Genomic DNA, 56,611 nt, shown 5'->3' on the forward strand with positions numbered 1-56,611 from the left:
CGTTCCAGGGCCGCCGCGACCTGGTCGTGTCGATGCTGAACGAGATCGACGGCATGCACTGCCCGACGCCGGAGGGCGCGTTCTACGTCTACCCGTCGTTCGCCGAACTGATCGGCAAGACGACGCCGAACGGTCGCCTGATCGACACCGACGAGGCGATGGTCGGCTATCTGCTCGACGATGCGAAGGTCGCCGTCGTGCAGGGCGCGGCGTTCGGCCTCTCGCCGGCGTTCCGGATCAGCTATGCGACCTCGGACGCGCTGCTGCGCGAGGCGTGCACACGCATCCAGACGGCCTGCGCCGCGCTGAAATAACTGCCTGATCCTCCCCCGCAAGGGGGAGGTGGCTGGCCCTTGCCAGACGGAGGGGGAGGAAAGGGATAACCTCTGCTCCGTGTCCTCCCCCTCCGTCACCTGTCGGCGACACCTCCCCCTGGCGGGGGAGGATTTGCGGCTGGAGCAACATTTCGGAAACGCGGCGACATCGCCCGGCAATCCTGCCGGGCGATGCCTGCTGCACGATGAACGCATCGGCCACGCCGCGTTAATCGAGAGTTTCTAAAAACGACATTGTGGTTGGCCGGCATCTCCACGACATGCCGGTACGTAGCTGATGCTGACCTATCCGGTTGGCATCGTCATTGGTTTCATTGGGATCGCATCATGCGCAGCATCGTAAAGTCGAGTTTCTTCTGGCAGTTCAGCGGCGGTTTCGTCCTCGGCGCCATCGGCTTGCTCGCGCTGCAGCCCGCCGAGGCGCGCCAGACCTTCGCAAGCCATTTCGAACACAGCGCGCCCATCACGCGATAAACACCCGGACGGCTTGGCGAAACGGAGTGGCAACCCCATGTATCTAAACATGAAAAAGCCGCTCATCGCCACGCTCGCCGCCGTCGGTATCGCCGGTGCGATTCTTTCCACCGGTGCCGCGCAGGGCGCCCGCGCCGTCGTCATCCCCGCCGTCAAGACAGACCTGCCGCCCGCGCCCGGTATCCAGACCGCGGTGCTCGCCGGCGGCTGCTTCTGGACGATGGAGGCGGTGTTCGAGCATGTGAAGGGCGTGAAGACGGTCACGACCGGCTACGCGGGCGGCACCAAGGCCACCGCGACCTACGACCAGGTCTCGGCCGAGACGACCAAACACGCCGAGGCGATCCGGATCGCCTATGATCCCCGAGTCGTGAGCTACGGGACGCTGCTCCGCGTCTATTTCTCGATCGCGCATGATCCGACGACGTTGAACCGTCAGGGCCCCGATAGCGGCACCAGCTATCGCTCGGCGATCTTCCCGCAGTCGCCCGCGCAGGCGCAAGTTGCTCGCGCGTACATCGCCCAGCTGGGGGCGGCGCACGTCTTTTCCGGCCCGATTGTGACCAAACTCGAGACCGGCGCTTTCTATCCGGCCGAGGCGTATCACCAGAATTTCTACGACCGGAACCCGACGCATCCGTATGTCGTCACGTGGGACAAGCCGAAGGTCGCCGCATTCCGTGCGGCGTTCCCGACGATTTCGAACTGACAGCGTTCGACGCCCCCCCCCCGTCATCCTGACGAAAGTCAGGATCCAGAGCCAATAGGGGCTACGCTCGTGATCCTGGATCCTGACGTTCGTCAGGATGACGGAAGTTCAGGCCGCAACCGGAAACCGCAGCATCCGGTCCGCCACCGGCACCATCGCCTCTGCGCCCGCCCCCACCGCGCGAACGATTTCGGGATGATCGACATCCAGTCCCCCGGTCAGCGATCCGAACGCAGGCAGGATCAGCTTCGTCGCGGTCGCCACGAAACACCGCCGCGCCACCGATTTCCCGCGCACGCGCAACCGCAGCTTCGGGTGGAAATGCCCCGACAGCTCGGGCCGCGTCTCCGCGCGGTCGGCTTCGTGGCGCAGCACCAGCCCGTCGACGACGACTTGATCCACCACGGTCCCGCCGCACCGATCGAGGATCGCCGGATCGTGATTACCCGTGATCCACGTCCAGCGCGTGGCCTGCGTCATCGCCTGGAGCATCGCCTGCGCGCGCGGCGGCAGCCGCTCGCACCCGTCGCTGTCGTGGAAGCTGTCGCCCAGGCACCAGACTTCGCGCGCGCCGGTCGCCGCGACCAGCGCGGTCAGATCGGCCAGCGTCGCGATCGAATCATAGGGGGGCAGCATCTGGCCCGACCGCGCGAACCAGCTCGCCTTCTCGAAATGCAGGTCGGCGACCAGCAGCGCGCGCCGCTCCGGCCAGAACAGCGCGCCTTGCGCCAACGCCAGAAGCGCATGTCCGCCGAACGAAAAGGGAACCATTTGCCTGCCATGCCGCTGCGCGCGGAGTGAATCAACCCGCCTTCGCGTCAAAGCGGCAACAGGTCGGCAGGACTTGCGCATGCCCCCAATCGGCGTAAAGCGCGCCGTCCCATCAGGAGGAGCGCTCTTCGCGCCATGACGTCCGTAGCCGGAACACCCCAGACCGCAGTTGTGACCGACGCGACCGCCGAGCAAGCGGCGCCGTCGGATCTGTCCGCGGCGCATCTGCATCCCCATCCGGCGCTGGCCGCGCTGACCGTCGGCGCGATCGGCGTCGTGTTCGGCGATATCGGCACCAGCCCGCTCTACGCATTCCGCGAGGCGCTGGGCCAGACCTCGGCGGGCGGCATCGACCCGAGCGAGATCCTCGGCGTGCTGAGCCTCGCGCTCTGGTCGCTGTTCCTCGTCGTCACGGTCAAATACGTCATCTTCCTGATGCGCGCGGACAACCAGGGCGAGGGCGGCGTGCTGGCGCTTGCCGCGCTGGCCCGCCGCGCGCTCGGCATGCGGTCGCGGATTGCGATCGTGCTCGGCGCGGCGGGGGCGTCGCTGTTCTACGGCGATGCGATCATTACGCCTGCGCTGTCGGTGCTGTCCGCGATGGAGGGCCTGCGGACGATCCCGAGCGCGGCGCACATCTTCAACGAAGGCGTGGTGCGCGCGTTGACGATCGGAATCCTGATCGCGCTGTTCATGATCCAGGCGCGCGGCACCGCGCAGGTGTCGAAACTGTTCGGCCCGGTCTGCATCCTCTGGTTCGTCACGATCGGCGCGCTCGGAATCTGGCACATCGCCGACGAGCCCTCGATCGTCCGCGTGTTCCTGCCGACCTATGGCATTTCGTTCCTCGCCACGCACGGCGTCACCGGGCTGTTCGTGCTCGGCGCGGTGTTCCTGACCGTCACCGGTGCCGAAGCGCTGACCGCGGACATGGGCCATTTCGGCAAGCTGCCGATTCGCATCGGCTGGTTCTTCCTCGTCTTCCCCGCGCTCGCGCTCAACTATCTGGGGCAGGGCGCGTTCGCGCTCGCCAAGCTTGAGGATGCGGCGCGGCAGGGCATCCCCTTCGTCAATCAGGACTGGTTCTTCCTGATGGCGCCCGAATCGCTGCGCCCGGCGCTGATCATCCTCGCCGGGTTCGCCACCGTGATCGCCAGCCAGGCGGTCATCACCGGCGCGTTCAGCCTCACGCAGCAGGCGATCCAGCTCGGCCTGCTGCCCCGCCTGCGCATCCGCCAGACCTCCGCGGTGTTCGCCGGCCAGATCTACCTCCCCGCGATCAACTGGCTGTTGTTGATCGGCGTGCTGGTGCTCGTGGTCCAGTTCAAGACGTCGTCGGCAATGGCCGCGGCGTACGGCATCGCGGTGACCGGCACGATGGTCGTCACCACGCTGCTCGCCTACATCGTCGTGCGCCATCGCTGGAACTGGTCGCGGCCGCTGGCGCTGGCGGCGATCCTGCCGTTCCTGACGCTCGACCTGATCTTCTTCGGCGCGAACATCCTCCGCGTGATCGAGGGCGGCTGGGTGCCGCTCGTCATCGCCGCGTCGATCGGCCTCATCATCTACACCTGGGTCCGCGGCAAGAAGATCGTCAGCGCGTTCGAGAAGCGCCAGAGCATCCCGCTCAGCGACCTCGCCGCCGCGCTCGAGAAGCGCCCGCCCGAGCGCGTCTCGGGGACCGCGGTGTTCCTGACCGCGAACCCGCATGCGACGCCGGGCGCGCTGCTGCATAACCTCAAGCACAACAAGGTGCTGCACGAGCGCAACCTGATCGTCAGCATCCGCACCGCCGACCGCCCGTTCGTCGACGAGGCGAGCCGCGCCAAGGTCGAGCGCGTCGACGAGAATTTCTCGATTGTCGTGCTCACCTATGGCTTCATGGAATCGCCCGACGTGCCGCGCGATCTCGGGGTGGGCAACAAGACAGAGCAGCTCGGGCTCGACCCGATGCGAACCTCCTTTTTCATCGGCCGCAACACGCTGAAGCCCGATGCGGAAAAGGGCATGCCGCCCTGGCAGGACCGGATCTTCCTGTTCCTGCAGCGCAACGCCAGCGATCCGACCGACTTCCTGAAGATCCCCCCCGGCAAGGTGCTAGAGCTAGGCGAACAGGTCACCGTCTAACCTCCCTCGCCCCTCCGGGGAGAGGGAAGGGGCCCGCGGCCCTTGCCGTGGGAAGGGAGAGGGGCGTTGGAGCGGACCGTCCCGAGCCTCACGCCCCTCACCCTTCCGTCGCCTACGGCTCCTCCTTCCCTCTCCCCGAGGGGAGAGGGACCAGAAGTCACCCCGCAAACGCCTTCACCAGATCGAACAGATAATCCCGGCCGTCGTAGAGCGACGCCACGCGGATCCGCTCGTTCAGCCCGTGGATCCCGCCCATATCCTTGTCGATGAACACGCCGGGCGCGCCATAGACGGGGATCCCGATCGCCTCGAAGAAAATCCCGTCGGTCGCGCCCGTCGACATCAGCGGCAGGATCGGCAGCCCGGGAAAGTGCTTCGCCGCGACCTTCGTCACCGGCCCCATGATCTTCGGGTCGAGCGTCGGCGGAATCGCGGTCGGCCGCACCGGCTGGTTGGCCGTCACCGTCACCTTCGCCCCCGCCAATTCTTTCAGCTTGGCGAGCGTGCCGTCGACCGTTTCCCCCGGAAAGATCCGGCAGTTGATGTTCGCGGTCGCGCGCTGCGGCAGCGCGTTCTCCGCATGGCCTGCGTTCAGCAGAGTCGCCACGCAGGTCGTGCGCAGCGTCGAATGCATCGCCTTGTCACGGCTGACGATCGCGTCCGCGGTCTTGTCCTCCGGATTGGCGAGCAGCTTCGTGATCGCCGTCCCCATCTCGCCCGGCATCGCCTTCGCGCTCGCCGCAAAGAACGCCCTGGTCGTGTCGGTGAACTTCACCGGGAATTCATAGCCCTGCACCGCCTTCACCGCATCGGCGAGTTCGTAGATCGCGTTCTCCGGCGTCGGTTGCGAGCTGTGTCCGCCGGGATTGGTGGCAAGGAACGTGTAGTTCTGCGCGGCCTTCTCGCCCACCTGGATCGCGAGCAGCTGACGCTTGCCATTGTCGTCAAGCCGTCCGCCGCCGCCTTCGTTCAGCGCGAACTCCGCCGCGATCAGGTCGGGCTTCGATTTCGCCAGATACTGCGCGCCGTTCCACGCGAACGTGGTCTCCTCGCCACAGGTCAGCGCCAGCTTGATCGTGCGCTTGGGCGTGTACCCGGACGTCTTGAAGCGGATCATCGCGTCGGACCAGATCGCCGCCTGCGCCTTGTCGTCGACGGTGCCGCGTGCGTAATAATAGCCGCCTTCCTCGATCAGCTTGAACGGATCGCGCACCCAGTCCTCGCGCTTGGCCTCGACCACGTCGAGATGCGCGAGCAGCAACATCGGCTTGACGCTCGCGTCCGATCCTTTGAGCACCGCGACCAGCCCGCCGTCCTTGGGATGCTCGGGCACCGAGAAATAGGTGAGGTCGGCATCCGCATAGCCCGCGCTCTTCAGCCGCGCGCCGATCTGCGCGGCGGCCTGCGTGCAGCTGCCCGCCGACAGCGTCGTGTTGGTCTCGACCAGTTCCTTGTAGAGCCCGAAAAACGCCTTCTGGTCGGGCCGCGATTGCGCCTGCGCGGAGATCGGCGTGGTCAGTATCGCCGCCGTAAGTAGCCAGCCCGTCGCGCGCATTATCGTCCCCTTTATCGTGTCGTGCAGGAGAGTTGCAGCGAATGCGCGGTTACGCAACCTCAGCGGCGGCGGGCGTCGCGCGGCAACGCCAGCCGCACCTCGCGGTTGGCGAAATCGATGTCGACGCGGCGGAACAGTTGCAGCACGTCCATCCCCAGCAGCATCGCGGGCCGCTCGGCCAGGCCGAATACCGCGAACGGCGGCGCGTCGACCGCGGTGAACGCGACGGGCAGGTCGCCCAGCGACAGGCTGCCGATCGAGACCCGGTCCATCGTGGTATAGTCGGCCACCACCGTCTCGCCGGTGACCCCGGTCAGCGAGACCGTCTGAGTCCGATCCGCGCCCCCCAGCGCCTTGCGAGTCACCTTCCGGCGCAGCGCGCCATTGGCCATGCTGATCGAGGTGCCGGTATCCAGGATCACGCGGATGCGGATGCCGTTGCAATAGGCGTCGGTGACGACAAGCTGCCCGAACAGGCTGCGCGCGCGGATGACGATCTCGTCGGGGGCGGCGCGCTCGCGGATGCGGCGTTTGCGCGACGGGGTGACCGTCATCACGTTGGTGTCGAAGTCGATCGTCACCGCGTGATCCTGCAACGTGTCGATCCCGAGCAGCCCGCGCGCACCGAGGTTGATCGCGCCGATCGCTGGCGCCTCGATCGGTGCGCTCCCGATCACGCTGACCTTGAGCGAGGGGATGACGACGGTGGTGACCCGCTCCGATCCGGTCATTCCCGTCACGCGCACCGTCCGGCCCGGCGCGAGGCCGAGCGTGGCGGCCAGCTCGCGCGCGATGACGGTCCGCTGCGCGCCGGTATCGACGATGAACGGAAAGGGCCCCGCGCCGGCGATCGTCACCGGCACTGTCATCCGTGTTTGGTCGTCGCCAAACAACAGCGTCGCGGCATCGGGGTCTGCTGCGGATGCTGCAGCCGTTGGGGGTGCAGCATTTTGGCGCGGGAGCACGGCGTCCTGGGCGCTCGCCTGGGCGGTGATCACGAACAGCAACGGGCCCAGCCACCTGCGCATGCTGCAAATGCTGCGCCCGATTTCATGCGCGCGCAACTGTGGTTATTCGGGGAGAACGACGCTGCAAAAATCACCACCCCGGCGGAGGCCGGGGCCCAATTGGAAAGGTGGTCGTAACAGAGCATTGACCCCAATTAGCACCGTCCCCCAATTGGGCCCCGGCCTCCGCCGGGGTGGTGGGTTGTGAGGGAGTGTCCCCCTCAATCCGGCCGCATCGCATCCGCAATCATCGCCTCCGCCTCGATCAGCAGCGCATCGTCCGAACTGCTCGTCGCCACCTTCTCGCGCCCGATGAGCGTCAGCACGGGCACCGCGAGCGGCGTCACGCGCTCGAGATCGACATGCACCATCGTCGCCGCCGCACGGTCGAGCAGCGACGCCAGCCGCCCGACATCGGTCATCCGCGCGCGCGCATCCGCCCACGCCGCCTCCAGCAACAGATGCGTCGGCTCATATTTGCGCAGCACGTCGTAGATCAGGTCGGTCGAGAACGTCACCTGCTTGCCGGTCTTGCGCTTGCCCGGATGTTGCCGCTCGACCAGCCCGCCGATCACCGCCACCTCGCGGAACGCGCGCTTGAGCAAATGCGATTGCTGCACCCATTCGACGAATTCATGCTCGAGGATATCCGCCGAGAACAAAGCCGCCGGATCGGTGATCTTCTCCAGCCCAAACACCGCGAGCGCATAGTCGTTGGCGACGAAGCCCAGCGGTTTGAGCCCCTGCGTCTCCATCCGCCGCGTAATCAACATCCCCAGCGACTGGTGCGCGTTCCACCCCTCGAAACTGTACGCGACCATGTAATGCCGCCCCTCGCGCGGGAACGTCTCGACCAGCAGCTGACCGGGCTGGGGCATCACCGATCGATACGCCTGCATCTCCAGCCATTCGCGCACGTCGTCGGGGAAGCGCGCCCACTCGCCGGGATGCGCGAGGAACCCGCGGACCCGGTCGGCCAAGTTGGTCGACAGCGGCATCCGGCTGCCGCCATAGGTCGGGATCCGCGCCGGCTTCGACGTCGCGCGCACCACCAGATCCTCGAGGTCGATCTTCATCACCTCGAGGCTGAGGCCTGCGAAGAAGAACGTGTCGCCGTGGCTCAGCTGCGCGGCGAACGCCTCCTCGACGCGCCCCAGCACACGGCCATTGCCAAACCGGACGTTCAGCATCGTCGCCTCGACGATGATCCCCGCGTTCAGCCGGTGCTGGCCGATGAATTTGGGGTGGCTGACCCGCCACGTGCCATCCGCGTCCTTGGTCAGCCGCTTGAACCGGTCATACGCCTTCAGCGAATAGCCGCCGTCGCTGATGAAGTGCAGCACGCGCTCGAACGTCTCGGTCGGCAGCGCGGAATAGGGGAGAGCGGAGCGGATCTCGTCGAGCAGATCCGCCTCGCGAAATGGCGCTGCGCAGGCGCATGCCATCACATGCTGCGCCAGCACGTCGAGCGCGCCGACCCGGAAGATGTCCGAATCGAGCTCGCCCGCCTCGACCGCGTCGAGCGCGGCGCGCGCCTCCAGATATTCGAAGCGGTTGCCGGGCACGACGATCGCCTGGCTTGATTCGTCGAGCCGGTGATTGGCGCGGCCGATCCGCTGCAACAGCCGCGACGATCCCTTGGGCGCGCCCATCTGGATCACGCAGTCGACATTGCCCCAGTCGACCCCCAGGTCGAGGCTCGACGTGGCGACCAGCGCGCGCAGCTTGCCCTCGGCCATCGCGTTCTCGACCTTGCGCCGCGCCTCCTTGGCAAGACTCCCGTGGTGCACGCCGATCGGCAGATTGCCCGCATTCACCTTCCACAGATCCTGGAAGATCAGCTCGGCGAGGCTGCGCGTGTTGCAGAACACGATCGAGGTCTCGTGCGCCTCGATCTCTGCCATCACCTGCGCGGCGGCATAGCGGCCCGAATGCCCCGACCACGGCACGCGGCCCTCGGGCAGCAGGATCGCGATGTTGGGATCGGCACCCGGCTCGCCGCGCACCATCGCGACCTGGTCGATATCGCCGTCGGGGGCCAGCCAGGCGCGATAGCCATCGGCATCCGCGACCGTCGCCGACAGCGCGACGCGGCGCATCCCCGGAGAGATCTTTTGCAACCTGGCCATGCACAGCGACAACAGGTCGCCGCGCTTGCCGGTCGCGAACGCATGCACCTCGTCGACGACGATCGTGCGAAGGTTCTCGAACATCGTGATGCTGTCCGGATAGCTCAGCAGCAGCGACAGCGACTCCGGCGTCGTCAGCAGGATCTGCGGCGGCTTGATCCGTTGCCGCGCCTTGCGATCCGAAGGGGTGTCACCGGTGCGGGTCTCGACGCGGATATCCACGCCCATCTCGTCGATCGGCGTCAGCAAATTGCGCTGCACGTCGACCGCGAGCGCCTTCAACGGCGATACGTAGAGCGTGTGCAGCCCCGCGGTCGGCGCCTCGATCAGCTCGGCGAGCGTCGGCAGGAACCCCGCGAGCGTCTTGCCCGCGCCCGTCGCCGCCACCAGCAGCGCGTGATGCCCCGCACGGCCTTCCGCCAGCATCTCGCGCTGATGCCGCCGCGGACGCCATCCCCGCGTCGCGAACCAGTTTTCCAAGGGGAGGGGAAGGTCGCTCACGGCCTGTTCACGCATCATCGTCATATGGGGGCATCGCGCCGCACCGCTATGGACCGCACGCGTAACGACCGGCATTTCAGCCAAAGCTCTGTTGTGAAAGACAATCGGTGTCGCTTTTTCGCTATCTCCTGCCGCTACCGTTGCTTGCACTCCTGCCCTTCGCCAATGCCACCGCCGCCAACAAGTCGTTCGTCGGCGCAGGCGGCAATGTCCGCCTGTCCCATGCCTCCAGCCTCACGCCGACGCGCAACTTTGCCGGCCGCCCGCTGATGAACCGCGGCTGGCGGCAAATGTGGGACGGCGCGCCGATCGGGCGCGGCGTCGGCATCGTCCGCTTCTGGGAACTCGCCAAGCCGACCGACGGCCAGGGTCAGGTGACCGAGCTGCTCCAGGTCGGCTTCAGCCGCAGCGCGGCGGTGGTCGCGACCTGCGGCACTGCGGGAATGGTCTCCGGCAATGTCCGACGCCTGCCCAACCGGATGCTCGGCGGCCACCGCTGGACCGTCTACGCCAGCGGCGACGCGGGCATGAGCCAACAGGTGAGCGCGACCAACCTGCGCAGCGTCATCAACGGCGCCTGCTACGCGATCGACCGCGTCACCTACGCGGTCAAGGCCGCGCCCCCCGCAGGCCGCAACGCGCCGACCCAGGCGGTCGCGGCGGCGCGGATGGACGCGATCCTGGCGACGATCAAGGTCGGCACGCGACGCTGATCTGAGCGCGACATCCGCCACAGCGCGCGCCCCCAACTCCCCTTTCTTCCGTCATCCTGACGAAAGTCAGGATCCAGAGCCGTACACGTCAGCGCCTGTTACCCTGGATCCTGACTTTCGTCAGGATGACGGGACTTGGGTGAGCCGCTGTCTCCGAATCGGAGACCGTCTCTCTGTCTCACCCCAGCGCAACGCGATCACGGCACCGCACCCCGGTCCACGCGTTACCCCCGCATGGCAAAACTCGGCGACTGGCTCGAACCGCATCCGCACGGCATCCTCGTCAAGCCGATCGACGCGTGGATCGACCCGTCGATCCCGAGCGCAAAGGCACTCGTCACGCACGGCCATGCCGACCACGCACGCGGTGGTCACGAGGCGGTGTGGGCGACCCCCGAGACGCTCGCGATCATGGACGCGCGCTACGGCCCGCAAGCCGGCAACCCGGTCGCGTACGGCGAGACGATCCGGATGGGCGAGGTCGATATCGGCTTCGTCCCCGCCGGCCATGTGCTCGGTTCGGCGCAGATCGTGCTCGATTATCGCGGCGAGCGGATCGTCGTCTCGGGCGATTACAAGCGCCGCGCGGACCCGACCTGCACGCCGTTCGAACCCGTCAAATGCGACGTCTTCATCACCGAGGCGACGTTCGGCCTGCCCGTCTTCCGCCATCCCGACACCGGCGACGAGATCGACAAGCTGATCGCCGCGCTCCACGCCAACCCCGATCGCTGCGTCGTCGTCGGCGCCTATGCGCTCGGCAAGGCGCAGCGCGTGATCGCCGAACTGCGCGAGCGCAGCCATCACGCGCCGATCTACATCCACGGCGCACTGCAACGTCTGTGCGATCTTTACGCGGATCACGGCGTCCGGCTCGGCGAACTGCTGCCCGTCGCGGACACGAAGAAGGCGGACATGGCCGGGCATGTCGTGATGTGCCCGCCCGGCGCGCTCAACGATCGCTGGTCGCGGCGGCTGCCCGATCCGATCACGGCGATGGCGAGCGGCTGGATGCGCGTGCGCGGCCGCGCGCGACAGAAGAATGTCGAGCTGCCGCTGATCCTGAGCGATCACGCCGACTGGGACGAGCTCATCGCAACGCTGACCGAGATCGCACCGCGCGAAGTCTGGGTGACGCACGGCCGCGAGGACGCGCTGGTCCACTGGTGCATGACCCGCCAGATCAAGGCCCGCGCGCTCGCGCTGGTCGGCTTCGAAGACGAGGACGACTGACCTGAAATCCTCCCCCTAGCGGGGGAGGATCAGGCGAGGCTTGCGCTTCCGACCAGCTTCGGCAGGATAGGGCATTACCCCTGTCACAAGGATCACCCGTGGCCCGTTCGACCAAGTTCGCCGCTCTGTTGCTGATCGCGCTCTCCACGACTGCCCCCGCGCAGGACTCGCCCAAGAAGGACAAGTCGGAGAGCAATGCCGATCGGATGAAGGCCGAGGCGGAGGCCGACTACGCCAACGCGCCCGTCGCCGAGCAGGAGGTCAAGACCAAGGGCCGCGTCACCGTCGGCGGCAAGTCGCTCGCCTATACCGCGACCGTCGGCACGCTCACGCTGCGCGATACGGAGGGCAAGCCGACCGCCAGCCTGTTCTACACCGGCTACACGCTCGACGGCACCAAGCCCGGCACGCGGCGCCCCGTGACGTTCTTCTACAATGGCGGTCCGGGCTCGCCCAGTTTCTGGCTGCACATGGGGTCGTTCGCGCCCGTCCGCCTGCGGACCGCCAACCCCGAATATATCAAGCCCGCGCCCTATGACTTCGGCCCCAATCCCGACACGCTGCTCGACAAGACCGACATGGTGTTCATCGACGCGGTCGGCACCGGCTATTCGCGGCCACTCGGCGATACCAAGCCGTCCGCTTTCTACGGCGTCGACGAGGATGCCGACGCCTTCGCCAAGGGCATCCTGCGCTACGCCACCAAATATGGCCGCTGGAACAGCCCCAAATTCCTGTTCGGCGAAAGCTATGGCACCACCCGGTCGGGGGCGCTCGCCTATCAGTTGCAGGATCGCGGGATGGCGCTCAACGGCGTCGTGCTGCTGTCGTCGATCATGAACTACGGGTACCGCCAGCCCGGGCTCGACGAGATCTACCTCAACTACCTGCCGAGCTATGCGGCCAGCGCCTGGTATCACAACCGCTTGCAGAACCGCCCCGCCGACGTCGCGACGACGGTGGCCGAGGCGCGCGCGTTCGCGACCGGCCCCTATGCGGCGGCGCTGTCGAAGGGGCAGACGATCTCGGACGCGGAGCGCGATTCGGTCGCGACGCGGATGAGCCAGCTGATCGGCATCTCGCCCGACTTCATCAAGCGCGCCAACCTCCGCATCGACCTCGCGCGCTTCCAGAAGGAGCTGCTGCGCGACCAGCGGCTGACGCTCGGCCGGTTCGATTCGCGCTATACCGGCGTCGACAGCGACGCGGCGGGCGAGCGGCCCGAGACCGACGCGTCGGACACCGCGATCGCGGGCGCGTTCATCGCCACCTTCAACGATTATGTGACGCACACGCTCGGCTACAAGACCGAGATGCCGTACCGCTTGAGCGCGCGCGACGCGCCCGGCTGGACATGGAACTGGAAGCACGACGCCCCCGGCCGCGGCGGCCAGTCGCAGAACAACCCCAACACCGCGGTCGACCTCGCCGCCGCGATGCGCGAGAATCCGTATCTCAACGTGCTGTCGATGAACGGCTATTACGACATGGCGACGCCGTTCTTCGGGACGGAGAACGATCTCGGCCACATGATGCTCGATCCCTCGCGCCAGCGGAACCTGGCGTTCCGCTATTATCCCGCGGGGCACATGACGTATCTGAACCCCGAGGCGCTGCACCAGATGAAGGCGGATCTGTCGCGCTGGTACGACGTTGCAGTAGGGGAGGCGCGCAGTGCAACGCCACCGGGCGGCGCGAGCGTTTCCGGGGCGGATGGGGCAGGCGCCGTCCCGAACTGAGCCCCCCGCCAATACACTTCCCCGGCGAAGGCCGGGGTCCAATTGGGCAACGTAGCTGATGGGCGCTGCGCCCCGTTACGCCAACCTACCCAATTGGGCCCCGGCCTCCGCCGGGGAGGTGTTCCTCTGAGAACGGACTAGCGTCCGACCACCCCCGACCCTAACGCGCGCCTTCCAGCGCCTTCGCCCGCCGCCGCTGCACCGAACTTCCGATCCCCAGCGCCTCGCGGTATTTCGCCACCGTCCGCCGCGCGATGTCGAAGCCTTTCGCGTTGAGCAGCTCGACCAGCGTATCGTCCGACAGGATCTTAGCCCCCTCGGTATCGATCAACGCGCGGATCGCCGATTTCACCGCCTGCGCCGATACCGCTTCGCCGCCATCCGCCGACTGGATCGCGCTCGTGAAGAAGTATTTCAGCTCGTACAGCCCGCGCGCGCACGACACGTACTTGTTGCTCGTCACCCGGCTGACGGTCGATTCGTGCATCTCGATCGCGTCGGCGACCTGGCGCAAGGTCAGCGGCCGGAGATGCGCGACGCCCTTCAGGAAGAACGCCTCCTGCTGCTTCACGATCTCGGTCGCGACCTTGATGATCGTCCGCTGGCGCTGGTCGAGCGCCTTCACCAGCCAGTTCGCGCTGGCGAGACAATCGCTCAGCCACGCCTTCGACGCCTTGTCCTGCTGCCCGCCCGCCAGCTCGGTATAATAGCTGCGGTTGACCAGCACGCGCGGCAGGGTGGCGGCGTTGATCTCGATCGCCCAGCCGGCCTTGGTGCGCGCGACGAACAGGTCGGGCGTCACCGACTGCGCAGGCTCACCACCGTAGCGGCAGCCGGGCTTCGGATCATAGCCGCGCAGCTCGCGGATCATGTCCGCCATGTCCTCGTCGTCGACGTCGCACATGCGCTTGAGCCGGGCCAGCTCGCCGCGCGCGAGCAGGTCGAGATTGTCGATCAGCCGCGCCATGCACGGATCGTAGCGATCCGCCTCCTTCGCCTGCAACGCGAGGCACTCGCCGAGATCGCGCGCGCCGACGCCGGTCGGGTCGAACGTCTGGATCGTCGCCAGCACGCGCTCGACGCGGACCAGCGGCACACCGAGCCGGTTCGCGACGTCGAGCAGCGACGCGGTGAGATAGCCCGCCTCGTCGATCTGATCGATCAGGTGCGCGGCGATGAACGCGTCCTCGTGGCGGATTGCGGGGCCCGCCTGCGCGAGCAGATGGTCCGCCAGGCTCAGGCTGGTATCCGCGAACGCCTCGAGATCGGGGCCGTCCTCGCCGCCGACCCCGCCGGTGCTCGCACCGGTCATCGACAGAGCGCCGTCCATCCCGCTGCCGCCATCGGCGACGCTGTCCTGCTGGTGGCTTTCGGTCGCATAATCGACGTCGAGCGCCGGTTCGCCGCCGTCGCCCGTACCGGCGACCAGTTCGTCGGCGGCCACGCGTTCATCGCGAACCTCGGGCACGGGCTCGCGGTCCGGCGCGTCGCTATCCTCCGCCGCGCTCGATTCGAGCAGCGGATTGCGCTCGACCTCCTCGGCGATGAACCCCTCGATCTCCAGGTTCGACAGCGCCAGCAGCTTGATCGCCTGCTGGAGCTGCGGGGTCATCACCAGCGACTGCGACTGGCGGATGTCCAGGCGAGGGGCGAGGCTCACTGGGGCGCGCCCCCAATCCCGTCACCCCAGCGAACGCTGGGGTCTCCCGCGGCTAGCACGCGCGCCCTCACCGGGAGATCCCAGCGTTCGCTGGGATGACGGATGGAGGGCAGGGCGGCGTGCATAGGCTAAAGCGAGAAGCCTTCGCCCAGATACAGGCGGCGCACGTTCGCATCGGCGACCAGCTCGGCAGGCGATCCCGAGAACAGCACGCGCCCATCATAGATAATGTAGGCGCGGTCGACGATTTCCAGCGTCTCGCGGACATTATGGTCGGTGATCAGCACGCCGATGTCGCGGCGCTTGAGGTCCTTTACCAGATCGCGAATGTCGGCGATCGAGATCGGGTCAATGCCAGCGAACGGCTCGTCGAGCAGCATGATCGACGGATCGGCCGCGAGCGCACGAGCGATTTCTGCACGCCGCCGCTCGCCACCCGACAGCGCCATCGCCGGTGCTGCGCGCAGCCGGGTGAGCCCGAATTCCTCGAGCAGCGTGTCGAGCTTGCGCTGGCGTGCCGCCTTGTCGGGCTCGGACAGCTCGAGCACCGTCAGGATGTTCTTCTCGATAGTCAGCCCGCGGAAGATCGACGTCTCCTGCGGCAGATAGCCGAGCCCGAGGATTGCGCGCCGGTACATTGGCAGCTTCGTGATGTCCTCGCCGTCGAGCATGATGCGGCCCGAATCGGGCTTCACCAGCCCCATCACCGAATAGAAGCACGTCGTCTTGCCCGCGCCGTTCGGCCCGAGCAGCCCGACGACCTCGCCGCGCCCGACCGACACCGACACGTCGGTCAGCACGACCCGCTTGTCGTACGATTTGGCGATCGAGACGACCTGCAGCCCGTTGCTGACGGGCGGCTCCGAGATCGGCTCTACCGCTTCGATCGGGGGCAGCGTGGTGGCGTCCATGGGATCAGGCCCTCGCAAAATTCAGCTGCCGGACGTCCGGCATGGGTGTCGCCGCGAAAGTCCGGCGGGGGATTGGCAGGAAACATGCATGACCACGCCGCCGGAGGGAAGCCCCCGCGGCATGCCGATGCGTCAGTTGCGCTTGGGGACCGAGAAGGTGCCGGTCACGCGTCCGCCCGACTGAGTCACGGTGCCGCCGCCGGTGGTCGCCCCGGTGCTGCCGCCGACCGAAGATCCGTCGATGACCGCGCGACCCGTGTCGAGGTTCATCGTCAGCCGGCCGCCATTCACGACGTTGCCGCCCTGGTTCAGCGTCACCGCACCGAGCATCGTGATCACGCGCTTGTTGAGGTCGTAGATCGCGTACTGGCTCTTGGCGGTCTGGTCGGGGCGCCGCACCGTCACGCCGCCCGATGCGTCGAGCCGCGAGACCTGCGGGTTTCCGCCGATCACCTGGCCCGTATAGGCCACCGTCATCCGCGCCGAGTTGAGCGTCATCTCGGCCTGCTTGACCGCGACGTTGCCCGACAGCACGGCGCGATTCGCCTTGTCCTGCAACTCGATATGATCCGCGCCGAAATCGATCGGGGCGTTCGAATTGTGCGATTGCTGCGCGACCGCGGTCGATGACAGCAGAACCGCGGACACGCCGACAACGACGCGGGTGGCAAGAATATGGGGGACGCGCATGGCTGTTATTTCGGCCCTCTGGGGATGATCCGCAAGCGGGCATTGCCATCGAGCGTCACGGTGCGCTCTTCCAGGTTCGCGCGCAGCTTGTTCGCGCTGAACGTGCCCTGCTGCACGGTGCCCGTCGCCGCGCCGCCGCTTTCGAGCGTGCGCGCCTTCATGTCGATCGTCGCGTTGGTGGTCTTCAGGTCGTAGCCGCCCGCCGCGGTCGCGTTGAGCGGACCGAACAGCTGCACCTTCTCGGTGTCCATGTCGTACCGACCGGTGTTCGCCTTGATGTTGGCGGGGCCGTCGGTCAGCTGGATCTGCGCGGCGAGCTGGTTGAGCTGGACGATCGGCTCGGCCGAGCTCTTCTGGATCGCGGAGGCGGCGTCGAGCGTGAACGCCTGTCCCTTGGCATCCTCGCCGCGATAGCGTGCCGCCTGGATCTTCATCCGCTCCTGCGCGACGTCGACCTTGTTCTTGTCGAGCAGGAACGACACGTCGCCGCCCGCGGTCAGCGGCGCCATCACCAGGAACGCCGCCAGCACGCCGATCGCGGTCGGCAGCGCGACGCGCGCGATCGCCACGAAGCGATCATGGCTGCCGCCGGGCGCGGCCCAGTCCTGCCGCGCGGTACGTGCGCGGCGGGCTACCGGAGAGGGCGGCGGCATCTGCGTCATGCGTGCGCGAAGATGTCGATTTCGGGCCAGCCGGCGAGATCGAGCGCGGCGCGGGTCGGCAGGAAGTCGAAGCACGCCTGGGCGAGCTCCATCCGGCCTTCGCGGATCAGCCGCTTGTCGAGCTCGGTCCGCAACCGGTGGAGGAAGCGAACGTCGGACGCGGCATAATCCTTCTGCGCGTCCGACAGCTCGGGGCTGCCCCAGTCGGACGATTGCTGCTGCTTCGAAATGTCCTGGCCGAGCAGTTCGCGGACCAGCTCCTTCAGGCCGTGGCGATCGGTATAGGTCCGCACCAGCCGCGACGCGATCTTGGTGCAATAGACCGGCGCCGCGACGACGCCGAGATAATGCTGGACCGCGGCGATATCGAATCGTCCGAAATGGTACAGTTTCACGCGTGCCGGGTCGGCCAGCAGCGCCTTCAAATTGGGGGCGTCATAGCCGGCGCCCGCGGCGAAGCGGACGAGATGCTCGTCGGGGCCGCCATCTGACAGCTGGACCAGGCACAGCCGGTCGCGCGGGGTGATGAGACCCATCGTCTCGGTATCGACGGCGATCGCGGCGCCCGCCGCGAACAGATCGGCGGGGATGTCGCCTTCGTGGAGATAAACTGTCATGACCGTGGCCGTAGCGGCCCGCGGCTGAACGCTCAATGGCTCTGTCATGCGCTGCCGTACGGAATCGGGCAATAAGATGGCTCGCCCGGCGCCGGTGCGACGAGCCGTGGCGCACAAGCGACACTTGCGTCAGTATCGGTCCAATTCGCTGGCCGTCGCATCAGATTCTATTCGCGACCGCTTGTATTTTGCGCTAAGGGTCCCCTCAAGGCGCAAAAGGTTTCGCGCTGGAAAACCCGCGTTCGTCGTCCGGCACAAGGGTTTTGAGAAATTTGCGGGCGAACCGGGAAGACGAACAGAGCTTATGGGTTTCGATAAAGGTGGCCGCGGGAACCGTGGCGGGCGTGGCCGCGATAAGCGCGACAGCTTCGGCGGCGGCGACAACGAGTTCGGCGGCGGCAGCAGCTTTGGTGGCGGCGGCGACCGGTTCGGCGGCGGCAACAGCTATGGCGGCGGCGGCGGTTCGAGCTACGGCGGCGGCGGTGGCAGCAGCTACGGCGGCGGCAGCAGCTTCGGCGGCGGCGGCGGTGGCGGCGGTGGTTACCGCGGCGGCGGCGGTGGCGGCGGCTTCTCGGGCGGTGGCGGCGGCGGCGGTGGTCGCGGCATGCCTCCCCAGGTCGTCGGCGAAGGCACCGGTGTCGTAAAGTTCTTCAACGCGCAGAAGGGCTTTGGCTTCGTCGTTCGCGATGACGGCGGCGAGGACGTGTTCGTTCACATCAGCGCAGTCGAGCAGGCCGGCATGGTCGCGCTCGCAGAGGGTCAGCCGCTCGGCTTCACGCTCGTCGACCGCGGTGGCCGTATCTCGGCAACCGACCTCAAGATCGACGGCGAGCCGATGGCCGTCACCGATCGCGGCCCGCCGCGTGACCGTGATGCCGGCCCGGGTGCACCCCGTGGTGGTGACCGTGACGGTGGTGGCGCACAGCGTCAGCTCACCGGCGAGAAGGCAACCGGTACGGTCAAGTTCTTCAACGCGATGAAGGGCTTCGGCTTCATCCAGCGCGACGACGGACAGCCTGACGCATTCGTCCACATCTCGGCCGTCGAGCGCGCCGGCATGGCGACGCTGAACGAGGGCGACAAGCTCGAGTTCGAGCTCGAGGTCGATCGTCGCGGCAAGTACGCAGCGGTGAACCTGAGCGCAGGCGGCTGATCCAGCTGACTGAAGCAGAACGCTGATCCATACCATGTTTGGTAGGATAACGATCGCGGCCGGCCTCGCTTTTGCGGGGCCGGCCGTTCTCGTTTCATCGTCGGTGCTGTCGTCGGCAGCGCCCGCCCGCGTGCAGGCGGCCGCGGCGCCGGACGCGCGCGTGCCGATGCTGTCCGCGACGATCGTTGCGCGCTATCCGCACGATCGTACCGCGTTCACCGAAGGCCTGCTCTGGCACGACGGCGCGCTGTACGAGAGCACGGGGCAGGAACGGCAATCCGACGTCCGCCGCGTCTCGCTCGCCGATGGCAAGATCCTCGCCAGGGCGCGAATCGATCCCGCGCAGTTCGGCGAGGGGCTCGCTTTGTGGAAGGACCAGCTCGTCAGCCTCACCTGGCATGACGGCATCGCGCATCGCTGGGACGTCCGCACGCTGAAGCCGAAGGGCCGGAACCGCTACACCGGCGAGGGGTGGGGGCTGACCAGCGACTCCCGCGGCTTCATCCAGTCCGACGGCAGCGACAGCCTGATCCTGCGCGACCCGCTGACGCTGGCGGAACGCAGCCGGGTCGCGGTGACGATCGACGGGCGGCCCTTACGCGACATCAACGAGCTCGAATATGTCCACGGCGCGGTGCTCGCCAATGTCTGGCACACCGGCTTCCTGGTCCGCATCGATCCCGCCACGGGCAAGGTGACCGCAATCATCGACCTCCGCCCCCTCGTCGCCGAGATCGCCGCGACCGACCGTGAGGCGGTCCTGAACGGCATCGCCTGGGACGCCAAGGCCGACCGTCTGTTCGTGACGGGCAAATACTGGCCGACGCTGTTCGAGATAAAGATCAACGCACCGCGCTAAGCCGCCGCTGGCGCGCTCCGCTACCGTCTTGTTCTCCCGCGAAGGCGGGAGCCCAGACTGGACTCCCGCCTTCGCGGGAGAACAAGGAGGGGATCCGGGACGTGCCACCCTGTCACATCCTAATCCCGTCCCCGCACCTCGTCCGTCACTCCGCCTTTCCCGTCACCCCAGCGAAAGCTGGGGTATCCCCGTGTGGGGCGCTTCCGCTGCCAGCGTCGGGGACCCAAACACAAGCCAGCGCCCCCTCAAAACCCACGCCCCGCCCCCGGCGCCACCGCCGCGATCGCCGCCAGCACATGCCCCAGCAGTCCATCCGCATCATGATGGATATTATGCCCCCCAGGCATCCCGACCTTCCGCACGCCAGCCACGCTCAGCAACGGGCACAGGCTGTCGGTTTCCTCGACCCCGTAGATGCACGTCAGCGGCGCCCAGCCGAGCCGGTTGCCCGTCGTCACCCCCATGCTGTCGGGCGTCCCATGATCGTAGAGAAGCCCCGACGGATCCGCGCGGTAGAAGACCGTGTCGCCCGGCAGGATCAGCACGATCCCCGCGACACGCGGCCGCAGCGACGACGGCAGGTCCGCCAGCCCGGTCTGGACGATGTCCGCGCCGTACGACTGGCCCATCACCACGACCCGCTTCGCCCCGGTCCGCGCCAGCGCCACGCGAACCCCGTCCGCGACGATCGCATCGAGTTGCCCCCGCGTCCGATGATGCGCGAACAGGGCAGGGGTGGTGATCCCGACGACCGGAATCCCATGCTCGGTCAGCCCACGCGAGGTCGATGCGCCGAGCAGGAATCGCAACCCCATGTCGCCCGAGAAATTGACCACCGCGATCGGCGGCGCGCCCGACGCGTGGACGCCGATCGCCGGATACACATGCACCGGATCGCGGTCGAAATAGCCCGCGAGATAGACGAACAGCACGACGATCGCGGACAGGATGCCGCTTACCCATGCGCCACGCCGCCACCGTCGTGCCGCCGCCGTCCGGGGATGCTTCGTTCTGTTCACCGGACCATCCTCACGCTCGCCAAGATCGGCGGCGATACCCTGCTATGCCGCCCGCTTCGATGACACACGGATTACGTAATCATCCGCTTGAGCGTCTCGATCCGGTCCGCTTCCGCCGCAGGCTTGTCCGTCCGGATCCGCGCGATCCGCGGAAAACGCATCGCCACGCCCGATTTGTGCCGCTTCGAATCATGCAGCGAATCGAACGCGATCTCGAGCACCAGCGTCTTCTCCACCTCGCGCACCGGCCCGAACCGGTTCTGCGTATGGTTGCGCACAAAGCTGTCGAGCATCTTCAGCTCCTCGTCGGTGATCCCCGAATAGGCTTTCCCGACGGGTAGCAGCTCGCCTTCCTCGGTCCAGCAGCCAAACGTATAGTCCGAATAATAGGACGATCGCCGCCCCGAGCCACGCTGCGCATACATCATCACGCAATCGGCGGTCAGTGGATCGCGCTTCCATTTGTACCAGAGCCCCGCACGACGCCCGCCGACATACGGCGAGTCGCGCCGCTTGAGCATCACGCCCTCGATCGCCGCGTCGCGCGCGGTCGCACGGATCGCCTCCAGCGCGGTGAAGTCGTCCGCCTCGATCACCAGGCTTAGATCGAACCGCTCGCCATCGAGCTGCGGCATGAACGCCTCCAGCCGCGCACGGCGCACGGTCCACGGCAGCGGCCGCAAATCCTCCTCGCCGTCTATCAACAGGTCGTAGAGCCGCACGAACGCGGGATACTCGGCCAGCATCTTCGCCGACACCGTCTTGCGCCCCAGCCGCTGCTGGAGCGCGTTGAAGCTGGCCGCGCCGCCGCCATCCTCCAGCGTGCCGCCCTGATGCTCGCCCTTCACCAGCAGCTCGCCATCGACCGTCCCCGGCGTCCGGAACGCGGCCGCGATCTCGGGGAAGCTCGCGGTCACGTCGTCGCCGGTGCGGCTGTAGAGCCGCGTCTCCCCCGCGACATGGACGATCTGCACGCGGATACCGTCCCATTTCCACTCCGCGGCATAGTCGGCGAGATCGACGCGCAGCTCCTCCAGCCCATGCGCGAGCATGAACGGCCGGAACACGGGCACGTCGGCGGGGGTCGGCTGCTCGCCCGTCCCCTCGGCCCAGGCGAACAGGCTCGGATACGGCGCATCGAGCCCGTGCCACACCTCCTCGACCGCATCGACATCGAGCCCGAACGCATCCGCGAGCGCGGTCTTCGCCAGCCGCGCCGACACGCCGATCCGCAGCGCGCCCGTCGCCATCTTGAGCAGTGCGAACCGCTCCTCGGCATCCGACCGGTCGAGCATGTCGGCGAGCGCGGCGGGAGCATCCGCGCGCGACAACGCCGCCAGTCGCTCGACCACGTCGGTGATCGACAGGGGAGCGGGATCGACCGGAACCGTGGGCTCGGGCCAAAGCAGCGCTACCGTCTCCGCGGTATCGCCGACATAATCGCGGCTCATCCGGAACAGCACCGGGTCGACGCGTTCCTCGATCAGCCCGCGGATTACCGCCGACTTTACGCCCTTGAGATCGAGATCGCCGGTCAGCGCCGCCATCGCCCAGCCACGGTCTGGATCGGGCGTAGCGCGGAGGTAATCCGCGATCAGCTTGAGCTTCGCGTTGCGCGACCGGGTGTAGGTGAGCGAGTCGAGCAGGGCGGCAAAGGCATGCATCGTCGTTGAACGCGCATGCCACCCGAAGGGATGCAGACACGAAACGACCGCCGCCGGAGGATCCGGCGACGGTCATTGTCAGGCGATATGGACTGGCCGCGTCAGTCGATCGCGTTCTTGATCCCCTTGCCCGCGAGCAGGCCGAGCACGAGGAAGATCACGAACAGCGCGATCGCGATGAAGAACAGGATCTTGGCGATGCCGATGAACGCCCCGCCGATGCCGCCGAAGCCGAGCAGCGCGAGCACGGCGCCGATGACGAGAAAGGTGATTGCGAGCTTCAGCATGACGGCCTCCAATGCGGTAAGGGTCACTCAACCGGTGTCGCAACCACTTGGTTCCTGATCCGTAACGATCGGACCGGGACAGCGCAGGTTTCGAGCGCCCGGCTCGGGTCAGACGAGCCGTAATGCGCCGAGCGCGAGGACGAGGCCGAAGAGCACGAACACCACGCCGATCGCGATCCGCAGCGGCTTGAGCGGCAGCTTCAGCCACGCGGCCTCGCCCATCAGCGCGGCTGGGACGATCACGACCAGCGATCCGATCGTCGCGCCGACCGCGGCCAGCGCGGGGACGGGCGTGCGCGCGGCCAGCGTCAGGACGATGAACTGCACCCCGTCGCCGAACGCGAGGATGAACAGCCCAAGCACCGCGGTCGCGATCGCGCCGATTCGCCAGCGATCGAGCCGGTCGGGCGTCTTGGCCGAGAAAAACGCGCCGCCGCCCTGCAGCAGCAACGCAAGCGCCAGCATCAGTTGTTGCGCATTGGGCGCGAGCTTCGGGCCGATCACGGTGCCAAGCGCGGCGGCGAGCCCGCTGGCGGCGAGCAGGGCGAGCGCCGCCATCGCGATGACCAGCGCGGGTTTGCCATACCGGTCCGACAGGATCGCGGCGAGCCATGCGGTGCGATCGCCGACCTGCGCGAGCGCCGCCGCGACGAAGGCCGCCATCAATGCGTCCATGGATTATCCAGCGAGTCGCACCGAGCACGCGGCAGCGAATGCGTGGCATGCCTGGACATCCTGCCGCTCGCAGCCGACCGCATCGCGCAGGATCGCCAGCCAGCCATGCACCAGCGCGCCATGCTCGCCGCGCGACAGCGCCGAATCGACGAAGTGCGCGACGGTGACCGCCGGGTTCAGCCCGTTGCTGTGCGCGATCACACGGATCGCATCGATCTCGGTGGCGATGTCGCAGGGGCGCGAATAGGGGGCTCGGACGTCGATCGCCGCGATTCGTGCCGCCAGATCGGCCTTCACCGCGGTCATGTCGTCGATTCGAACCAGCGCCTGCCCCACGATCCCGCTCCTGTCTTTATTGGAGGCTACAATGTGCGGATGGTCGTGAATAGCAGGTTAAATACGTATGATTCCCCCGCAATGACGGGGTAAAGCTTGACTTCGCCGCAGCCGTCCGCCATGCGCCGCCCCTGATGGAGCGGCGGCGCGAGTTCGCCGCTTTCGCATTTTCAAGCCATAGGAATTGGGCTCATGGCCAAGCCGACCACCGTAAAGATCAAGCTGCTCAGCACCGCTGACACCGGCTTCTTCTACGTCACCAAGAAGAATCCCCGTACCAAGACGGAGAAGCTCTCCTTCTCGAAGTACGATCCCGTCGTGCGCAAGCATGTCGAGTTCAAGGAAGCCAAGATTAAGTAATCCGGCCGGCGGTGCAAGCCGCCGACTGATTGCGACGATCCGAAAAGCCGCGGGCATCCCCCGCGGCTTTTGGCGTTTGTGCCTCCAAGAATCTGTCATCCCAGCGAAAGCTGGGATCTTCTGTCGCAAGCGCGCCCGTAACGGGAGACCCCAGCGTCCGCTGGGGTGACGGCGTGGGAGCGCGGTCCCCCACCCGTTCGTCCCTTCTGCCGTTCGTCCTGAGTAGCCGTCGAGTAGTCGCCGCAGGCGGCGTATCGAGACGGCGTATCGAAGGACAGGTTGGCGCGCGGAACCCATGCTTCGATACGAGCCCTCGATACGCTCCTTGCGGAGCTACTCGGTCTCTACTCGGCACGAACGGAAAATAGGACGGTTCGACTGCTCAGACCAGCGCCCCGACCGCATCCATGAACCGCGCCAGGCTGATCGGCTTCGACACATACGCATCCGCCCCCGCCGCGCGGATCCGCTCCTCGTCGTCGCGGCCGGCATAGGCCGTCACCGCCATCACGGGAATCGCGCGTAGACCCTCGTCCGCCTTCAGTTCGAGGATGATCTCATAGCCGGTGACGTGCGGCATCTGGATGTCCATGATGATCAGGTCGGGCGTGAAGTCGCGCGCGCGCGCCACCGCGTCGCGGCCGTCGCGCACGGGTTCGACCGAGAACTGGTGCGCACGCAGCAGATCGCAGAATAGTTTGAGGTTGAGTTCGTTGTCCTCGACAACGAGCACCTTCTTTGTCACCGCCGCACCTTATCCGGAAAGAGGGCACGATAGGCAATGCGCGACCGCGATTCAAACGAAGACGCCGAGGCGCTCGCGCTGCGCGCGCTGGTATGGACTCTGGTCGAGCCCGACCGCGCGATGCGGCTGCTGTCGGTCACCGGCCTCGAGCCGCACGACCTGCGCGCGCGGGCGAGCGACCCCAGCGTGCTGTCCGCGGCGCTCGGCTTCCTCGAAAACCACGAGCCCGACCTGATCGCCTGTGCCGGATCGCTCGGCGTAAAGCCCGAGGCGCTGGTCCGCGCGCGGATGGAGCTCGACGCATGAGGCCGTTGCTCATCAGCGATTGCGACGAAGTGCTGCTGCACATGGTCAAGCATTTCGGCGTCTGGCTCGACGAGCGCCACGATATCGATTTCGCGATCCAGCACGGCGACTTCTCGACCGCGATGACCCGCCGCGACGGTGGCCCGCCGCCCTCGCGCGAGGATATGTGGGCGATGCTCGGCGAGTTCTTCCCCGCCGAGATGCACCGCCAGACGCTGGTCCCGCACGCGGCCGAGGCGCTCGAGCGGCTGGCGCAGGTGGCGGACATCGTCATCCTCACCAACCTCCAGGACGAATGCCGCCAGCCGCGGATCGAGCAGCTCGCCAAGTTCGGCATCGCGCACCGGGTCGAGTGCAACCAGGGCGGCAAGGGCACGCCGGTCTCGCGGCTGGTCGCCGAATATGGCAACCCGGTCACGGTGTTCGTCGACGATCTGGCGGTGCATCACGAATCGGTCGCCAGGCACGCGCCGGGGGTACACCGGCTGCACATGGTGTCCGAGCCGACGCTGGCGGTGAACGTCCCCAAAGCGCCCGAAGCGCACGCGCGGATCGACGACTGGCGCGAAGCGGCCGACTGGATCGCGACCCGGTTCGAAGCGGGTCTGCCCGCAGACGCCTGAGCCTTTCTAGTTCCCCCGCGAACGCGGGGGCCCAGGAGCCAAAACCGCTATCGCCCGTAACCCTGGACTCCCGCCTTCGCGGGAGAACAGGATGGGGCGTAACAGTGCACCCGTCATCCCCGCGGAGGCGGGGACCCAGACGCGTTACCGCTTCGATCATGCGCGACAGCCAGTCTGGATCCCCGCCTGCGCGGGGATGACGCAAGCAGGGTGGGGGCTCGTGTAGATGTACGGGGGGCGCCGCCCACTTGACCCATCCCCCACCGCTGTGGTGATACCACCCCCATGACCGATCGTATCGACCGCAAGCTCGAAGAGCTGGGCCTCACCCTTCCGCAGGCTGCCGCACCCGTGGCGTCCTACGTCCCGACCGTGCTGGCGAACGGCATGCTCCACATCTCGGGCCAGCTGCCGTTCAAGGACGGCCAGCTCGTCACCGGCCGAGTCGGAGACGGCGTCTCGCTTGACGACGCGCAGGACGCGGCAAAGCTCTGCGCACTGATGCTCGTCGCGCAGATGAAGGCGGCGCTCGGCACGCTGGCGCGCGTCGAGCGGATCGTGAAGCTCGGCGTGTTCGTCAACTCGACCGGCGACTTCACCGACCAGCCCAAGGTCGCCAACGGCGCCTCGGACCTGATGGTCGCGCTGTTCGGCGATGCGGGCAAGCATGCGCGCTCGGCGGTCGGCGTTCCCGTCCTCCCGCTCGGCGCTGCGGTCGAGATCGACGCGATCGTACAGGTTTCCGCCTGACATTCCCGGAGACGCGCCCGCGCGTCTCCACCCACCGCCCTCTTGGAGGCGCGCCCCCGCGTCTCTACCTAGGCGGCAATGAACGCCGTCACAGCCCGCATCGCCCAAGGCGTCACCTCGATCGCGGCCGAGGATTGGGAGGCCTGCTCCGGCACCGCCAACCCGTTTATCGGCCACGCGTTCCTCTCAGCACTCGAAGCATCGAAGAGCGTCGGTGGCCGCTCCGGCTGGCAGGCGTTGCCGGTCGTCGTAGACGGCCTCGACGGCAAGCCCGCCGGAATCGCACCCGCCTACGCCAAGAGTCACAGCCAGGGCGAATATGTCTTCGATCAGGGCTGGGCCGACGCGTGGGAGCGGGCAGGGGGGCAATATTACCCCAAGCTCCAGATCGCCGCGCCGTTCAGCCCGGTCCCCGGCCCACGCCTCCTTCTCCGCGATCCCGAACAAGCCCCCGCGCTGATCGCCGCGCTCGAGGCCGTCACCGACCAGAGCGGGCTGTCCTCGGCGCACGCCACCTTCATCGATCCGGGCGAAGTGGCGCTGTTCGAGTCGGCCGGCTGGCTGATCCGCCAGGGCACGCAATTCCACTGGAAGAACGACGGCTATGCGAGCTTCGACGATTTCCTCGCCGTCCTCGCCAGCCGCAAGCGCAAGGCGATCCGCAAGGAGCGCGCCGCCGCGGTCGAAGGCCTGACGATCCGCCACCTCGTCGGTGCCGAGATCACGCCCGCGCACTGGGACGCATTCTGGGTCTTCTATCAGGACACCGGCAGCCGCAAATGGGGCCAACCCTACCTCACGCGCAGCTTCTTCGACCAGATCGGCCAGACGATGGGCGACCAGGTCCTCCTCATCCTCGCCGAGCGCGACGGCGTCCCCATTGCGGGCGCGCTCAACCTGATCGGCGAGGACACGCTCTACGGCCGCTATTGGGGTGCGACCGAGGAAGTGCCGTTCCTCCATTTCGAACTCTGCTATTACCAGGCGATCGACGCCGCGATCGCACGCGGCCTGCAGACCGTCGAGGCGGGCGCACAGGGCGAACACAAGCTCGCGCGTGGCTATGCCCCCGTCGCGACCTATTCCGCCCACTATATCCCCGACCCGAGCTTCCGCCGCGCGATCGCCGACTATCTCGTCCGCGAGCGCGAGGCGGTCGCCGAGCAGCAAGAATATCTCGGCGAGCTTACTCCGTTCCGGCGGGGGGAACAGCAGGCCGGTTGACGCGGTACAACAGGCTAGTGCCATCGCGGCGGATCAGGGTGAGGTCGCGGACCAGTGCCGGATCGAACTTCGGCGGGTGGATCAGCCAGACATAATCGAACGCATCGCGCGGGAATTTCTCCAGCGCCATCGCGATCGGCCGCCAGAATTGGCCGCGGCACCGGATGTCGCTGACGATCTCCGACGGATCATGCGCAAAGCCGCGCGCCGCGGGATATTGCGTCGTCATCAGCTGCGCGCCCGCCATCGACCATTGATCGTTGGTAAACGCCAGCCGCCGCTCGAGCAGCAGTGCCGGGACATGCTCCAACCGCGAATAGGCCCAGTCGTCGCGACACCGGCGCCCGACGAACGACACGACGCGGGAGCGCTCGGGGACGGTATCGATCGCCGCGATCGCCTGGTCGTAGCTCCGGTCGTAGATCAGGTAGCTGACCGTCGTCCCCGCCAGCCGCACGCCGAAGAACGCGAAGCCGAGCACCGCCAGCACCGCCGCGCCACGCAGCGACACGCCGTGCCGCGGCCGCAGCGCGATCACCGCGATCGCCAGCACGAACGGCGCGAGCCGCATGTCGGCATAGGCTGATCCGAACACGATCCGCGGCAGCAGCACGTACACCGCCGCCAGGAACAGCGCCGACAGTCCCAGGTTGCGCGAATATTCGATCGTCTGGTCGCGCACGCCGCGGAACAGGATCACGAACAGCACGGTCACCGACGCGATGTCGAACGCCATCCAGCGATCGCGCAGGACCATCGTGATCCAGTTCATCTTCCAGCGCCAGTTGAACCAGTCCTGCGTCTTGCCGCCGACATGGTCGCCTGAGCGCCACACCACCATCATCACCATCGGCAGCGCGAGCGGCAGGCAGTTGACCCCCGCCTGGACGAACGCGCGGAACCAGCCATGCGCCCAGCTCTTGGGGTCGCTGTCTCGACGGATGTCGTGCTGGCGGATCAGCTCGGCGGAGAAGGCGAGCACGCCCAGCACGCCCCAGCCGAACGTATGGCAGATCCACAACAGGCACGAGATCGGCACGAAGAGGAACGCGCGCAGCCGCGTCCGCCTGAGCCGCCCCATCCGCAGCCACAGCGCGAAAAGATTGAGCGCGATCGCCATCGATAGCGCGAAATTCACGAATCCGAACTGGAACGGATAGCTATAGGCGAGGGGGAGGGCGAACAGCGCGGTCGCCGGGATTCGCCCATGCACCTCGCGCGCGATCCAGAGCAGCCCGGTCACGGTCAGCGCCGGAATCGCGATCACGATCAGCTTGACCGCCAGCTGCAACCCGACGAGCGGCGCGAGCGGCACGATCAGCAGGTCGATGCCGAGATTGCCGATCATCTGCCACTGGAAGTTATACCACTGGGAAAGCCAGGGATTCTCGCCGATCGCCAGCTGGACGCGGTAGCGCCCCATATGCCCCGGCAGATCGACCAGCGGCGGGATCTCCGGCCACAGCAACGGTATCATCGACGCGATCGCGACCGCAACGACGAAGCCGCGCGTCTGCCACCAGTGTAATGCTGTGTCTTGCCCCCGCGTCATTGATCGACGCCTAGCGCCGTAAGGGGGCACTCGACAAGCACCCAGGCCGCCGCGATGCGACGGAATAGACCGCCGATCGTCCGTCGGACCAGATCGGGATCAGGTCCGCGGCGCGGGCGCGGCCGACCGGGAAGTCGATCGTCCACACGCGCGAGAAGGTGCAGCGATCGAACCGCGCGATCGCGGTGTCGAAATCGATCGTCACACGGTGATCTTCGGGGGGAAGGACGATCTGCGTGGGATCGCGGTCGAATGGCATCGCGCTCGGGTGAAGCGGGTGGATCAACTGCTGCCCCGGCAGGACCCATTGTTCGTTGTCGAACACCCGCTTCCGCGCGATCGCGAGGCCGGCGATATGCGAGAGCCGCGGGCCCGCCCATGTCTGGAAGCTTGGCTCGTTGACCAGGACGAGCACCGCGGCGCCGCGCGGCAGCGCGACCGTCGCCTTGGCCGCGTCCGCCTGGCCTTGGCTCAGCACCGCAAACGCGATCGTCGTCGTCGCGAGCCGCATCACGAAAAAGGCCGTGCCGAGCGCAGCGATCCTCCGCGCCAGCCCGTCATGGCCGGGCCGGGTGCGGATCGCCAGCAGCCACAACGCGGTGGCAAAAGGCAGCACGCGCATGTCGACGCCCGCGCCGCCCTGCAGCGTCAGCGGCAGCACCAGAAACGCGATCAGCCCGAACAGCGCTGGAAGGCGCAGCACGCCGGCGACGGCCAGCCGCGGCGACCGGATCGCCGCCCAGGACAGGCAGGCGATCAGCGTCACGCCGGCAATGTCATACGCCTTCCAGCGCTCGTGCAGCATCGATGCGACCCATACCGCCTTGGTGGACCAGTTGAACCAGTCGCCGGTGGCGCCCGCCAGCCGATCGCCGCCGCCCGCGATCACGATCGCGACCGGCCACGCCATCGGCAGCGCCATCGCCCCGGCGCGGATCGCTGCAACGTGCCACGGTTCGCCGCGCTCAATCCGCTGCGACCATTCCGCACCGATCACGAACAGGCCGAGCATCGCCCAGCCGAAGGTATGGCAAAGCCAGGTCAGCCCAGCATATGGCACCAGCACCGCGAGACGGACCCAGGTCGGTCGCGTCCGCGCGAGCCGGATCCACAGCGCCAGCCCGGCGAGCGCCATCGCCGCGGAGAGGCAGAAGTTCACGAAGCCCAGCTGGAACGGATAGGCGAAGGCGAGCGGCAGCGCGAACCCCGCTGCCACCGGGATGCGCCCATGCGCTTCATAGCCCACCCACAGCATCGCCGCGACCGTGAGCGGCGGGATCGCCATCACCACCAGCCGTGTCGCGGGTTCGACGTCGAGGATCGGGTGCAGCGCGAGCACGATGAGATCGACGCCCAGATTGCCGATCACCGCCCAGCGGACCGCATAATGCTGCGCAAGCGGCCCGATGCCCGCCTCGGCGAGGATCCGGTAGCGGCCGATATGGCCGGGAAGATCCGTCAGCGGCGCGACGTCGGGCCACAGGAGCGGGATGAACGCGGCCAGCACCGCGATCGCGGCGAACCAGCGCGTCGTCCACCAGTCGCGCGCGGGTTCGGTCATCGGCGTCTCAGCCATCGGTGGGATCATCGCGCAACCTCGAACAGGATCGGCTGGCGGCGCGCGTCGAGCGGTCGGAGCCATCCGGGAGCGCGCCCCTCGGTCAGGGCCTGCGCGAGGCTGTCGGGCCTTGGCCGGACGCCGCCCATGGTCCCGTCGCAATACAGCACGTACCGCACGCCCCAGCGGCGCGCGATCCGCTGCGCCTGGCCCCTGTCGCCGAGAAAGAATCGATACATTGCGAGATTGCCCTCGATATTGCGGTGATAGGGGCCCGCGACGAAGCGGTGCGGTGTCGCGGCGATGCCCCAGGCGCCGGTGTCGATCGGGGCCATCACGACGCCGGGCGACAGCCGCGCGAGCGACGCCATCATCGCCGGCGTTGCGCACGCCGCGTCGTCCGCGACCGACGACGGCGCCTCTGCGTGCCCGAACGCCGAGGCACAGGCCGCCCCGACAAGCGGATAGAGCATCCCCGCCGAGACGGTCCACGCCGCCACGACCCATCCCGTGCCGCGCCGCCGTGCCGCGCCGATCATCACCGCCAGCGCAGGAGCACCCAGCATCGCCCCGCTATAGGCGCCGCGAAGCTGCACCAGCGTGATCAACAGCGCGGTGACCTGAAGCGCCAGCAACAGCCCCGCGATGCGGCCGGGATACCGTTTCGCCACCCATATCGATGCGGCCAGCCCCGCCAGCATCACGCCAAGATAGCCGAAAACGACGACAGGCGCGGCGCTGAGCGCCGATTGCGCCTCGCCGACATGATCGAGCCACAGCCGGCGCAACGGCATCGGCACCTGTCCGTACGGCGACAGGCAGGCGGGCGACTGCGCGCGCACGATCACGAACGCCGCGAGCGACAGCATCGCGGTCGCGATCGATCGCGCCCGGATCGTCGTCAGCCGGGGGGCCGCCACGCCAAGCGCCAGCGGCACCAGCGCAAGGATCGCCAGCCCGGTGGCCGCCTGCGCGGTAAAGCCGTCGCAGGCAGGATAGCGCCACTGCGCGCTGGCAAATAGCGGTATGCCGACCGCCAGCCCGGTCAGCGCCCCCACGCCAACCCCGACCATGCGGGCCCCGGCGATGCTCGGCTGCAGCACCCAGGCCAGGATCGCGGCACCACCCAGGACGACGAAGAACGGGGCGGTTTCCAGCCCGACCATCAGGCTGACGGCCGCCAACCCGCCGAGGATCGCGCCGTTGCGGAGCGTCGGCATGGCGATCCCGACGCGAGTCGCGGCGAGCAACAGGACGAGCTGCAGCCCGTGATGATCGATCCGGCCCGGCGCGAAAATCGTCGTGGCGGGATAGGCGATCGCGGCGATCACCATCACCGTCCGCGACGCCTCGGGCTCCAGCGCCCGCGCGATCCGCCCGACCAGCGCCAGCGCGGCGGCGAACAGCATGATCGGCCAGGTGACGACCATCAGCCGCTCGGCATCGTGGATTCCCAGCAACGGCGACGCCAGCGTAAGGATGGCGGCGGGGCCGAGATCGGCGACCCGGGTCCAGTGCATCGGCGTCCCCATGCCGAGCCGATGCTGGGCCAGGTCGCTCCACGCCTGTCCGCCCAGCCAGTCGCGAACCTGCTGGAGGCGCATGACATCGTCGGTATCGGGCAGCCGCAGCGCCGCCAGCCCGGCCCAGTTCCGCGCCGCCCAGATAAGTCCCAGCACGACCGCCAACGCGATCGCGACGACGAGGTCCCCCTGGATGATTCGGGGCGGATCAGGGCTGGTGCGTTCCACCGTCCCGTCCTAGCGCGCTATGGTTAATCCATTATGCGACCGGCCTCGAAGACCGGTCGCTTGTACGGATCCGATTACCGGTCGCGCCGCCCCAGCAACCGCAACCGCAGCGCGTTCAGCTTGATGAAGCCCGCCGCGTCGCGCTGGTCGTACGCGCCCTGGTCGTCCTCGAACGTCACGACCTTCTCCGAATACAGCGAGTTGGGCGACTTGCGCCCGACCACGTACACGCCGCCCTTGTACAGCTTCAGGCGGACGGTGCCCGAGACCTTCTCCTGGCTGTGATCGATCGCCGCCTGCAGCATCTCGCGCTCCGGCGAGAACCAGAAGCCGTTGTACAGCAGCTCGGCATAACGCGGCGCCAGCTCGTCCTTCAGATGCGCCGCACCCCGATCGAGCGTCAGCTGCTCGATGCCGCGATGCGCGAGGTGATAGATCGTGCCGCCCGGCGTCTCGTACATGCCGCGGCTCTTCATGCCGACGAAGCGGTTCTCGACCAGGTCGAGACGGCCGATGCCGTGACGGCGGCCATAGCCGTTGAGCGTCTCGAGCAACGTCGCCGGGCTCATCCCCTCGCCGTTGATCGCCACGCCGTCGCCGCGCTCGAAATCGATCGTGATATACTCGGGCACGTCGGGCGCGTCCTCGGGGTTCACCGTGCGCGAATAGACATAGTCGGGGACCTCGTCCCATGGATCTTCGAGAACCTTACCCTCGGACGAGGTGTGCAGCATGTTCGCGTCGGTCGAGAAGGGCGACTCGCCGCGCTTGTCCTTCGAAACCGGGATCTGGTGCTGCTCGGCGAACTCGATGAGCTTGGTGCGGCTGGTCAGGTCCCATTCGCGCCACGGTGCGATCACCTTGATGTCGGGCGACAGCGCGTAATAGCCGAGCTCGAAGCGGACCTGGTCGTTGCCCTTGCCGGTCGCGCCGTGGCTGACCGCGTCGGCGCCGACCATCTTGGCGATCTCGATCTGGCGCTTGGCGATCAGCGGCCGCGCGATCGACGTGCCGAGCAGATACAGCCCCTCGTACAGCGCGTTCGAACGCATCATCGGGAAGACATAGTCGCGCGCGAATTCCTCGCGCAGATCGTCGACGAAGATGTGCTCGGGCTTCACGCCCATCATCTCGGCCTTGGCGCGCGCGGGCTCGAGCTCTTCGCCCTGGCCCAGATCGGCGGTGAAGGTGACGACTTCGCAGTTATAGGTCTGCTGGAGCCATTTCAGGATCACGCTCGTGTCCAGGCCACCGGAATAGGCGAGCACGACGCGATTGATTCCGGCGCTGCCGGCGGGGTTGATCGGATCGGTCACGGGCAGGGTCCTTCAGGCAATATCCAATGCCCGCGCCCCTATGCGCTGGGGCGCCGCCATGCAACCGCCCCGCGCCTCCTGCATTCATGGCGCGTACAACCAAACCGGTCTATCCGCGCCGCAAATCTCTGGAGTTTACCCACCGTGCTACGCCAAACGCTTACCGTTCTCGTTCTCGCAGGGCTTGCAGGCCCGGTGCTCGCGCAGGAAACCCGCGCGTCCGCCTCGGCCAAGTTCAAGGCCGAATTCGCCGCGTCGGATACCAACAAGGACGGCGTCCTGACCCGCGCCGAGGTCCAGGCGCGGATCGGCAACATGAAGGTCGGCGGGCAGGGCCGTCCCGATCCGGTCCACGCCAAGCGCCTGGCGGACCTGTGGTTCACGAGCGCGGACAAGAACAAGGACGGCAAGGTCACGCAGGCCGAAGCCCAGGCGCTGCTGGCCGCGACCTTCGCCAAATACGACGCCAACAAGGACGGCAAGATCGGCGGCGACGAGCGCGCCGCGGCGAAGGCCGAAGTGCAGGGCCCGCGCTGAGTCCCGCCCCTCTACCGTCATCCCCGCGCAGGCGGGGATCCAGACTGGCTGATCATCGCGGCTCCATCGCCAAGGTCTGCCAGTCTGGGTTCCCGCCTCCGCGGGAATGACACGAGAGGCGCGCTTACCCCTCGCGCAACGCCCGCTCGCCCTCGATCATGTAATCGCGCGTCAGCGGCAGCGTCATCCGGCTCTTCGACAGCTGGATCTGGTAATTGACCATCCCCCCGGTCCGGAACGCCGCCGCGGCGCCCGCGAGGTAGAAGGTCCACATCCGGTAGAATCGCTCGTCGTACAGTGCGACGATCGCATCCTTCGCTGCCACCGTCCGGTCGTACCAGAGGTCGATCGTCAGCGCGTAATGCACGCGCAGCACCTCGATATCGGTCGGGAACATCCGCAGCCCCTCATAGCCGCGCACGATCTCCGACAGCGCAGGGTTGTAGCCGCCCGGGAAGATATACTTCGTCGTGAACGTGTCGGTGACGCCAGGGCCACCCATCCGGCCGATCGTGTGGAGCAGCATCACGCCGTCCTCGGTCAGCAGGTCGCGACACTTGCGGAAGAACGTCTTGTACTGCGGCGGGCCGACATGCTCGAACATGCCCACCGACACGATCCGGTCGAACGTCCCCGTCAGCGCGCGGTAATCGATCAGTTCGAACTTTACCTTGTCGGCAACGCCCGCTTCCTCGGCCCGCCGCCGCGCAACCTTCAGCTGCTCCTCGCTCAGCGTCACGCCCAGTACCTCGGCACCGGTCTTGGCGTGCAGGTACAGCGCCATCCCGCCCCAGCCGCAGCCGATATCGAGCACGCGCATGCCCGGCTGGATCGCAAGCTTGGCCGCGATATGCGCCTTCTTGTCGTTCTGCGCCTGCTCCAGACTGTTGCCCGCGTCGGTAAAATACGCGCACGAATATTGCCGGTCCGCGTCGAGGAACAGGTCGTACAGCCGGTCCGACAGGTCGTAGTGATGCGCCACGTTCTTCTTCGACCGGCGCGCCATGTTCACCCGGTCGACGCGGTGGACGACCTTGTCGAGCAGCTTGATCGGCAACGACGGATTGAGCCCGCCGCCGCGCTCCCACGGGCTGTTGCCCTTGAGCAGGTTGACCAGGTCGCGAATGTCGCCGCGCTCGATCACGAGTCGCCCATCCATGAACGCCTCCGCCGCGCCGAGCGCGGGGTGACGGATGATCGCGCCGGCGACACCCGGCTTGGTCAGGCGGATCGTGACCGGATTATAGGCCGGGTCGGGCTTGCCGAACTGCTTGGTGGTGCCGTCGGCGTGGATCAGGGTGAGTTCGCCGGTTTTAACCTGCCGGGCCAGGAAACGATCGAAAAGAGCCATGCCGCGTTAGCTAACGACTGGTACGGAAGTGCGCCACCCCCCGCAGGGGGTCAGATCCCCGCATACCAATCATAATCGACGTTATCTTCCCAATAGCCGCCCTTGCCCTTGCCGATCCCCGCAAGGCTGTCGACCGCGTCGATCCGCATCACATATTTGGCGTGCTTGTAGCCGAGCTGCCGCTCGACGCGCAGCCGGACGGGCGCGCCGTGCGCGACGTCGAGCACCTGGTCGTTGAGCGCCCAGGCCAGGATCGTCTGCGGATGGAACGCGTCGACCAGATCGACCGACTCGTAATAAGGCGTGCCGCCGTACAGGTCGGCGCAGGTGAACACGACGTAGCGCGCCGAGTCGCGGATCTGCGCGGCGTTCAACAGCGCCCCGAGCTTCGGCCCCTGCCATTTGCCGATCGCCGACCAGCCCTCGACGCAGTCGTGCCGCGTGATTTGCGCGCGCGACGGCATCTGGCGCAGCTGCGGCAACGTGACCGACAGCGGCCGACCGACCAGCCCGCCGACCTGCAGCCGATAGTCCGCGAAATTGTTCGCGACCATCGCGGTATAATCCGGCGTCCCCGGATCGCGCGTGCCGTTCGACCGGAAGATCGGCGACATCTGCGCAGGGCTGAACTCGGGCACCAGCGCATTGCGGTTGGTCAGCGCGCGTTGCAGCCCGCGGTTCATGTCCTCGCCCATGAACAGGATCTTCCGCGCCTCGGGGTTCGCGGCGATCTTGTCGCACCCGGTCAGCAACACGCCCGCGCCGACCGCGGCGCCGGTGACGAGCGTGCGCCGGGTTATGATCGAGCTCATGCTGCGTCCTCCGGCGCGTGGGGGGGAACATGCCAACGCCCTGTGATCATCGACCGCAGCTCGTTCCAGGCGCCTGCCAGGATCACCAACGCCAGATGGACGATGATGAACAGCACGAGGCCCGTCGCGGCGATGAAGTGGATCGAGCGCGCCGACTGCCGCCCGCCGAACACGTCCAGCAGCCACGGCCACGCCGCGTCCATCCCCGGCGACATCGTCAGCCCGGTCAGGATCATCACCGGGATCAGCACGAAGATCGTCACGACGTACGACAGCTTCTGCAGGATATTGTACGCCCCCGGCCGCTTCGGATCGTGAAAGCGGAACGCGAGATGCTCCTTCACGTCATGCGCCACCTCGCGCGGCGACAGCTCGGCCGCACGCACGCGCAGGTCGCGCTGGAAATGCTTGTTGATCAGGCTCACGATCATGAACCCGAGCAGCGCGAACGCGAGCACCAGCGCGAACAACAAATGCCAGCGCCGCGAAATCGCCAGGTTGTAGCTTGCCGGGATCGTCAGCAGGTTGAGCAGCGTCACCAGCCAGCTCGGCCACTGGTCGAGCGTCGTCCACGCGCTATCGAAATTCGCGCCATACGCGCCCCAATAGAGCCGCGGATGCGCCTTCAGGATGCCGATACCGCTGCCGATCATGATGAACATCGTCACCACCGTCACCCAGTGCCAGACGCGTGTCGCCATCCGGTGGCGCTTGATGATCATGGGGGCAGTGGGATCGTTCATGCTCGACCTTCGCTATAGGCAGTCGAACGGCGATATAGCAGGATTAAGTACATGACCGAATGGCATTCTTACGAACCCGCAAACGGCCATCGCCTGCCGCATGATCCCCTCAACGCGATCGTCGCGCCGCGGCCGATCGGCTGGGTCAGCACGATGTCGGCGGACGGCGTCGCGAACCTCGCGCCGTATAGTTTCTTCAACCTGTTCAACTATTCCCCGCCGCTGATCGGCTTCTCGTCGATGGGCTGGAAGGACAGCGTCGCCAATATCGAGTCGACCGGCGAGTTCGTCTGGAACCTGGTCTCGCGCGACCTCGCGGAGGCGATGAACACGACCGCCGCCAACGTCGCGGCTGATGTCGACGAATTCGCGCTCGCCAAGCTGGAGATGGCCGCGTCGACCAAGGTCAAGCCGCCCCGAGTCGCCGCATCGCGCGCGCAGTTCGAGTGCAAGCTCACCCAGCTGATCCGCCTGGAAACCAAGGAAGGCCGCGAACTCGACCAGTGGCTGGTGCTCGGCGAGGCGGTCGCGATCCACATCGACCCCGCGATGCTCGAGGACGGCGTCTACCAGACCGCCCGCGCAAACCCGATCCTGCGCGGCGGCGGCCCCGCGGATTACTTCACGATCACCGAGGACGCGCTGTTCAAGATGCGCCGCCCAGGCTGAGCCGCATTGGCGGCCGCGCCCAACCCCCACGCCGTCATCCCAGCGAAAGCTGGGATCTCCCGGTAACGAAGCGCACCCCTCGCCGCATGAGACCCCAGCTTCCGCTGGGGTGACGAGCCAGAGGGGCCAAGCGTGTCAACCGTACGCGCGCCAGAAGAACACGATCGTCGTCGCGATCGTCACCAGCAGCGTCCACACGCGAATGACCCTGGCCGACATCACCAGCCCGAGCTTCGCGCCGAAATGCCCGCCGACGATCCCGCCAAGCAGCATCGGCACGCACATCGCCCAATACACCATACCGGTGGCGATGAAGATGATCGTCGCCGCCAGATTGGCGACCGCGAGCATCAGCGTCCGCGGTGCCGCGAGTCGGGCGGGCGTCGCTCCCGACAGCAATCCCCAGGCCGCGGTCAGCATCAGCCCGACCCCACCCCCGAAATAGCCGCCATACACCCCCAGCATCGCCTGCACCGCGACAAGCGATTTCGGCCCGATCTCGACCCGCGACCGCAGCCACAAGGATGCCTGTGTCCCGAACGCGATCGCCAGCGTCGCGAACAGCAGCAGCCACGGCACGATCAGGTCGAACGCGCGCGCCGACGTCGCGACGAGCAACAGGCTGCCGATGAGCCCGCCGACGAAGGTGATCCCCGCCATCGTCCGCATCCCGACGCCCGACACCGGCTCCAGCCCATGCCGATACGTCCACGCGCTCGCCATCGCACCGGGCTGGAGCGAGACGTTGCTCGTCGCGTTGGCAAAGGTCGACGGCACGCCGAGCCCGATCAGCGCGGGCATCGTCGCGAAGCTACCACCCCCGGCGAGCGCGTTCATCGCCCCGCCGAGAACCCCAGCCCCTGCCGCCAGCGCAACCCCACTCCACTCAAGCAAAAGCGTCGGACTCGGCAGCGGCCTCGCGATCGAGCTGCGCGCGGCTCTTCTTCTCCGACGCGGTCTTCAGCTGGCCACATGCTGCATCGATATCGCGCCCGCGCGGGGTGCGCACCGGCGCCGAAATGCCGGCCGCGAACACGATGCTCGAAAACGACTTGATCCGCTCGGGCGTCGAGCATTCATAGACGGCACCCGGCCACGGGTTGAACGGGATCAGGTTCACCTTTGCGGGCAGCTCGTATTTGCGCAGCAGCCGGACGAGTTCGTGCGCATCGGCGTCCGAATCATTCTTGTCCTTCAGCATGACATATTCGAACGTAATGCGGCGTGCATTGTTGGTGCCGGGATAATCCGCGCACGCCTGCAGCAATTCCTCAATGCCGTATTTCCGGTTGAGCGGCACGATCTCGTCGCGCACCTCCTTGGTCACCGCGTGCAGCGACACCGCGAGGTTCACCCCGATCTCCGCGCCCGCGCGCGCCATCATTGGCACCACGCCGCTGGTCGACAGCGTGATCCGGCGCCGCGACAGCGCGAGCCCCGCACCGTCCATCACCAGCTTCAGCGCATCGCGGACATTCTCGAAATTATACAGCGGCTCGCCCATCCCCATCATCACGATGTTGGTGAGCATCCGCCCCTCGGGCTGGCTCGGCCATTCGCCCAGCGAATCGCGCGCGAGCATGACCTGGCCGACGATCTCGGCGGGGGTCAGGTTGCGCACTAGCCGCATCGTGCCGGTGTGGCAGAAGGTGCAGTTGAGCGTGCAGCCGACCTGGCTCGACACGCACAAAGTCCCGCGATCCGCATCGGGGATGAACACCATCTCGTAATCCTGCGCGTCGTCCGACCGCAGCAGCCACTTGCGCGTGCCGTCGGTCGACACCTGCGCCTCGACCACGTTGGGCCGGCTGATCACGAAGCGCTGCTCGAGCCACGGGTGCATCGTCTTCGAGATGTCGGTCATCGCCGAGAACTCGGTCGCACCGCGATTGTAGATCCAGTGCCACAGCTGCTTCGCGCGTAGCTTGGCCTGCTTTTCCTCGAGCTGCGACGTCTCCAGCGCCATCCGCAGATCGGCGAGCGACAGCCCGAGCAGGTCGATACGCCCATCGCTGCGCGGCACGAAGCTGCGGGGAACGGGCACGGGATCGATGTGCCCGGGGATGGGCATGAGGTTCGCGGCGGTCTGCATGCGGCGGCGCTTAGCGGAAATTTCCCGATTTTTCTACAGGCTGCGGAAGAAGGGCGTTGGGCGACGATGTAATGCAGAACGCCCCCCGACATCAGCACCCCCCCGGCGAAGGCCGGGGCCCAATTGGGAAGGTGGTGGTAACGATGCGGGGAGCGTCATCACGCACGTCCCCCAATTGGGCCCCGGCCTCCGCCGGGGTGGTGGAAGGGGGCTGCTACCCCCCGCTACACGCCAGCACCGCCGCATCGATCGCCGTCGCCGCCCCGGACAGCGCATACACATCCGCGAACGGCCGCCCGCCGACGCCGACCGCCTCGACGCTCATGCTGCGCCCCGATCGCAACGCCGCGACGATCGCGCGGTCGCTGGGGCCATCGCTCGCCCACGCATCCAGCCCGCTCGCGACCAGCGCGAATCGGCGTTCACCCACCGTCAGCGTCACGCCCGCCGACCGATCGCGTTCGCGACTGAGGCGGATGTGGAGCGACGCACGCAGCCCGCGCTGGGGCCAGGTCGCGATGCTGGCGAACCCGCTCGACCGCCCCCCCGCCATCACCGGCTTTGCTATCGCGTAACAGCGCGCCGGCACGGCATCGCGAAACGCGCCCCAACCTTTGTAGATGCCGATCGTGTCGCGCCCCGATGCCGGAACGGCGACCGCGAGGATCAGCAGCGCCGCCAGTCTCACGCCGGCGCGAAGCCGGTGCCGAGATGCGGCACGGTCGCGCGCCCGGCCTCGACCAGCGTCACCGACCCCTGCGGCAACCCCGGCGCGATCGGGGCCCCAAGCGTAGGATCGACCGCGGCGCCAGTCATCACACCCAGCATCACCCGGCTCGAGATCCCGTGCATGATCACCAGCCGGTCGCCCGGATCCGCCGCGGTCTCCGCCAGCCAGCCGCCGACGCGCGCCGCGATCTGCGGATAGGTCTCGCCGTCGGGCGCGGTCTTCAGCAGCCCGCCCGGCAGCATCACCGGCCCGACCTCGTCGACCACGTCCGCATAATAGCGCCCGCCCCAGGACCCCATGTCGATCTCGACCAGCCGCGCATCGGTCCGCGCGCCATGCCAATCGAGTTCCAGATGCTCGCAGATCACCGCCAAGGTCTGCAACGCGCGCCCGGTCGGCGACGCCCACAGGGTCAGCGCAGGCTTCACCCCGAGCAGCGCCCGAAGCGCGCGGCCAAGCTCGTCCGCTTGCGCGAATCCCGCGCGCGTCAACGGCGTATGCGCGGCATCGCCCTGCAACCGGTGCGCGGCGTTGAACACGGTTTCGCCGTGCCGCGCGACGAAATCGCGCCCCTTGCGTGAGGCCGGCGTATCGCTTGAGCGGGCGTCCGGTTCACCCTGCCGATGGCTTGGAATCATGGCCGGCATTTCAACCCCCTGTGGCGCAAAAGCAACGGATTTCCGTGTTTATCTGGGGTTCATGCAACGCGCCGAGGACTGGTCCATTGGGGCTGTCCATCCCGCGTTCGGGGATGACGAAGAGACAATGGAGTATCCCAATGCGTAAGCTTATCGCCGCCTCGCTGCTCGCCACCACCGCGGTCGCAGCCCCCGCGCTCGCCCAGACCAACCCGACCTTCACCGGCCCCCGCATTGAGGGCACGCTCGGCTACGACCACACCGGCGCCGGCAGCAGCGTGTCCAACAATAACGGGCGCGACGACCAGAAGATCGACGGCCTGCTGTACGGCGGCGGCATCGGCTACGACATCGCGACCTCGAGCAACATCGTGCTCGGCGCCGAGGCCGAACTGACCGGCTCGACCGCCAAGAGCGACCGCAACGACTATACCAGCGACTTCGGCTATGGCCGCGTCAAGCAGGGCCGCGACATCTATGTCGGCGCGCGTGCCGGCTATGTCGTCGCACCGGCGACGATGCTCTACGTCAAGGGCGGCTACACCAACTCGAAGCTCGAAGTGCTCGCCGGCGATACCAGCCAGACCACCGACACCAACTTCAAGCTCGACGGCTGGCGCGTCGGCGCGGGCGCTGAGCATGCGGTCGGCCCGAACAGCTATGCCAAGCTCGAATATCGCTATTCGAACTATGAGCGCGGCAACATCGACTATGCGACCGGCGGCACGAGCCAGCGGTTCGACGTCGACACGGACCGTCACCAGGTCGTCGCAAGCTACGGCTTCCGCTTCTGATCGCGTTTTAACGCGACGTTTACCGTGATCAAAGAAGGGTCGGGGCGCTTGCTCCGACCCTTTGTTGTTGGGTAAGCCATCTGCGGATTGCCCCCAGCCCCGAGTCCGGCTGTGGAGGCCGGGGGAATTTTGATGAAGGCGACGATCGAACGCGCAACGCTCCTCAAGGGGCTGAGCCATGTCCAGTCCGTGGTGGAGCGGCGCAACACCATCCCCATCCTGTCGAACGTGCTGATCGAGGCGACTGCCGAGGGTACGCTCAAGCTGATGGCGACCGATCTGGATCTCCAGATCAACGAATCGATCGCCGCCGCGGTCGATCAGCCCGGCGCGACCACCGTGTCCGCGCACACGCTGTTCGACATCGCGCGCAAACTGCCCGAGGGCAGCCAGGTCCAGCTCGCCGCGTCGGAAGGCCGGATGAGCATCGTCGCGGGCCGCGCACGCTTCTCGCTCGGCACGCTGCCGCGCGACGATTTCCCGGTGATCGCCGAAGGCGAGCTGCCGACGCAGTTCGAACTGCCCGCCGAGACCTTGAAGCAGATCATCGACAAGACGCGCTTCGCGATCTCGACCGAAGAGACGCGCTATTATCTCAACGGCATCTTCCTCCACGTGGCGGACGGTGACAGCTCGAACCCCGTGCTCAAGGCCGCCGCGACCGACGGCCACCGCCTCGCGCGCGTGACGCTGCCGCGGCCCGAGGGTGCCGAATCGATGCCCGACGTGATCGTCCCGCGCAAATGCATCGGTGAACTCCGCAAACTGCTCGACGAGGTCGACGGCTCGGTCGGCGTGTCGCTGTCGCCGACCAAGATCCGCTTCGACCTCGGCCAGGCGATCCTGACCTCGAAGCTGATCGACGGCACCTTCCCCGATTACAGCCGCGTGATCCCGACCGGCAACGACAAGATCCTCAAGATCGATCCCAAGAGCTTCATGGAAGGCGTCGACCGCGTCTCCACGATCGCGACCGAGAAGACGCGCGCGGTGAAGATGGCGCTCGACCGCGACAAGATCACGCTGTCGGTGACCTCGCCCGAAAACGGCACCGCCGCCGAGGAAGTCCCCGGCGATTACGTCGCGCTCCCGTTCGAGATCGGCTTCAACAGCCGCTATCTGATGGACATCCTCGCGCAGATCGACGGCGACATGGTCGAAGTCCACCTCGCCGACGCCGCCGCGCCGACGCTCATCCGCGAAAACGACAAGTCGCCCGCGCTCTACGTGCTGATGCCGATGCGCGTCTGACCGTCACGCCCTGACGATCGATCGAGAGGCCATCCTTCGGGGTGGCCTTTTTCGTTTGAACGCAGCGCCGGATCTGATACTAACAATAATGTCAGTAAGGAGTCGATTCGATGGCGAAGCTTCCTCCCTTTCCCGGTACGCCGGGTCGTCGCGATTGGCCGACGGCGTTCGACGCGATCAAGAAACTGCTCGCGAACGGTGACGACACGACCCAGGTGTTCCGGATCATGCGTGCGCTGAACGTCGGCAACGCGCCGATGAACTATGCCCGGCTGATCGCCACCGAACAGGGCGGGCGGATCGCCTATGACCAGGTCGAACTGGCGCGGCGCTTTTCCGATCCGGCGTTCGTCGCAAGCTTCGCGCCCGGAACGGTCGGTGCGGCGTATCGCGACTTCCTCGAGACGACGGGCTATTCCGCCGATGGCCTGGTCGAGGTCTCGCGCCTCGTGCCGAGCGAGGACGATCTGGCGCACCCCTATGCCTGGTTCGGCCGGCGGGTGCGCGACACGCATGACATCTGGCACGTGCTGACCGGCTACAAGGCGGACGAGAGCATGGGCGAGGCCGCGCTGGTCGCGTTCAGCTATGCGCAGGTCGGCGGGCTCGGTTGGGCGCTGATCGGCTCGGCGGCGGCGCTGAAAAGCATCCGCGTGACGGGCAGCCGGCTCTTCGCCAAGGCGGTCTGGGAGGGCTATCGCCACGGCCGCAAGGCGAAGTGGATTTCGGGCGAGGACTATCTGACGCTGCTGCACGAGCCGCTCGACGCCGCGCGCGCACGGCTCGGTATCGCGACACCGGTCGCATATCTGCACGCGCAGCGCGAACTCGGACCCGAACTCGCCTCGTATCTCAGCACGCAGCGCGCCGCGAACGCGGCGGCCGTCGCGCCGCAGCAGATCGCCGCCTGACGCGAAGGTCAACCCGACCAGCCCCTTATCCCGTTCGTGCTGAGCGAACGGAAAAGGGCGATGCAATCGGCTCCGAAAGTCCTTTAAGGCGGGGGCAATGCTCTCGCGCCTCGTCCTTACCGATTTCCGCAATCACGCCGATCTGACGCTCGCACCGGGCGCCGGGTTCGTCGTGCTGACCGGCGAGAACGGCGCGGGCAAGACCAACATCCTCGAGGCGGTCTCGCTGCTCGCCCCCGGCCGCGGCCTGCGGCGTGCGGCACTCGGCGAAATGGCGCGCCAGGGCGGGGCCGGCGGCTTCGGCGTCGCGGCCACGCTATTCGCCGGACGCGAAACGGAATCCCCCTCCCGCWTGCGGGAGGGGTTAGGGGAGGGCGCGACGTACGTACCGGCGTCCGGCATCGAGGAAAACGCGCCCCTCCCCCAACCCCTCCCGCAAGCGGAAGGGGAGGGGCAGCCACCCTCCGCAGCCGAGGTCGACGTCGCGACCGGCACGCTGGCGTCCGCGCCAGAGCGCCGCATCGTCCGCATCCAGGGCGCCACCACCACCGCGAACGCGCTGGCCGAGTGGCTCACGATCCTGTGGCTCACCCCCGCGATGGACCGGCTGTTCGTCGCGCCCGCCGGGGAGCGCCGCGGCTTTCTCGACCGCCTCACGCTCGCGCTCGCGCCCACCCACGCGCACCACGCCGCGCGTTACGACGCGGCGATGCGCGCGCGCAACCGCCTGCTCGCCGACGAAGGCCGCCCCGATGGCGACTGGCTCTCCGCGCTCGAGGCGCAGATGGCCGAGCACGGCGCCGCCGTCGACGCGGCGCGACGCGAGACGGTGGCGTTGCTCGGCGCCCGGCTCGCGCACCAGGACGACGGCCCGTTCCCGCGCGCCGGGCTCGCGCTCGATGGCTGGAACGGCGACACGACCCGGCTGCACGCCGATCTCGCCCAGGCACGCGCGCGCGATGCCGCCGCCGGGCGCACGCTCGCCGGCCCGCACCGCGTCGACCTGATCGTCACGCATCGCGACAAGGCGCGCGCCGCCTCGCTCGCGTCGACCGGCGAGCAGAAGGCGCTGCTCCTCGGCATCGTCCTGGCGCATGCCGATCTGGTCGCCGAGCGCACCGGCACCCCGCCCGTGCTGCTCCTCGATGAGGTCGCCGCGCACCTCGATCCGGCCCGCCGCGCGGCGCTGTTCGCCCGGCTTGCGGGCCGCGGTCAGGTGTGGATGACGGGCACCGAGGACGCGCTGTTCGACGCGATCGACGGCCAGGCAACGCGGATCGCGGTCGGGCGTTAGGCTGAACGCGCGCTGTCGATCGACGTCACCGCGCGTTCAAGCGGACGCGCTTAGAGCTCCGTCCATCGACGACCTGGAGAGACAATAATGACCCGGACATTCACGCGCGCCGCCCTCGGCGTCCTGATGATCGCAGCGACCACCGCCCCCATCCTCACGGCGCCCGCCATTGCGCAGGTCGGCGAGGGCGCGCGCGACGGCGGCCGCTACGACATGAGCCGCGCGCCCTGGTCGCGCCCCGGCTATCGCCTCGAGGGTGCAGGCGTGCCGATCCTGTTCCCCGAACTGCGCAATACGCCGCGCGGCCGCGCGTTCGTCATGCCCAATTTCGACGCCAACGGCGACGGCCGGATCAACCGCCGCGAAGCCGACGACGCCAACCGCGAGTTCGCGCGCATCGCCGGCCCGCGCCGCGACCGGTTCGACTGGGACGCCTATGGCCGCGACCCGCGCGGCTATCGCGGCGGCACGACCGTCGTCGAGACCACGACGACGTGGGACCGCGGCGCGATGCGCAATTACGGCTTCCGCCAGACCCCGCGCGGCGCGACGCTGACGCTGCAGGAGGACGTGCTGTTCCGCACCGATAGCGCGGAGCTGCGCCCCGGCGCGATCGAGAAGCTGCGCCCGCTCGCCGGCTATCTGCGCGGCAATCCGGGCGTCCGCGTCGCGATCGACGGCTTCACCGACTCGCGCGGCACCGACGCGCACAACCAGGACCTGTCCGAGCGCCGCGCGGCGAGCGTCCGCCAGGCGTTCGACGACATGGACGTCGTCCGCGCGCGCTTCAGCGTCGTCGGCCATGGCGAAAGCCAGCCAGTCGCGACGAACACGACCGCGGCGGGCATGCGCCTCAACCGCCGCGTCGAAGTGACGCTGCTAGGCCAGCGCGCCGACCGCTTCTGACAACCAACGCCCTCTCCCCTCGGGGGAGAGGGAAGGGGCCCGCGGCCGCTTGGCCGCGGGAAGGGTGAGGGGGCGTGAGGCTCGGGACGTATCCGCCAAAGCCCCTCACTCTTCCGTCGCCTACGGCTCCTCCCTCCCTCTCCCCCAAGGGGAGAGGGACATGCCAACCCAAGCGACACCACCCCCGGCGAAGGCCGGGGCCCAGATGGGGGACGTCGCTGACGGAAGGTGGCGCTACGTTACGACCACCTTTCCACCTGGGCCCCGGCCTCCGCCGGGGTGGTGCCATGTCTGGAGCAAGCCAGCCCCTGTCCTACACGCCACCACCCTGCCACCCTCCCCGCACGGCGATCCAACCCCCCTCGCACCCCCCACCCCAGACACCCAAAGTCCACCCACCCCGCAAAACGCTCCCAGCGTCTATACTTCCTATACTTCACTCCCCCGCGCCGCTGTTCGCGCAGGCCATTTCGCTTCCGTTTCGGCCGTCCGATGCCTATATGCTGGGCATGGCATCCAACCCCGAAACCAATAATCCCAACCTGCCCAACCAGGGCGACTATGGCGCCGACTCGATCAAGGTCCTCAAGGGCCTCGACGCGGTGCGCAAGCGCCCCGGCATGTATATCGGCGATACCGACGACGGGTCGGGCCTCCACCACATGGTGTTCGAGGTCAGCGACAACGCGATCGACGAGGCGCTTGCCGGGCATTGCGACCGGATCGACATCGTCCTGAACGCCGACGGTTCGGTCAGCGTCACCGACAATGGCCGCGGCATCCCGACCGGGATCCACACCGAGGAAGGCGTGTCCGCAGCCGAGGTCATCATGACCCAGCTCCACGCCGGCGGTAAGTTCGAGAACACCAACGACGAGAACGCGTACAAGGTCTCGGGCGGCCTGCACGGCGTCGGCGTCTCGGTCGTCAACGCGCTCAGCGAATGGCTCGACCTGACGATCTGGCGCGACGGCAAGGAGCATTACATGCGCTTCGCGTTCGGCGACGCGGTGATGCCGCTCAAGATCGTCGGCGACGCGGCCGAGGGCCAGAAGGGCACGCGAGTCACCTTCTTCCCGTCGCCCGCCACCTTCAAGATCACCGATTTCGACTTCGACAAGCTCGAGCATCGCTACCGCGAGCTCGCCTTCCTCAATTCGGGCGTCCGCCTGTTCCTCTCCGACGCGCGGCACGAGGAAATGAAGACCGTCGAGCTCTATTACGAGGGCGGGATCGCCGCGTTCGTGAAGTATCTCGATCGCGCCAAGGTGCCGTTGATGCCAGAGCCGGTCGCGATCAGCGGCACGCGCGACGACGTCACGATGGACGTCGCGCTCCAGTGGAACGACTCTTACTACGAAAACGTCCTCGCCTTCACGAACAACATCCCGCAGCGCGACGGCGGCACGCACATGGCCGCGTTCCGCGCCGCGCTGACCCGCACGCTCAACAACTATGCCGAGAAGAGCGGCATGTTGAAGAAGGAAAAGGTCCAGCTCACCGGCGAGGACATGCGCGAGGGTCTCACCGCGATCGTCTCGGTCAAGCTGCCCGATCCCAAGTTCAGCAGCCAGACCAAGGACAAGCTCGTCTCGTCCGAAGTCCGCCAGCCCTTGGAAAGCCTGATGGCCGACAAGATGGCCGAATGGCTCGAGGAAAACCCCGCGCACGGCAAGGCGATCGTCGCCAAGATCATCGACGCCGCCGCCGCGCGCGAAGCCGCCAAGCGCGCGCGCGAACTGACGCGTCGCAAGGGCGTGATGGACATCGCCTCGCTGCCCGGCAAGCTCGCCGACTGTCAGGAACGCGATCCCGCCAAGTCCGAGCTGTTCCTGGTCGAGGGTGACTCGGCAGGCGGTTCGGCCAAGCAGGGCCGCGATCGCCATTTCCAGGCGATCCTCCCCCTGCGCGGCAAGATCCTCAACACCGAGCGCGCGCGCGAGGATCGCATGTTGTCGAGCCGCGAGATCGGCACGCTCATCACCGCGATGGGCACCGGCATCCGCGACGATTTCAACGCGGACAAGCTGCGCTACCACAAGATCGTCATCATGACCGACGCAGACGTCGACGGCGCGCACATCCGCACGCTGTTGCTGACGCTGTTCTACCGTCACATGCCCAAGATCATCGAGGGCGGCTATCTCTACATCGCCCAGCCGCCGCTGTATAAGGCGACCAAGGGCCGGTCGGAGGTGTATCTCAAGGACGATGCGGCGCTCGACGAATATCTGGTCGATGCCGGCGTCGGCACGATGGTGCTCGACGGCCCCGGCGGCGGCCGCTCGGGTCGCGACCTCAAGGACCTGGTCGATCACGCGCGCCGCATGCGCACGCTGATGCGCTACGTTCCCAAGCGCTACGATGCCGGGATGATCGAGGCGCTGGCACTCGGCGGCGTGTTCGATCCGGAGGCCTCGGTCGCGGATCGCACCTCGCGGCTCGAGATCGTCACGCGTCGTCTCGAACTCGACGACGGCGATGCGCGCTGGACCGCGGTGCTGACCGAAGACGGCGGCATCCATTTCCAGCGTGCGTGGCGCGGCGTCACCGACCATCACATCATCGAAGCGAGCTTCCTGGTGTCGGCCGAGGCGCGCAAACTCCACGCGCTGTCGGGCGAACACGCCGACAGCTATGCGCAGACCTCGAACCTCGTTCCCGCCAGCAAGGCATCGCAGGCGGACGAGCCCGAGGCCGAGGACGGCGCCGCGGAGGCTGGCGCCGGTGTCATCGGTTCGGTCACCGCCGTCGCCGCGCGCGGCTCGACACAGGTGTCGCGCCCAAGCCATCTGCTCGACGCGATCCTGACCGCCGGGCGCAAGGGTCTCGCGATCCAGCGCTACAAGGGTCTGGGCGAGATGAACGCGGAACAGCTCTGGGAAACCACGCTCGATCCGTCGGTCCGCTCGATGCTTCGCGTCACCGCGGTCAATGCCGAGAGCGCGAACGAGATCTTCACGCAGCTTATGGGCGAAGTCGTCGAACCGCGCCGCGAGTTCATCCAGGACAACGCGCTGAACGTCGCCAATCTCGACGTCTGAGGCGGAACATCGAGTGTCCAACCGCGCTTAACGGCCATCTATCTAGGAGTGATACGCATGGCCGAAGACCGGTTGGACATCGATCTGAAGACGCTCGAGGACAATAGCGACCTGCGCCAGGTCGAGTTCGAGGGCGAAGTGAGCGACGAGCGCTATCAGTTCGCGGTACAGTATGACGTGCTCGAAGCGCTGAGCACGGTCGCCCCCGAGGGCGATGCCGTCGCGATCTTCAAGCAGCATGCCGAAGAGATCGCCGATCTCGGCGTCGTGGCCTTGGCGCGTGATCCCGATCAGGAGATCGTCGTGATCAGCGAGAACGACCTCGAATGACGCCCGGCCGACCGAACCGCGTCAAGCCTCTGCTCGGCCGCGACACGCAGATGTGCATGTCGCTGTCCGCGCGCCCGAGCAACTTCGGGACCCGGTTCCACAACCGCCTCTACGAACTGCTCGGGCTCGATTACGTCTACAAGGCCTTCACGACGAAGGACTTGGCGGGCGTTGTCGGCGGCATCCGCGCGCTCGGAATCCGGGGCTGCGCGGTGTCGATGCCGTTCAAGGAGGCGGTGATCCCGATGCTCGACGCGCTCGACCCCTCGGCCCGCGCGATCGACAGCGTCAACACCATCGTCAACGACGGCGGCGTCCTGACCGGCTTCAACACCGATTACACCGCGGTCCGCATGCTGCTCGACTCGCACGACGTCGATCCCGCGATGCGCTTCATGCTGCGCGGATCGGGCGGGATGGCGAAGGCGGTCGCGACCGCGTTGCGCGATGCCGGCTTTGCGAACGGCACGATCGTCGCGCGCAACGAAACCGCGGGCCGCGCGCTCGCCGACTCGCATGGCTATTGCTGGACCGCGGAGCCCGATCCGGCGGGGGCGCCGATGCTCGTCAACGTGACTCCGCTCGGCATGGCGGGCGCGGACGCCGATGCGCTCGCGTTCGACTCGCCGCTGATCGCGGGGTGCGAGGTCGCGTTCGACGTCGTCGCGCTCCCCACCGAAACCCCGTTCCTTGTCGCCGCGCGCGGCGCGGGCAAGCGTATCATCTCGGGCGGCGAGGTGGGGATCTTGCAGGCGCTCGAGCAGTTCGTGCTCTATACCGGCGTCCGGCCGGATCAGTCGGAGGTGGACGACGCAGCGGCGGTCGCGCGCGCCTGACCCTCGCCCGCGGCGCGCGCACGACGCCCGCGCCACAGGCGGAAGCCGGCGATGATCAGGGCGGCGACGCCGACCAGTATCGCAACGCCGACCAGCTTCTGTCTCGGCATCACCCGCCCGACCAGCTCGATCAGCCCGTCGCCGAACACATAGCCGATCCCCGTGAAGACCACGCCCCACACAAGCGCGGAGATCGCGTTGAGCACGACGAAGGTGCGCGCGGGCACGTGCGACGTGCCGACCGCGATCGGGCTGATCGTCCGCAACCCATACAGGAAGCGAAAGCCGAGGATGAAGATCGTCGGATGCCGGTCGAGCGTGTCGAGCGCCTTGGCAAAGGCGGGTTTCTCGGCGATCCGGCGCACGCGCTTGGTGTCGCGGTACTTCCGTCCGGCGAAGAAAAAGAGCTGATCCGCGAAGAACGACCCCGTCACCGCCGCCGCCGCGCTGCCCCATAACGGCAACAGATGCTGGTGCGCGAGCAGCCCGCCGGTGACGACGCTGGTCTCGCCCTCGAACGCCGCGCCAAGGAAGATCGCGGCGAGGCCGTATTCGGCGATGAAGCTTTCGATCGACATCCCTTGCCCTTGCCGGACCGCGCACCGTTTAGCCAGCCGTCGATCACGCCTGCGCGTGGGCAACGTCACCCGGATATCACGCTAATCCCTTGTCGAGGCTCAGCTAATCCGCCTGCGTCGACGGGGCGCTACAACTGCGCGTCGCGCAGGAACACCGCGAGTGCAGACCATGCAGGCTGCTTGGCGGCGAGACCGATCGTGTGGAGCGGGCTGCTCGACGGCAGCGCGACTATCTCGGGTCCGCGGAAATCCCGGCCGAGCAGCTTCAGCCCCTGTTTCAGCGCGGTGCCACCGTTGAACGCGATCGCGCGCAGATCGGGCAGCGTCGCGATCAGCCCGGCAATGTCGTTGCCCGCGATATCCAGGATCGCGGCGTCGGTGCTCCCCGCGCGTCGCGCCGATCCGATCACGTCCCACAATGCGACCCGCTGCGCACGCAACGCCGCAAGCCGGTCGTCATAGTCGAGCGCAGCAAGGTCGCACCCGACGACCGGCGACATCAGCTGCCAGAACTGGTTCTGCGGATGCGCATAATAACGCTGCGCGGCGAGCGAACGGTCGCCCGGCAGGCTGCCAAGGACGAGGATTCGGGCATCAGGGTCGGCGACGGGCGGGAAGGAGTGCTTGAGTTGCATAAGGCGCATCTAACGCCGTCTGCCGGCCAGTCCGATCGTGAAATCCAACCGGATCTCGAAATCTCCCCCATCTAACCTCCCCGGCGGAGGCCGGGGCCCAGTTGGGGGACGTTGATAACGGAGTTTAGCGTGCGGTTACCAAAAGCCTTCCACCTGGGCTCCGGCCTCCCCCGGGGAGGTGCACTGTAGCATCGACCGCGCCGCCCATTCCCGCGATTGCGCGCGATCCCGCAAGCGTCCTATCACGCACGCCATGAAGATCATGCTCTCCGCCAGCCTCGCTGTGCTCGCCCTCGCGAGTGCCCCCGCCGCCGCCCGGCAGCTCACCATCGACGACGTGACGATGCTCAGCCGCGTCGGAGCGCCGACCGCCTCGCCGGACGGGCATTGGCTCGTCTGGGCGCAGCGCGAGACCGATCTCGCCGCCGACAAGGGGCGCTTCGACCTCTGGCGGCTCGACCTGACCACGCCCGGCGCGCGCGCGGTGAAGCTGCTCGCCGATCCGCAGGTCAATGAGAACGACCCACAGATCGTCGGCACCACCGTCTATTTCACCTCCGACAAGGGCGGCGATGACGCCATCTGGTCGGTGCCGATCACCGGCGGCACGCCGCGCCGCCTCACGAGCTTCAAGGGTGGTTTTGGCGGCTTCAAGGTCGCGCCGACCGGCGACAAGCTGCTCGTCTGGGCGGATCGCAAGCCCGGCGCGCCGAGCCTCGAGCCGGCGATGGAGAAGAAGGATCCGAACGCCGGCGCCGGCCGCACGTACGACCAGCTGTTCGTGCGCCACTGGGATACGTGGGCGGACGGGACGCGCTCGCAACTTTTCGTATTGCCGCTGACCGCCGCGGGCGCGACCGGCAACGGGGTTCCGCTGGTCGGCACGCTCGTCGGCGATGCGCCGTCAAAGCCCTATGGCGGCGCCGAAGAAGTCTCGTGGAGCCCCGACGGCCGCACCGTCTATTTCGCGATGCGCGAGGCGGGGCGGATCGAGTCGCTGTCGACCAATCTCGACATCTTCTCGGTCCCTGCCGATGGCTCCGCGGCCCCGGTCAATCTGACCGCGGCGAACAAGGCGACCGACAACCTCCCGACGGTATCGCCCGACGGCCGCAGCCTCGCCTATTTCGCGATGCGCAGGCCCGGGTTCGAGGCGGATCGCCAGGTACTCACCGTCCGTGACATCGCGACCGGCAAGACGGTGTCGCTGACCGAGCGCTGGGACAGGTCGGTCGGCTCGATCGCCTGGGCCCCCGATTCGAAATCGCTCTACGTCACGGCCGACGACACGCAGGAGACGCCGCTGTTCCGCGTTGATGCGGCGAGCGGCGCCGTCACGCGGCTCACGCAGGAGGGGCATGTCAGCGCGGTCGCGATCACCCCGCGCGGACCCGTGGTGGCGATCGACAGCCTGACCGCGCCGGCCGATTTCTATCGGATCGCGGGCAGCGGTGCGCCCCAGCGTCTGACCCAGGTCAACGCGGCCAAGCTCGCCGGGATCGACATGCCGACCGTCACGCGGTTCAACTTCAAGGGCGCCAACGCCGACACCGTCTGGGGCTATGCGGTGAAACCGTACGGCAGCACGGGCAAGGTCCCGGTCGCGTACATGGTCCATGGCGGGCCGCAGGGGTCGAGCAACAACAGCTGGTCGTATCGCTGGAATCCGGCGGTGTTCGCCGGCGCGGGCTATGGCCTGGTCGCGGTCGATTTCCACGGGTCGACCGGCTACGGGCAGGGCTTCACCGACGCGATCAGCAACAACTGGGGCGGCTGGCCGCTCGAGGATCTGCAAAAGGGTCTGAAGGCCGCGACGGACAAGTTCGCCTGGCTCGATGCCGACAATGCCTGCGCGCTCGGCGCGTCGTACGGCGGCTATATGATGAACTGGATCGAGGGGCAGTGGCCCGATCGTTTCAAGTGCATCGTCCAGCATGACGGCGTGTTCGACGCGCGCGCGATGGCGTACGAGACCGAAGAGCTCTGGTTCGACGAATGGGAGCATGGCGGGAAGGCCTATTACGAGGACCCGCAGGCGTTCGAGAAATGGAACCCGGTCAATTACGTCGCCAAGTGGAAGACGCCGATGCTGGTGATCACCGGCGAGAAGGACTTCCGCATTCCCTACACGCAGGGGCTCGCGACGTTCACCGCGCTCCAGCGTCGCGGAATCCCGTCGCGGTTGCTGGTCAACCCGAACGAGAACCACTGGGTGCTCAAGCCGAAGAACTCGCGCCAATGGTATGGCGAGGTGCTCGGCTGGATGAACAAGTGGACCGCCAAATAATCGTTCCGCCTCGTCACGCCGGACCCGGCCCGGCGTGACGAAGCTGCCCTGACGGAAAGGGGATAGCTCAGCCGCTGCCCAGCACGTTGATCGTGAACGCCAGCACGCCGATATTGAACACGAACGCCGCCATGCACTGGCCGAGCGCGGCTTTCCGCACGCGGCGCGACGTGATCTCGACGTCCGACGTCTGGAACGTCATCCCCAGCGTGAACGCGAAATAGGCGAAGTCCCAGTAATCGGGCTCGTCACAGCTTGGAAAATCGAGCCCCTTCGCATCCTTCCCCGCAGGATCGTCGACATAATAGAGATGCGCATAGTGCAGCGTGTAGATCATGTTCGAGAACAGCCACGCGAGCGCCAGCGTCGTGATCGTCAGGACGATCGCGACCGCGTCGTTCTTGCCCTGCAGCTCCTTCGCGACCGCGACCAGGATGACGAGCATGATCGTGCCGCTGAACCCGAGCAGCACCGCGCGGTTGGCGTCGTTTTCCTGCGCGGCGCGGCGCATCCGCTCGGCGCTGGCGTTGCGGAACAGCGTCGAGACCGCGATCAGGAACACCGCGGCGGCAAGGTCGAAGGCCCCCATCGTGCCCCGCCCGAGCCCGACGCGCGGGATCATCGTCACCAGCCCGATCACGAAGACCAGTACGAACAGGACGAAGCGCGGCGGGGCAACGCGTTGGCCCAGGCCCCAATATCTGGCTTTGCTACTCATGGCACGGCGCTAGCGCTTCGCGGTCACGTCGCCTAGATACGCGCGCATCATGGCAAGAATAGAAACCCCGCGCCGCATTCGTGGCACCCAGGACATTTTCGGTGACGAGCAGCGCCGCTTCGCGCACGTCCTGTCGACGTTCGAGCGCGTGCGGGCGCTGTATTGCTTCCAGCGCATCGACATCCCGGTGTTCGAGTCGACCGCGGTGTTCGCGCGCTCGCTCGGCGAGACGACCGATGTCGTGTCGAAGGAAATGTACACGTTCGAGGATCGCGGCGGCGATTCGCTGACGCTGCGCCCCGAATTCACCGCGGGGATCGCGCGCGCCTATCTGACCGAGGGCTGGCAGCAGTTCGCGCCGCTCAAGATCACGACCAGCGGCCCGGTGTTCCGCTACGAGCGCCCGCAAAAGGGGCGGTTCCGGCAGTTCCACCAGATCGACGCCGAGGTGATCGGCGCGGCCGAGCCGGCGGCGGACGTCGAACTTCTGGTGCTTGCGGACCAGCTGCTGCGCGAACTTGGCATTGCCGAAGGCGTGACGTTGCAGCTGAATACCTTGGGCGACGCCGAGACGCGCGACGCGTGGCGCGCGGCACTGGTGGCGCATTTCGAGGCGCATCGCGACGAGTTGTCCGAGGACAGCCTGACCCGGCTCGAGAAGAACCCGATGCGGATCCTCGATTCGAAGGATCCGCGCGACCGCCCGATCGCCGACAGCGCACCCGATATCGACGCGTATCTGACCCCCGAGGCGCGCGCATTCTTCGACGCGGTGACCGCCGGGCTCGATGCCGCGGGCGTCGCGTGGGAGCGCAATGCGCGGCTGGTCCGCGGGCTCGATTACTATCGCCACACCGCGTTCGAGTTCGTGACCGACCGGTTGGGCGCGCAGGGCACCGTGCTGGCCGGCGGCCGCTATGACGGGCTGATCGGCTCGCTCGGCGGTCCGGAGACGGCGGGCGTGGGCTGGGCCGCGGGCGTCGAGCGACTGGCGATGTTGCTGGACGAACCGGCAGCGGCGACGATCGACGCGGTGGTCGTGCCGATGGGCGCGGACGCCGAAGCGCGCGCGATGGGTATCGTCGCGGACCTGCGCCGTGCAGGCGTTGCGGTCGAGATGGCCTATAAGGGCAAGATGAAGGCACGCATGGCGAAGGCCGACGCGCTCGGCGCGCGCTTCGCGATCATCCTTGGCGACGACGAACTCGCGAAGGGCGTCGCGGCCGTAAAGACGCTCGGCGCGGGCACGCAGGCCGAAGTCGCCTTCGCCGATCTCGCGGAGGCGCTGCGTTGAGCCTCCCCCGTCATCCCAGCGAAAGCTGGGATATTCCGGTTGGCGGGCTCGGCACTCGCCCCATTGAGATCCCAGCGTTCGCTGGGATGACGGAAGAGGGCGTGCCCGCATGACCCAGATTTCCCCCGACCGCATCCGCGCGATCGAGGC

General features: G+C 67.4%; 56 protein-coding genes (2 of these 56 running past the window's edge). 27 read left to right on the forward strand and 29 right to left on the reverse strand.

Annotation, left to right across the window (positions count from 1 at the left end; genetic code table 11):
* The 3 genes from ASE79_RS17310 to msrA all read left to right on the forward strand — a co-directional run.
* Positions 1–314, forward strand: partial view of a pyridoxal phosphate-dependent aminotransferase gene (locus tag ASE79_RS17310; RefSeq protein WP_056419539.1) — the 3' portion only. 886 nt of this gene lie to the left of the window's left edge; 314 of the gene's 1,200 nt are visible here — the last part of the coding sequence; its start codon lies beyond the left edge, outside the window; the stop codon is at positions 312–314.
* 348 nt (positions 315–662) lie between these two features.
* The gene (locus tag ASE79_RS21475; protein WP_200910403.1) at positions 663–809 is read left to right on the forward strand and encodes a hypothetical protein; all 147 of its coding nucleotides are present in this window, start codon (positions 663–665) and stop codon (positions 807–809) included.
* Between the two features lie 49 nt (positions 810–858).
* A complete protein-coding gene (gene msrA, locus ASE79_RS17315) occupies positions 859–1,518 on the forward strand; it encodes a peptide-methionine (S)-S-oxide reductase MsrA (protein ID WP_056419784.1) in 660 nt (219 codons plus the stop codon).
* Between the two features lie 108 nt (positions 1,519–1,626).
* Here the strand turns inward: msrA and pdeM are convergent, their stop codons facing one another.
* Complete coding sequence (gene pdeM, locus ASE79_RS17320; RefSeq protein WP_056419542.1) at positions 1,627–2,289, reverse strand: ligase-associated DNA damage response endonuclease PdeM; 663 nt, start codon at positions 2,287–2,289, stop codon at positions 1,627–1,629.
* Positions 2,290–2,424: 135 nt separating this feature from the next.
* On the opposite strand from pdeM, the gene ASE79_RS17325 reads away from it, so the two are divergent.
* Positions 2,425–4,416 (forward strand): potassium transporter Kup, encoded by a 1,992-nt coding sequence (locus tag ASE79_RS17325; protein WP_082445404.1) that lies wholly within the window; start codon positions 2,425–2,427, stop codon positions 4,414–4,416.
* Between the two features lie 157 nt (positions 4,417–4,573).
* Here ASE79_RS17325 and ASE79_RS17330 read toward each other — a convergent pair whose 3' ends face one another.
* The 3 genes from ASE79_RS17330 to ASE79_RS17340 all read right to left on the reverse strand — a co-directional run bounded on the left by ASE79_RS17330 (position 4,574) and on the right by ASE79_RS17340 (position 9,623).
* Positions 4,574–5,971 carry a M20/M25/M40 family metallo-hydrolase gene (locus tag ASE79_RS17330; RefSeq protein WP_056419546.1) on the reverse strand — a complete coding sequence of 466 codons (1,398 nt, stop codon included), beginning with the start codon at positions 5,969–5,971 and terminating at the stop codon, positions 4,574–4,576.
* A gap of 59 nt (positions 5,972–6,030) precedes the next feature.
* A complete protein-coding gene (locus ASE79_RS17335) occupies positions 6,031–6,999 on the reverse strand; it encodes an aspartyl protease family protein (protein WP_082445405.1) in 969 nt (322 codons plus the stop codon).
* 200 nt (positions 7,000–7,199) lie between these two features.
* On the reverse strand, positions 7,200–9,623 hold the full coding sequence (locus tag ASE79_RS17340) for a ligase-associated DNA damage response DEXH box helicase (protein ID WP_082445417.1): 2,424 nt from the start codon (positions 9,621–9,623) through the stop codon (positions 7,200–7,202).
* Between the two features lie 92 nt (positions 9,624–9,715).
* On the opposite strand from ASE79_RS17340, the gene ASE79_RS17345 reads away from it, so the two are divergent.
* From ASE79_RS17345 to ASE79_RS17355, 3 genes are all read left to right on the forward strand, one after another.
* Positions 9,716–10,321 carry a hypothetical protein gene (locus ASE79_RS17345; RefSeq protein ID WP_056419549.1) on the forward strand — a complete coding sequence of 202 codons (606 nt, stop codon included), beginning with the start codon at positions 9,716–9,718 and terminating at the stop codon, positions 10,319–10,321.
* Positions 10,322–10,555: 234 nt separating this feature from the next.
* Positions 10,556–11,554, forward strand: coding sequence for a ligase-associated DNA damage response exonuclease (locus ASE79_RS17350; RefSeq protein WP_056419552.1), 999 nt, complete (start codon positions 10,556–10,558; stop codon positions 11,552–11,554).
* A 98-nt stretch (positions 11,555–11,652) separates the two neighbouring features.
* A complete protein-coding gene (locus ASE79_RS17355; protein WP_056419555.1) occupies positions 11,653–13,293 on the forward strand; it encodes a S10 family peptidase in 1,641 nt (546 codons plus the stop codon).
* A 160-nt stretch (positions 13,294–13,453) separates the two neighbouring features.
* Here the strand turns inward: ASE79_RS17355 and rpoN are convergent, their stop codons facing one another.
* The 5 genes from rpoN to ASE79_RS17380 all read right to left on the reverse strand — a co-directional run bounded on the left by rpoN (position 13,454) and on the right by ASE79_RS17380 (position 17,833).
* Positions 13,454–14,953 carry an RNA polymerase factor sigma-54 gene (rpoN, locus tag ASE79_RS17360; RefSeq protein ID WP_056419557.1) on the reverse strand — a complete coding sequence of 500 codons (1,500 nt, stop codon included), beginning with the start codon at positions 14,951–14,953 and terminating at the stop codon, positions 13,454–13,456.
* A gap of 128 nt (positions 14,954–15,081) precedes the next feature.
* Positions 15,082–15,864 (reverse strand): LPS export ABC transporter ATP-binding protein, encoded by a 783-nt coding sequence (gene lptB / locus ASE79_RS17365; protein ID WP_055881895.1) that lies wholly within the window; start codon positions 15,862–15,864, stop codon positions 15,082–15,084.
* 132 nt (positions 15,865–15,996) lie between these two features.
* Positions 15,997–16,554 (reverse strand): LptA/OstA family protein, encoded by a 558-nt coding sequence (locus ASE79_RS17370; RefSeq protein ID WP_056419561.1) that lies wholly within the window; start codon positions 16,552–16,554, stop codon positions 15,997–15,999.
* Between the two features lie 5 nt (positions 16,555–16,559).
* The gene (gene lptC, locus ASE79_RS17375; RefSeq protein ID WP_234422515.1) at positions 16,560–17,216 is read right to left on the reverse strand and encodes an LPS export ABC transporter periplasmic protein LptC; all 657 of its coding nucleotides are present in this window, start codon (positions 17,214–17,216) and stop codon (positions 16,560–16,562) included.
* Entirely contained in the window at positions 17,213–17,833 is a 621-nt protein-coding gene (locus tag ASE79_RS17380) for a ribonuclease D (RefSeq protein ID WP_055881883.1), read from the reverse strand. Before ASE79_RS17380 ends, lptC begins: the two co-directional genes overlap by 4 nt.
* A gap of 304 nt (positions 17,834–18,137) precedes the next feature.
* Between ASE79_RS17380 and ASE79_RS21950 the strand changes: the two genes are divergently transcribed.
* Together ASE79_RS21950 and ASE79_RS17390 are read left to right on the forward strand one after the other, a co-directional pair.
* Positions 18,138–18,986, forward strand: coding sequence for a cold-shock protein (locus ASE79_RS21950; protein ID WP_055881879.1), 849 nt, complete (start codon positions 18,138–18,140; stop codon positions 18,984–18,986).
* A gap of 34 nt (positions 18,987–19,020) precedes the next feature.
* Positions 19,021–19,845, forward strand: coding sequence for a glutaminyl-peptide cyclotransferase (locus tag ASE79_RS17390; protein ID WP_056419564.1), 825 nt, complete (start codon positions 19,021–19,023; stop codon positions 19,843–19,845).
* Positions 19,846–20,090: 245 nt separating this feature from the next.
* On the opposite strand, the gene ASE79_RS17395 is transcribed toward ASE79_RS17390, so the two are convergent.
* From ASE79_RS17395 to ASE79_RS17415, 5 genes are all read right to left on the reverse strand, one after another.
* The gene (locus ASE79_RS17395; RefSeq protein ID WP_056419565.1) at positions 20,091–20,864 is read right to left on the reverse strand and encodes an AcvB/VirJ family lysyl-phosphatidylglycerol hydrolase; all 774 of its coding nucleotides are present in this window, start codon (positions 20,862–20,864) and stop codon (positions 20,091–20,093) included.
* A 71-nt stretch (positions 20,865–20,935) separates the two neighbouring features.
* On the reverse strand, positions 20,936–22,528 hold the full coding sequence (locus ASE79_RS17400; protein ID WP_056419568.1) for a cisplatin damage response ATP-dependent DNA ligase: 1,593 nt from the start codon (positions 22,526–22,528) through the stop codon (positions 20,936–20,938).
* Between the two features lie 101 nt (positions 22,529–22,629).
* Entirely contained in the window at positions 22,630–22,815 is a 186-nt protein-coding gene (locus tag ASE79_RS17405) for a DUF1328 family protein (protein WP_055881870.1), read from the reverse strand.
* A 108-nt stretch (positions 22,816–22,923) separates the two neighbouring features.
* The gene (locus ASE79_RS17410) at positions 22,924–23,490 is read right to left on the reverse strand and encodes a TMEM165/GDT1 family protein (protein ID WP_056419571.1); all 567 of its coding nucleotides are present in this window, start codon (positions 23,488–23,490) and stop codon (positions 22,924–22,926) included.
* A 3-nt stretch (positions 23,491–23,493) separates the two neighbouring features.
* On the reverse strand, positions 23,494–23,826 hold the full coding sequence (locus tag ASE79_RS17415) for a hypothetical protein (RefSeq protein WP_234422516.1): 333 nt from the start codon (positions 23,824–23,826) through the stop codon (positions 23,494–23,496).
* A gap of 192 nt (positions 23,827–24,018) precedes the next feature.
* Between ASE79_RS17415 and rpmG the strand changes: the two genes are divergently transcribed.
* Positions 24,019–24,186, forward strand: coding sequence for a 50S ribosomal protein L33 (rpmG, locus tag ASE79_RS17420; protein ID WP_055881863.1), 168 nt, complete (start codon positions 24,019–24,021; stop codon positions 24,184–24,186).
* A gap of 382 nt (positions 24,187–24,568) precedes the next feature.
* Here rpmG and ASE79_RS17425 read toward each other — a convergent pair whose 3' ends face one another.
* On the reverse strand, positions 24,569–24,931 hold the full coding sequence (locus ASE79_RS17425) for a response regulator (protein ID WP_056419574.1): 363 nt from the start codon (positions 24,929–24,931) through the stop codon (positions 24,569–24,571).
* Positions 24,932–24,967: 36 nt separating this feature from the next.
* Between ASE79_RS17425 and ASE79_RS17430 the strand changes: the two genes are divergently transcribed.
* From ASE79_RS17430 to ASE79_RS17445, 4 genes are all read left to right on the forward strand, one after another.
* A complete protein-coding gene (locus tag ASE79_RS17430; RefSeq protein WP_056419577.1) occupies positions 24,968–25,237 on the forward strand; it encodes a DUF3572 domain-containing protein in 270 nt (89 codons plus the stop codon).
* Positions 25,234–25,860 (forward strand): hypothetical protein, encoded by a 627-nt coding sequence (locus ASE79_RS17435; RefSeq protein WP_056419581.1) that lies wholly within the window; start codon positions 25,234–25,236, stop codon positions 25,858–25,860. The genes ASE79_RS17430 and ASE79_RS17435 overlap by 4 nt, the downstream gene beginning before the upstream one ends.
* Before the next feature lie 285 nt (positions 25,861–26,145).
* On the forward strand, positions 26,146–26,610 hold the full coding sequence (locus tag ASE79_RS17440; protein ID WP_055881847.1) for a RidA family protein: 465 nt from the start codon (positions 26,146–26,148) through the stop codon (positions 26,608–26,610).
* Positions 26,611–26,688: 78 nt separating this feature from the next.
* Positions 26,689–27,834 (forward strand): GNAT family N-acetyltransferase, encoded by a 1,146-nt coding sequence (locus tag ASE79_RS17445; RefSeq protein ID WP_056419583.1) that lies wholly within the window; start codon positions 26,689–26,691, stop codon positions 27,832–27,834.
* Here ASE79_RS17445 and ASE79_RS17450 read toward each other — a convergent pair.
* From ASE79_RS17450 to ASE79_RS17465, 4 genes are all read right to left on the reverse strand, one after another.
* Entirely contained in the window at positions 27,797–29,386 is a 1,590-nt protein-coding gene (locus ASE79_RS17450) for a hypothetical protein (protein WP_056419585.1), read from the reverse strand. The two genes, ASE79_RS17445 and ASE79_RS17450, sit on opposite strands and share 38 nt — an antisense overlap.
* Before the next feature lie 10 nt (positions 29,387–29,396).
* Positions 29,397–30,962: a hypothetical protein gene (locus ASE79_RS17455; protein WP_156359742.1), complete on the reverse strand. Its 1,566-nt coding sequence runs from the start codon at positions 30,960–30,962 to the stop codon at positions 29,397–29,399.
* An 8-nt stretch (positions 30,963–30,970) separates the two neighbouring features.
* On the reverse strand, positions 30,971–32,695 hold the full coding sequence (locus tag ASE79_RS17460) for a hypothetical protein (protein WP_056419590.1): 1,725 nt from the start codon (positions 32,693–32,695) through the stop codon (positions 30,971–30,973).
* A 74-nt stretch (positions 32,696–32,769) separates the two neighbouring features.
* Positions 32,770–34,011: an argininosuccinate synthase gene (locus ASE79_RS17465; RefSeq protein ID WP_234422517.1), complete on the reverse strand. Its 1,242-nt coding sequence runs from the start codon at positions 34,009–34,011 to the stop codon at positions 32,770–32,772.
* A 144-nt stretch (positions 34,012–34,155) separates the two neighbouring features.
* On the opposite strand from ASE79_RS17465, the gene ASE79_RS17470 reads away from it, so the two are divergent.
* Positions 34,156–34,548 carry an EF-hand domain-containing protein gene (locus ASE79_RS17470; protein WP_156359743.1) on the forward strand — a complete coding sequence of 131 codons (393 nt, stop codon included), beginning with the start codon at positions 34,156–34,158 and terminating at the stop codon, positions 34,546–34,548.
* 124 nt (positions 34,549–34,672) lie between these two features.
* Here the strand turns inward: ASE79_RS17470 and ASE79_RS17475 are convergent, their stop codons facing one another.
* The 3 genes from ASE79_RS17475 to ASE79_RS17485 are packed head-to-tail and all read right to left on the reverse strand — an operon-like array spanning position 34,673 to position 37,454.
* Positions 34,673–35,899 carry an SAM-dependent methyltransferase gene (locus ASE79_RS17475; RefSeq protein ID WP_056419596.1) on the reverse strand — a complete coding sequence of 409 codons (1,227 nt, stop codon included), beginning with the start codon at positions 35,897–35,899 and terminating at the stop codon, positions 34,673–34,675.
* Positions 35,900–35,949: 50 nt separating this feature from the next.
* On the reverse strand, positions 35,950–36,711 hold the full coding sequence (locus ASE79_RS17480) for a molybdopterin-dependent oxidoreductase (protein WP_056419599.1): 762 nt from the start codon (positions 36,709–36,711) through the stop codon (positions 35,950–35,952).
* A complete protein-coding gene (locus tag ASE79_RS17485) occupies positions 36,708–37,454 on the reverse strand; it encodes a cytochrome b/b6 domain-containing protein (protein ID WP_056419601.1) in 747 nt (248 codons plus the stop codon). The genes ASE79_RS17480 and ASE79_RS17485 overlap by 4 nt, the downstream gene beginning before the upstream one ends.
* Before the next feature lie 51 nt (positions 37,455–37,505).
* On the opposite strand from ASE79_RS17485, the gene ASE79_RS17490 reads away from it, so the two are divergent.
* On the forward strand, positions 37,506–38,123 hold the full coding sequence (locus ASE79_RS17490; protein WP_056419604.1) for a flavin reductase family protein: 618 nt from the start codon (positions 37,506–37,508) through the stop codon (positions 38,121–38,123).
* A 135-nt stretch (positions 38,124–38,258) separates the two neighbouring features.
* Here the strand turns inward: ASE79_RS17490 and ASE79_RS17495 are convergent, their stop codons facing one another.
* From ASE79_RS17495 to ASE79_RS17510, 4 genes are all read right to left on the reverse strand, one after another.
* Positions 38,259–39,017, reverse strand: a complete 759-nt coding sequence (locus ASE79_RS17495; protein WP_082445406.1) for a sulfite exporter TauE/SafE family protein — start codon at positions 39,015–39,017, stop codon at positions 38,259–38,261.
* Positions 39,010–40,215, reverse strand: coding sequence for a 23S rRNA (adenine(2503)-C(2))-methyltransferase RlmN (rlmN, locus tag ASE79_RS17500; protein ID WP_056419610.1), 1,206 nt, complete (start codon positions 40,213–40,215; stop codon positions 39,010–39,012). Before rlmN ends, ASE79_RS17495 begins: the two co-directional genes overlap by 8 nt.
* Positions 40,216–40,429: 214 nt before the next feature.
* A complete protein-coding gene (locus ASE79_RS17505) occupies positions 40,430–40,903 on the reverse strand; it encodes an invasion associated locus B family protein (protein ID WP_056419614.1) in 474 nt (157 codons plus the stop codon).
* On the reverse strand, positions 40,900–41,583 hold the full coding sequence (locus tag ASE79_RS17510) for a histidine phosphatase family protein (RefSeq protein WP_056419797.1): 684 nt from the start codon (positions 41,581–41,583) through the stop codon (positions 40,900–40,902). Before ASE79_RS17510 ends, ASE79_RS17505 begins: the two co-directional genes overlap by 4 nt.
* 140 nt (positions 41,584–41,723) lie before the next feature.
* On the opposite strand from ASE79_RS17510, the gene ASE79_RS17515 reads away from it, so the two are divergent.
* The 8 genes from ASE79_RS17515 (at position 41,724) to ASE79_RS17550 (ending at position 50,949) form a co-directional block, all read left to right on the forward strand.
* Positions 41,724–42,377: an outer membrane protein gene (locus tag ASE79_RS17515; protein ID WP_056419616.1), complete on the forward strand. Its 654-nt coding sequence runs from the start codon at positions 41,724–41,726 to the stop codon at positions 42,375–42,377.
* A gap of 132 nt (positions 42,378–42,509) precedes the next feature.
* Positions 42,510–43,628, forward strand: a complete 1,119-nt coding sequence (gene dnaN / locus ASE79_RS17520) for a DNA polymerase III subunit beta (RefSeq protein ID WP_056017955.1) — start codon at positions 42,510–42,512, stop codon at positions 43,626–43,628.
* Positions 43,629–43,738: 110 nt separating this feature from the next.
* Positions 43,739–44,539, forward strand: coding sequence for a Coq4 family protein (locus tag ASE79_RS17525; RefSeq protein WP_056419618.1), 801 nt, complete (start codon positions 43,739–43,741; stop codon positions 44,537–44,539).
* 97 nt (positions 44,540–44,636) lie between these two features.
* A complete protein-coding gene (locus ASE79_RS17530) occupies positions 44,637–45,833 on the forward strand; it encodes a DNA replication/repair protein RecF (protein WP_056419622.1) in 1,197 nt (398 codons plus the stop codon).
* 87 nt (positions 45,834–45,920) lie between these two features.
* Positions 45,921–46,739, forward strand: a complete 819-nt coding sequence (locus tag ASE79_RS17535; RefSeq protein ID WP_056419625.1) for an OmpA family protein — start codon at positions 45,921–45,923, stop codon at positions 46,737–46,739.
* Between the two features lie 509 nt (positions 46,740–47,248).
* On the forward strand, positions 47,249–49,783 hold the full coding sequence (gyrB, locus tag ASE79_RS17540; protein WP_056419799.1) for a DNA topoisomerase (ATP-hydrolyzing) subunit B: 2,535 nt from the start codon (positions 47,249–47,251) through the stop codon (positions 49,781–49,783).
* Positions 49,784–49,840: 57 nt separating this feature from the next.
* On the forward strand, positions 49,841–50,113 hold the full coding sequence (locus tag ASE79_RS17545) for a DUF1488 family protein (protein WP_056419628.1): 273 nt from the start codon (positions 49,841–49,843) through the stop codon (positions 50,111–50,113).
* Positions 50,110–50,949, forward strand: a complete 840-nt coding sequence (locus ASE79_RS17550) for a shikimate 5-dehydrogenase (RefSeq protein WP_056419631.1) — start codon at positions 50,110–50,112, stop codon at positions 50,947–50,949. The genes ASE79_RS17545 and ASE79_RS17550 overlap by 4 nt, the downstream gene beginning before the upstream one ends.
* On the opposite strand, the gene ASE79_RS17555 is transcribed toward ASE79_RS17550, so the two are convergent.
* A complete protein-coding gene (locus ASE79_RS17555; RefSeq protein WP_056419636.1) occupies positions 50,907–51,527 on the reverse strand; it encodes a DedA family protein in 621 nt (206 codons plus the stop codon). The two genes, ASE79_RS17550 and ASE79_RS17555, sit on opposite strands and share 43 nt — an antisense overlap.
* Before the next feature lie 128 nt (positions 51,528–51,655).
* Positions 51,656–52,162 carry a DNA-deoxyinosine glycosylase gene (locus ASE79_RS17560; protein WP_056419639.1) on the reverse strand — a complete coding sequence of 169 codons (507 nt, stop codon included), beginning with the start codon at positions 52,160–52,162 and terminating at the stop codon, positions 51,656–51,658.
* 253 nt (positions 52,163–52,415) lie between these two features.
* Between ASE79_RS17560 and ASE79_RS17565 the strand changes: the two genes are divergently transcribed.
* Positions 52,416–54,449 (forward strand): alpha/beta hydrolase family protein, encoded by a 2,034-nt coding sequence (locus ASE79_RS17565; RefSeq protein WP_056419641.1) that lies wholly within the window; start codon positions 52,416–52,418, stop codon positions 54,447–54,449.
* A gap of 67 nt (positions 54,450–54,516) precedes the next feature.
* On the opposite strand, the gene ASE79_RS17570 is transcribed toward ASE79_RS17565, so the two are convergent.
* Positions 54,517–55,167 carry a DUF1345 domain-containing protein gene (locus ASE79_RS17570; RefSeq protein ID WP_056419644.1) on the reverse strand — a complete coding sequence of 217 codons (651 nt, stop codon included), beginning with the start codon at positions 55,165–55,167 and terminating at the stop codon, positions 54,517–54,519.
* Positions 55,168–55,216: 49 nt separating this feature from the next.
* On the opposite strand from ASE79_RS17570, the gene hisS reads away from it, so the two are divergent.
* Both hisS and prfA read left to right on the forward strand, forming a co-directional pair.
* Complete coding sequence (gene hisS, locus ASE79_RS17575; protein WP_056419647.1) at positions 55,217–56,461, forward strand: histidine--tRNA ligase; 1,245 nt, start codon at positions 55,217–55,219, stop codon at positions 56,459–56,461.
* Between the two features lie 109 nt (positions 56,462–56,570).
* Positions 56,571–56,611, forward strand: partial view of a peptide chain release factor 1 gene (gene prfA, locus ASE79_RS17580; RefSeq protein ID WP_056019641.1) — the start only. 1,033 nt of this gene lie beyond the right edge of the window; 41 of the gene's 1,074 nt are visible here — the first part of the coding sequence; its start codon is at positions 56,571–56,573; its stop codon lies off the right edge, out of view.

Source organism: Sphingomonas sp. Leaf28, assembly GCF_001421685.1.
Lineage (GTDB): Bacteria > Pseudomonadota > Alphaproteobacteria > Sphingomonadales > Sphingomonadaceae > Sphingomonas > Sphingomonas aurantiaca.

Bases quoted from the DNA above. Each gene is read 5' to 3' on its own strand.
- ASE79_RS17545 (WP_056419628.1), top strand. From the start codon at position 49,841: ATGGCCGAAGACCGGTTGGACATCGATCTGAAGACGCTCGAGGACAAT.
- ASE79_RS17445 (WP_056419583.1), top strand. From the start codon at position 26,689: ATGAACGCCGTCACAGCCCGCATCGCCCAAGGCGTCACCTCGATCGCG.
- rlmN (WP_056419610.1), bottom strand. From the start codon at position 40,215: ATGCAGACCGCCGCGAACCTCATGCCCATCCCCGGGCACATCGATCCC.
- ASE79_RS17325 (WP_082445404.1), top strand. From the start codon at position 2,425: ATGACGTCCGTAGCCGGAACACCCCAGACCGCAGTTGTGACCGACGCG.
- ASE79_RS17405 (WP_055881870.1), bottom strand. From the start codon at position 22,815: ATGCTGAAGCTCGCAATCACCTTTCTCGTCATCGGCGCCGTGCTCGCG.
- hisS (WP_056419647.1), top strand. From the start codon at position 55,217: ATGGCAAGAATAGAAACCCCGCGCCGCATTCGTGGCACCCAGGACATT.
- ASE79_RS17350 (WP_056419552.1), top strand. From the start codon at position 10,556: ATGGCAAAACTCGGCGACTGGCTCGAACCGCATCCGCACGGCATCCTC.
- ASE79_RS17570 (WP_056419644.1), bottom strand. From the start codon at position 55,167: ATGAGTAGCAAAGCCAGATATTGGGGCCTGGGCCAACGCGTTGCCCCG.
- ASE79_RS17340 (WP_082445417.1), bottom strand. From the start codon at position 9,623: ATGCGTGAACAGGCCGTGAGCGACCTTCCCCTCCCCTTGGAAAACTGG.
- ASE79_RS21950 (WP_055881879.1), top strand. From the start codon at position 18,138: ATGGGTTTCGATAAAGGTGGCCGCGGGAACCGTGGCGGGCGTGGCCGC.
- ASE79_RS17370 (WP_056419561.1), bottom strand. From the start codon at position 16,554: ATGCGCGTCCCCCATATTCTTGCCACCCGCGTCGTTGTCGGCGTGTCC.
- ASE79_RS17490 (WP_056419604.1), top strand. From the start codon at position 37,506: ATGACCGAATGGCATTCTTACGAACCCGCAAACGGCCATCGCCTGCCG.
- ASE79_RS17525 (WP_056419618.1), top strand. From the start codon at position 43,739: ATGGCGAAGCTTCCTCCCTTTCCCGGTACGCCGGGTCGTCGCGATTGG.
- ASE79_RS17400 (WP_056419568.1), bottom strand. From the start codon at position 22,528: ATGCATGCCTTTGCCGCCCTGCTCGACTCGCTCACCTACACCCGGTCG.
- ASE79_RS17440 (WP_055881847.1), top strand. From the start codon at position 26,146: ATGACCGATCGTATCGACCGCAAGCTCGAAGAGCTGGGCCTCACCCTT.
- ASE79_RS17550 (WP_056419631.1), top strand. From the start codon at position 50,110: ATGACGCCCGGCCGACCGAACCGCGTCAAGCCTCTGCTCGGCCGCGAC.
- ASE79_RS17380 (WP_055881883.1), bottom strand. From the start codon at position 17,833: ATGACAGTTTATCTCCACGAAGGCGACATCCCCGCCGATCTGTTCGCG.
- ASE79_RS17535 (WP_056419625.1), top strand. From the start codon at position 45,921: ATGACCCGGACATTCACGCGCGCCGCCCTCGGCGTCCTGATGATCGCA.
- ASE79_RS17485 (WP_056419601.1), bottom strand. From the start codon at position 37,454: ATGAACGATCCCACTGCCCCCATGATCATCAAGCGCCACCGGATGGCG.
- ASE79_RS17430 (WP_056419577.1), top strand. From the start codon at position 24,968: ATGCGCGACCGCGATTCAAACGAAGACGCCGAGGCGCTCGCGCTGCGC.
- pdeM (WP_056419542.1), bottom strand. From the start codon at position 2,289: ATGGTTCCCTTTTCGTTCGGCGGACATGCGCTTCTGGCGTTGGCGCAA.
- ASE79_RS17555 (WP_056419636.1), bottom strand. From the start codon at position 51,527: ATGTCGATCGAAAGCTTCATCGCCGAATACGGCCTCGCCGCGATCTTC.
- ASE79_RS17335 (WP_082445405.1), bottom strand. From the start codon at position 6,999: ATGCGCAGGTGGCTGGGCCCGTTGCTGTTCGTGATCACCGCCCAGGCG.
- ASE79_RS17515 (WP_056419616.1), top strand. From the start codon at position 41,724: ATGCGTAAGCTTATCGCCGCCTCGCTGCTCGCCACCACCGCGGTCGCA.
- lptC (WP_234422515.1), bottom strand. From the start codon at position 17,216: ATGACGCAGATGCCGCCGCCCTCTCCGGTAGCCCGCCGCGCACGTACC.
- ASE79_RS17450 (WP_056419585.1), bottom strand. From the start codon at position 29,386: ATGACGCGGGGGCAAGACACAGCATTACACTGGTGGCAGACGCGCGGC.
- ASE79_RS17455 (WP_156359742.1), bottom strand. From the start codon at position 30,962: ATGGCTGAGACGCCGATGACCGAACCCGCGCGCGACTGGTGGACGACG.
- rpmG (WP_055881863.1), top strand. From the start codon at position 24,019: ATGGCCAAGCCGACCACCGTAAAGATCAAGCTGCTCAGCACCGCTGAC.
- ASE79_RS21475 (WP_200910403.1), top strand. From the start codon at position 663: ATGCGCAGCATCGTAAAGTCGAGTTTCTTCTGGCAGTTCAGCGGCGGT.
- ASE79_RS17435 (WP_056419581.1), top strand. From the start codon at position 25,234: ATGAGGCCGTTGCTCATCAGCGATTGCGACGAAGTGCTGCTGCACATG.
- ASE79_RS17390 (WP_056419564.1), top strand. From the start codon at position 19,021: ATGTTTGGTAGGATAACGATCGCGGCCGGCCTCGCTTTTGCGGGGCCG.
- ASE79_RS17475 (WP_056419596.1), bottom strand. From the start codon at position 35,899: ATGGCTCTTTTCGATCGTTTCCTGGCCCGGCAGGTTAAAACCGGCGAA.
- ASE79_RS17410 (WP_056419571.1), bottom strand. From the start codon at position 23,490: ATGGACGCATTGATGGCGGCCTTCGTCGCGGCGGCGCTCGCGCAGGTC.
- ASE79_RS17510 (WP_056419797.1), bottom strand. From the start codon at position 41,583: ATGATTCCAAGCCATCGGCAGGGTGAACCGGACGCCCGCTCAAGCGAT.
- ASE79_RS17560 (WP_056419639.1), bottom strand. From the start codon at position 52,162: ATGCAACTCAAGCACTCCTTCCCGCCCGTCGCCGACCCTGATGCCCGA.
- ASE79_RS17330 (WP_056419546.1), bottom strand. From the start codon at position 5,971: ATGCGCGCGACGGGCTGGCTACTTACGGCGGCGATACTGACCACGCCG.
- ASE79_RS17480 (WP_056419599.1), bottom strand. From the start codon at position 36,711: ATGAGCTCGATCATAACCCGGCGCACGCTCGTCACCGGCGCCGCGGTC.
- msrA (WP_056419784.1), top strand. From the start codon at position 859: ATGAAAAAGCCGCTCATCGCCACGCTCGCCGCCGTCGGTATCGCCGGT.
- ASE79_RS17565 (WP_056419641.1), top strand. From the start codon at position 52,416: ATGAAGATCATGCTCTCCGCCAGCCTCGCTGTGCTCGCCCTCGCGAGT.
- gyrB (WP_056419799.1), top strand. From the start codon at position 47,249: ATGGCATCCAACCCCGAAACCAATAATCCCAACCTGCCCAACCAGGGC.
- lptB (WP_055881895.1), bottom strand. From the start codon at position 15,864: ATGGACGCCACCACGCTGCCCCCGATCGAAGCGGTAGAGCCGATCTCG.
- dnaN (WP_056017955.1), top strand. From the start codon at position 42,510: ATGAAGGCGACGATCGAACGCGCAACGCTCCTCAAGGGGCTGAGCCAT.